Origin of the sequence: Aeromonas sp. INTO2 (assembly GCF_049860605.1) — a bacterium.
In the GTDB taxonomy this organism is placed as follows: Bacteria; Pseudomonadota; Gammaproteobacteria; order Enterobacterales; family Aeromonadaceae; genus Aeromonas; species Aeromonas caviae.
This window is the reverse complement of record NZ_CP187588.1, coordinates 1,573,534-1,630,974: the sequence shown is the minus strand read 5'-3', so window position 1 is coordinate 1,630,974 and position 57,441 is coordinate 1,573,534. Positions and strand designations below refer to the sequence as shown.

Below are 57,441 nucleotides of genomic sequence, written 5' to 3'. Positions count from 1 at the left end.
ACGAATGCGCTCCAGTACCTGGGTGGTATCGCAGTGGGCCGGCAAGGGCAACTGCACCAGGATGCCGTCTACTTCCGGATCCTCGTTGAGCTGGTCGATCAGGGACAGCAGCTCCGCTTGTGTCGCCGTGGCGCTGAGATCATAGGAGCGGGAGACAAATCCCACCTCTTCACAAGCGCGACGTTTGCTGCCCACATAGACTTGGGAGGCCGGATCCAGCCCCACCAGGATCACCGCCAGACCCGGTGCCCGTTTCCCCTGCGCCAACCGCTGTTGGACTTGCGCGGCGACCTGATTGCGAATCGTTTGCGCAACCTGTTTTCCATCAATGATTTTGGCAGACATCGTTCTTCACTCACCATGTGTTCAACTGCGGCGCATTGTCGCATTTTTTTGGCGCGGGTGTTAGCGGCTCTCGCAGGGAGGGCAATAAGTAGGCACTTGAATTTACTGGCGGAAAAAGTCGTTGACGCTGACTTTGGCGCTTGGGTATGATGCCCGCCCGTTGCCCAGTGGTGCCGCCGAAGGTATGCTGGATGGCGAATTTTCGGTGATTAGCGCAGCCCGGTAGCGCATCTGGTTTGGGACCAGAGGGTCAAAGGTTCGAATCCTTTATCACCGACCAGGTTCATCGGGAAATCCCCGGATTTCTTGATACAACGCGCCCTTAGCTCAGTCGGATAGAGCAACGGCCTTCTAAGCCGTGGGTCGCAGGTTCGAATCCTGCAGGGCGCGCCATTTAAAATGTGTTTTAAATCATTGAGTTATTGATGAAGAGTGTGACTTATCGTCCATTCGGCAGATTATCTCAGGATGACCTTGGCCAGGCCTTGGCAGACACAAAATGGCGATGATTTCAGTGGTGGTTGTAGCTCAGTTGGTAGAGTCCCGGATTGTGATTCCGGTTGTCGTGGGTTCGAGCCCCATCAGCCACCCCATTATTTCTCTGTTGTTGCTATCTGTTGCGTAAGAAAGGCTTTAATATGGCCAGCAACTCATCTGCAAGGCAGACTTCGCGCTATTTATGCGCGGCGATAAACCGGCCCCGCGCCGGTTTTTTTGTTTTAGCGAACAAAATAACGCCTATGGAGGCGGCCTATGTCTCTTCGTAATCCAGCTCGCAAGCAGCCCGCTCGCCAGCCCTCCCCCACGACGGGTAACCCCGCCCTCGATCTCTTCCACCGCAACTGGCAAGCGCTCGAAAAGCTACAGGCAAAAATCGACAAGCAAACCCTCAACGGCCGCGATATCTATCAGCGCTTCACCAGCGACATCGAACCCCTTGAGCGTCAACAATGCGAGCTCATCTTTGCCCTCACCAAGCGACTGACCGACTTTACGGCTCGCAAGAGCTTTACCCAGTGGCAACGGGAGACCTTGCACCACTGGATCCACGATCTCATCAACTATCTCGAGTCCAATCCGTTTCGTGGCGAGATGGATTTGGCCCCCCTCTATCACCAAATCCAAACCAATACCGCCCTGCACATGGATGACGAACAGCTCGACTATCAGTGTGATGAACTTACCCATATGCTGATGGAAACTTGTGGTCACTGCCCCGAAGACATCGACACCTTGCGCGATATGGTCAAAAACCCCGCTCTGTTGCACGAGTACCTGATAAACGCGGCGAAGCAGAAAATGGCCAACGGGAGTGACACCGCTGGTGAGGAAGAGGATGCCCTCTTCGACGATGATGAGTTGTTTGCCGATGAGTCCCCCTTCGGCGCTGAGCAGCAAGATGCTTTTGCCCACACGCGCACCCGTCGTGAGCAAGAGGAAGAGATGCGCATCGAACAGCTGTTCAGCAAATCCAGCCTCAAGCAGCTCTATCGCAAGCTCGCCCTGGCGCTGCACCCGGATCGGGAACCCGACCCCGCCATGCAGGCGGAAAAGACCCGCATCATGGGCCAACTCAGTCAGGCTTGGGAAAACAAAGAGATGTTCACCCTGTTACAGCTGGCCCACGCTCACCTACCCGAGTTCGATAACCTGCTCAGTGACGAGAACCTCGCTTACCTCAACCCGATGCTGAAACGCCAGCTACGCGAGCTCGAAGTCAGCTACTACGGCGGGCAAGACGGGCTAATGGGCGCGGTGCTGCACAAATTCAAGCAATCATCCAAGAAAAAGACCGAGCAGGCCTTTGCCGAACATCGGGACTATTTGCTGCGTGATATCGACCACCTGACTGCCCAGCTGGCCGAGATCACCACCCTGCAGACCCTCAAACCCTATCTGGCGGCCCGCTGGGATCAGCAGCAAATAAGGTGGCGTGAGGAAGAGGACGATATGGAATGGCTGTTTCGGTAACGGCCAGCGCTGACCGACCATCTCCCCAAACAATCAAGGCGCCACTGGCGCCTTGATTGCTTTCACGCTGCTGGTTTTTACACTGCTTGTTTTTACACTGATCGTGCTATCGGATAGCCAGCCTTAAATCAGGGTCACCTGACGCGCTTTGGCATCAGGCGCCAGCGCCTGTTCCTCATCGTGGATAGTTGTGAAGGGCTCAGGGGAAATGGCGGCTGCCGATGCGATTTTGCGCTGCTGATATTGGGCCAGACGCAAGTCCAGCAGCTCTTGCACCATGCGATGCAGAGGATCGATATCCTCCTCACTCACCGCGAAGCGTGGGCAGAAGCGATCCTCCCTTACCTCGAACCAGTACTCCCCCTTGGCGCCTGGATTGCCGCCACTGCTGAACTTGATCGGATTGCTCTTCCAGTAACTGAGCCAAGCCGGGCTGTCGGCGCTCAGGGCTTGCTGCTTGACCGGTAGATCGAGGCGGGCCAGCTCGGGATGCCGCTCAAACAGGTAACGGGAGTGGCTGGCCAGCGCCGCCAAGGTGGGTGGCTCACGCAGGCCGTCGAGTTCGAGCAGCGCCAATAGCAGGATCAACTTGAAACTCTTGGTGAGCGCGGTGTGCTCCACCCCCGAACGCAGAAAGTCGCCGTGCCGGTTCAGCACGCGCAGCTCCTCCTCCCCCAGATCGCCCGCTTGGGCGAGCAGCTCAAACCAGCCCCCCTGTTTTTGGGTATCGAAACGCAGTTGCTCACCCAGCCGGACTGCCCAGGTTTGCCGCGCGGTGGGGCGATAGCCGAGGTGCTCTTTGAGGGTCTGATAGGTCTCAATCAGAGTCGGTTTCTGCTGCTTTTTTAACAGCGCCAGCAGCGGAAGCAGCTTGGGATCCAGATTGATAAAACAACCTGCCGCCAGCGGCATCGCCCTGTTTGCGTGCGTTGGTGGGCGGGTCAATTGCGTTTGCAGCAGCTGGGGCTTGTAGAGACACGCCTTGTGATTGCCCACCAGATCGATCACCACCAGGCGTTCTTTGCCTTGATAGAGGCGCAAGCCCCGCCCCAACTGTTGCAGGAACACGATGCGCGACTCGGTGGGGCGCAGCATCAGCACGGTATCGATGGCGGGCAAGTCGGTGCCTTCGTTGAACAAATCTACCGAGAAGATGATATCAAGCTCGGCGGCGGCCAGTTGCTCCAGGGCGGCTTGTCGCCCCTGGCGGGAGCCCGCATAGACGGCTATCGCCCGCACACCGGCTTGCTGGAAGACGCTGGCCATAAAATCGGCATGACGGGTCGAGATGCAGAAGGCCAGCGTGCGCTGCTGGCGTAAACGTCGCCACTGGCTAAGGGCGTGCTGAGCCCGCTTCTGACTGGCGAAGGCACTCTCCAGCGCATGGGGGTCAAACTGACCGTTGCGCCAAGGCAGCGCGGCATAGTCGACGGTGTCATCCAAAATGCCGTGATAGGTGAGCGGCACCAGCATCTTCTGCTCGATGGCGAGGGCCAGCCCCCGTTCAAAGACGAGATTGTTGTCGCACAGCGCCAGAATATCGGCCTGATCGGTGCGGTCAGGGGTCGCGGTCAGCCCGAGCAGGAAGCGGGGCTTGAAGTGGTTTAGCAAGCGCCGGTAGGAGGGTGAGGCGGCATGATGAAACTCATCGACCACCACGTAATCGAAGTGATCCGGTGCAAAGCGCAGCAGATGCTGACTCTTGCCCAGGGTCTGGATGGAGGCAAACAGCCAGTCGGCCTCATCCTGCTGCTGACCATGATAGAGGCCCGAATTTGCCCGCGGCACCATGTGCAAGAAGGTCTGGCGCGCTTGGGTCAGGATCTCCTCCCGATGGGCAACAAACAGCAGGCGGGCCGCCTGCATCTGGCGCACATCAAAAGCCGCGAGCCAAGTCTTGCCAAGGCCGGTCGCCATGACCACCACACCCCGTTTATGCCCCTGTGCCCGCGCGGCTTGCAGCGCCATCAGCGCCTCTTGCTGCACGCTGTTGGGGATGGGGGCTTCACGCAGCTGCTCAGCGCTGCTGCGATGATCCCCAGTGAGCACCCGCAACTCCCGCAGCGCGCTCTGCCGATAGCGAGCGAGGTAGCCATCGATCCAGTCGTGGGTAAGGGGCACGACCCGCGCGTCTTGCGCCAGCCGATCGATTTGAGCCGCGAGCTGACGCAGGCTGTGATGCGGCTCGCTGGGGCCGCTCGGCTCAGCCCTGAGCGACCAGTTCCACTCCAGCGACTCGGTGAGGGCGGCGGCAGAGATATTGCTGGAGCCGAGAAACGCCTGGCCACCGAGCACCGCTGGCGACCCTTCCTGGCCAACTTGCTCGCCTAGATACTGGGCTGCGTGCTGGACAAACAGATAGGACTTGAGGTGAAAGCCGCGATTGCCCTGACTCTGGTAGATCAGCGCGCAAGAGCGAGCGGGATCAAATTTAAGCAACTCACGCAGCGCCACCGGCTGAGTCACCTCCAGATAGTCCGAGGTGATCACCCGAAGCCGTGCTCCTCGCGCCAACGCCTCGTGCAGGGCACCGCGCAACAGCACCAGCCCGCTTTGGCGAATAAAGGAGACACACAACTCGATGCGGCTACCCTCGCCACAACGGGCGATGGCGTCCAGCAGATGTGGCAACAGGGGATCGTTGAACTCCGGATCCCCCGCCTCTCCCCCGCTGATGAGCACGGGTGCACTCATGACCCGACCTTGCGCACGATGGCGTTAAGCCAACGCTCCTGCTCGCGGCCGGGGCGTCGATCCGCCGTCAGCCAAGTCTCGACCTCGCTCAGCGGCAACGGCGTGATCAGGGCGTGCAGCCCCGCCTCATCCAACTGGGTGAAGGCTCGGCCATCGCGCTCGGTCTCGTCTACCCCATATTTGAACGAGCAATAGAGCAGACCACCGTCGGCGAGTTGCTGGCACAGATGGGCCATTACGGCATCCAATTCGGCGCGGGGAACATGCAGCAGACTGGCACAGGCCCAGATGGCATCGACCGGCACGGGAGCCACAAACTGCTCGAAACGGCACAGTTGCACCGGCTGACCAAGCAGGCGCTCGGCACGCAGGGCCAGCTCCGCGCTGGCATCGAAGGCTGTGACCCGAAAACCTTGCTGATGGAAATACAGGCTGTCCCGCCCAGAGCCGCAGCCCGCATCGACGATATGAGCGCCGGCGGCGAGCAGAGGCAAGAAGCGCTGGTAAAGCGGTTGCATATCGACCGACAGCGTGCCTTCGACGAAGCTATCGGCGTGTTGGTTGTAGTAATCGATAGACATAGTAAGCAGGCACCTAGCAGAAAACGCCAAGATTAACAGAGAGATAGGGGTAAAAAAATCGAGTCAGCGCCATTTCAGACAATCCGCAGTACGGGAAGACCAACTGGCACCTTGATTATCTTCCCACTGATTGCAGCGACCAGAGTGATCTGCTCTTGGACAAGTAGAATCTTCACTACGAATTTACACTTGGATGGCTTGAGGCCGGTTCGCGCCCCAATAAACCGGCGATAAGCATCGTACGTTCTACGGGCTCTTTGTTGGAGTCAGCAACGAGCTGTGTGAAACTAGGGAAAGTGCGAACAAGTATCCCACGAACAAAAAATGAAAATTTTAGTCATTTAATATCAATGGGTTACCAGTAAATGCTCTCGTGCCATATGACTTATTCGCACCTTCCCTAAGGCATTGAATTCGGTTCTCACCCCTGTCAGGAATTGTTGCTGCGTTTGCTTCATCTCAACAAAGCCATGGCGAGCCTCACTGGCAGCCTGTTCGAACCGCTCCGCTCCCTGCAGCAGGCCATCTTGCAATCTGGCCAGCATTTCGGCTTGTTGCTTGAGTTGATCAGTAAGTGCAGCATTTTGGCTACCGGCTTGCTCAATTTGTTGTGTCACTTGTTCCAAGCGCTGCCCCAGTAGATCGGCGGCAGAACGGACATTGGTGGAGAGCAGGCCTAGCTGATTGGCACTGCTGTCCATATGCTTGCTGCTCTCTAAATCCCAGGGTAGCAACAAAGGCCTTTAGAGGCCGATTGCCGCGGCGGATAATGGTGAAATCGACCTGCATCTGTTTACCGGGGGCCGTTTCAAAACGGACGATGGTGCCAGAGGCGTCATGGCGCAGAGGCGATAACCAGGCCTTGAGCTGGGAGAGCCCGCCAGTGTAACCATGCTCTCGCAGTTCCCTGAGCAGAACCGTCGCCGGGATCCAGTGTGGCTTCGCTGCCTGGATACGCGCTTGCAGATAGGGTTTAAAAGGATCGAGCTTGGTTGGTCGGGCTGCTCGGTTGGGATAGATTGGCAGGCCCGGGTTGCGCAGATACTTGCGAACCGTGTTACGGGACACCCGCAATTGCTGGGCGATAGCCCGGATGCTCATGCCCTGACGGGCCAACACTCTGATTTCCACTGATAACTCCTGGGTCAACATGGGCGTGGCTCAAAAGCCACGATCTTGGCCCAGGTGGGTCAACTTTACTCCGGCGTTAGTGGGTCATTTTTACATCGGCGGTGACAGCCACGACTGCATGCCCCAATTCAACCAACATGCTCTTGAGGTCAAAACGATGATTAAACCGGAAGCAGTATTCCGCAAGATGCCTTGGTAAATGCTTCGCTCCGAGCGTATGGCAACTGCCCCGCAGCGAGTTTTTCACATTTCCTATCATCGTGTTTACCCAGTTGAATGCCGGATGATCCAGCCAGTCCAGGTTGCCCCCGGTGACAACACCCAGGTGCTCACAATTGGCCTCCTTGACCGCTTTGAAACAGGCCAATCCATCGGATATCACCGCGCTACCACTGGCAATATGCCGTTTTGCCCAATCAGCAACGGACTTGGTTTTGAAACCATCGACCACCGTCATCCGCATCTTGATTGGATGTCCTTCCTTGTTCAGGGCCACTGCTGCCACAAACGGCGTCTTGCCTGCCGCGCCCCGACCCCGTTTGCCACCACGGCGCTCGCCACCCCAGTAGACATCATCGAGCTGAATGATGCCGCTGATGGGCTGCTTGTCATCGGACTCTTTCATGGCTTGCAGCAGCTTGTGCTTGAGCATCCAGGCGGTGTCATATTTGACGCCCAACTGGCGCTTTAGCTCCATCGCTGACAAGCCTGTTTTGGTTTGTGACAACAGGTGCATTGCCAGAAACCACTTGGTCAGTGGGAGCTTGGTGTTTGCGAAAATCGTGTTTCCAGTCAATGACATCTGGTGACGGCAGTGATTGCATTGCCACACACGTGGCCGCCTTCTCAGGCGACAACAGGTCTTGTTGGCACATTCAGGGCAGACAAAGCCGTTAGGAAAACGCCAAGTGAACAGCGCGTTTTCGCACTGAGCCTCAGTGCCATAGTCCTTGAGAAACTCAAACAGGCTGTAGCCTTTCTGGAATTGGATTTTGCTTTTGGCCATGATCTCGCACCTCGATAACTGTACGTAAGATCAGTATAGTTCGTGGTAACTGACTGCTAATCATGGGTAATCAGGTAAAATTTACCCATAAGCTGACATAAAGTGGCATCGACCTCTGCGCCTTCCCCTACGATGTTGTAATTTTACCACACCACCAACCTATTCAGCTTTCACACCAAGCATTCAGCTGCTTGGCGACTTCATACAGGCTGCTTGGGCATTGCAGAATGGGATTCTCAGCGATGAATTGCAGGAATTTGCCACGCAATGGCAATGGGTTTATAACCATGAGCGGCCTAATATGGCGCTGGGTGGCTACACGCCAAAGCAGCACCTGGCGCGGGCCGCCTGACCTCTACTTTTGAATGCCCCTGAATATGGGGGATTACCGGCAATTTTAGAAAAGGGCCGAGTCAAAAATCGACCTAGCAATCAAAGAGGAAGGTGCTACCCACTTATTCGCACCTTCCCTAGGAAAGTCAACATGATGGGACGACTGTTTCGCTCTTGAACTTTCTAACATTTGAAATCAGAGGGGGAGCCCGCATGCTGACCATCCCCTGAGGGTCTTGAGCAAGCGCTCGTTGTCCCGCTGGTGCAGGCCGATGGAGGGCTCATCCAGCACATACATGACCCCCCACCAGACCGGCACCTATCTGGCTCGCCAAGCGGATGCGCTGGGCTTCGCCGCCGGAGAGGGTCTCGGCGCTGCGGGACAGGCTCAGATAGTTGAGGCCCACGTTGACCAGAAAACCGAGCCGCTCGACGATCTCTTTGAGGATCTTGTCCGCTATCTGGGCACGCTGGCCGGTGAGCGCCAGCCCCTCGAAGAAGGCCAGCGCATCGCCGATGGATTGTTCGGCGATGGCGGAGAGGTTGCGGTTATCGACGAATACGTGACGCGCCTCCTCCCGCAAACGGCTGCCGCCGCAACTGGTGCAGGACTTGTTGGCGATGTATTTGGAGAGCTCTTCGCGTACCGAGTTGGATTCGGTTTCCCGGTAGCGGCGCTCCATGTTGTGCAAGATCCCCTCGAAGGGGTGCTTGCGCACCACCACATCACCACGGTCGTTCATGTAGCGGAACTCGATCTCGGTTTTGCCCGAGCCCCGCAGCAATACTTCCTGCACCTTGGCGGGCAGATCCCCCCAAGGGAGCTCCAGATCGAACTGATAGTGCTCGGCGAGGGATTTCAGCATCTGGAAGTAATAGAAGCTGCGCTTGTCCCAGCCACGGATGGCGCCCCCTGCCAGGCTCTGGCTCGGATCGTGGATCAGCTTGGCGGGATCGAAGTACTGCTGCACACCCAGGCCGTCGCAGGTGGGGCAGGCACCGGCTGGGTTGTTGAAGGAGAAGATCCGCGGTTCGAGCTCCGACATGGAGTAACCGCACTCGGGGCAGGCGAAATTCGCCGAGAAGGTCATGGGTTCAACCCCCTCCTCCCCGTCCATGGGCACCACCAGCACGATGCCGCCGGAGAGGGTCAAGGCCGTCTCGAAGGACTCGGCGAGGCGCAGGGCCAGATCCTCGCGCACCTTGAAACGGTCGACCACCACTTCGATGGTGTGCTTCTTGTGCAGCTCCAGGCTGGGGGGATCCGAGAGGTCACACACCTCGCCATCGATGCGGGCACGGATATAACCCTGAGCCGCCAGGTTCTCCAGCAGCTTGCTGTGCTCCCCCTTGCGATCGCGCACCACGGGCGCCAGCAGCATCAGCTTGCTGCCTTCTGGCTGAGCCAACACCTGATCCACCATCTGGCTGATGGTCTGGGCGGCGAGCGGTATGGCATGGGTGGGGCAGCGAGGCTCACCCACCCGGGCAAACAGCAGGCGCAGATAGTCATAAATTTCGGTGATGGTGCCGACGGTCGAACGCGGGTTATGAGACGTAGACTTCTGTTCGATGGAGATGGCCGGCGACAAGCCCTCGATATGATCCACATCCGGCTTCTCCATCAGGGAGAGGAACTGGCGGGCATAGGCGGAGAGGGACTCCACATAACGGCGCTGGCCTTCGGCATAGAGGGTATCGAACGCCAAAGAAGACTTGCCGGAGCCAGAGAGGCCGGTGACCACGATCAGCTTGTCGCGGGGAAGAGTCAGATTGATGTTCTTGAGGTTGTGGGTGCGGGCACCCCGGATCACGATTTTTTCCATCTTGTTGCGCGCTCGATACGGTAACCAGAGCGGGCCAGTATGGCATAGAGACTACTGGATGAATAGACAGTCCAGACGGGAAATCATGGAGATGAGGGGCACTCGAATGTCTGGTCGATCTCGCTCAGCAACAAGGCCCCCTGCCACAGCTGCAACCGTATTCTTGCCTGATAGGGACAAGCCAGTCCCAGACTCAGTCGTCCCACGCCATGGGGCCGGTTGGCGACCAGTTCGGCCCCCGCTCTGGCGCTGATGACTGCGCCCCCGCCCCCCTGGCTCCAGAGATCCAGGGCAAAGGTAACGGCCCCCGACTGGTCGCTTTGCAGGGTAGGGGCCAGGGAGAGGCCGGTCGGCCCCTGTTGGACATTGAGGCTTATCTTGGGGATCACCTTGGCCTCCTTGGCCGGTTCTGACTCGCCCGCCCATCCCGAGGGAGACAAGCTGAGCCATAGGAGCAGCATCACTAGCCGCCGGTGCAGGGGAGTGGTCTGATGGCATGGACCAGCCAGCCAGTCCCGGGTTCGCACCAATAAAAAAGGGGCCCGCAGGCCCCCGAATGTGCAAATCATCAGTTGCCGCCCTGATAAACATAGGCGTGGTTGTTGCTGCCATAGACATCGACCTGAGCCGTGTTGAAGCTCGCAGTCTGTACCACATCGACCAGGTTGCCACCGCCATTCATACCGGCGTTGACATAGACGTCGGCCACATGGTTGTTGCCGGTCTGGCTGACGGTCAGATCGTTGTCGCTACCCAGGTAGGACTCGACAGAGGCGTTGTTCAGGTCGCCGGTCTGGGTCACGGTCACGGTAGAGCCGGAGTGGGACGCATCGGCATAGGCCCAGTTGTCGTTGCCGGTCTGGGCCACGGTCAGCTCGTTGTCTGAACCCCAGGTCCAGGCGCCTTTGCCTTGCACATCACGCGCGGCCGCCACCTGGTTGCGATCCCCTTGCTGGTCGATGGCGATCTGGTTGTTGCTGCCCGCTTCCTGCACCGCGTTGGCGTAGTTGTCATCACCGCTCTGATCTATGGTCACCACGCCAGCGGTGCTGCTCGCCAGCTGCTTGACCACGGCCTGGTTGCCGTCACCCATCTGATCGACACTGGCCTGGTTGCCCGACCCTCTCTGCTCGGTATCGGCCAGGTTACCGTCACCCACCTGGGTGATGGAGCTCTGCTCACCGACACCGCCCTGATAGGCAGTGGCCAAGTTGTCATCGCCCAGCTGATCGATGGTCAATGCATCGTCACGGCCAGTCTGGCTGGTTTCGATCTCATTACGGTTGCCAACCTGGGTCAGGGTGGCGCTCTCGTTGGTACCAGCCTGATTGGCGGTCAGGGTGTTGCCCTCACCGGCCGCAGAGCCAGACTGCGCCGTCTTCACATAGCCATCGACACCGCTCTGGGTGACATAAGCCTTGTTATCGAGATCGCGCTGGTCGACCAGGGCCTCGTTGCCGCTACCCGATTGAGTCACCTTTGCCAGAGTCCCCTCCGGATAGGCGTAACCATAATTATTGGTGGCCTGAGTGACGGTGGCTTTGTTCAACTGACCGGATTGGGCCACCTGAGCTTCGGCACCATCGGCAATCTGCTGGGAAACGCTGGCTTCGTGACTGTTGCCAAGCTGGCTGACGTTGGCGATGGCTTTATCGGACCAATAGTTGTTGATGCTGGCATCGTTGTTGTTGCCAACCTGACTCACGGTGGAGCTGGCACCATCACCGTTATCCTGCATCACGTCGGCACTGTTGTGGTTGCCGACCTGGGCCACGGAGGCGTGGGAGCCTTCGTTGAACACCTGCTGGGTCACGGTCGCGACGTTGAAGTTGCCTGTGCTTGCCACCTGGGCGACGGATCCTGCGGTGCTGGACTCCTGGGTCACCAGGGCATCGTTGCCTGCCCCGACCTGAGCCACACTGGCTTCGGACTGGCTGGTGTTTTTCTGGATGGTCTTCGCTTCGTTGTCGGCACCAATCTGGCTGATACTCGCCTGATTGTGGTTGCTGCTATCGATCTGCTCGACGGTGGCCAAGTTGTTGTTGCCGGTCTGGGCGACGGTCGCCTGGTTGTTGGCGGAAGCCGCCCAGACGCTGGAAGTAGCCAGTAATACGGCAGAGGCGATGATGGTACGTTTGAACATGATTTCCCTCTCGTGCTTTGGTGTGAGCCTGGGCTCAGTTGGTTTGAACTACTCTCACTTGCTGGTTGGCGCCCGTCTGAATGACGGTGGCCGATAGGCCGGAGCCGTTTTGCTCTATGCTGGCCAAGTTGCCATCACCGAGCTGAACGGCCCGTGCCCTGTTGTCATATCCGCTCTGGCTGATCCAGGCCTGGTTGTCCATCCCCTGTTGCCACAGCCAGATCTGGTTGCCGATACCGGCCTGGTAGAGCTCGGCGCTGTTGCCAACTCCGAGCTGGACCGCATCTACCCAGTTGTTGTCGCCGACTTGATCCAGTCGCAGTTGCTGCTGCTGGCCCTGTTGCATCAGGCGGATCTGGTTGTCATTGCCTGACTGGCTGAGCTGCAATTCGTTATCCGAGCCAAGCTGCCAGAGGTGGGCCTGGTTGCCCTCCCCCCGCTGAACCAGCTCAAGCTCGTTGCCCTGACCCAGTTCACTCAGGGAAGCCAGGTCCTGCGCCAATGCGGGCAGGCCTAGCAGACTCATGATCAGCAGGACGGGATTCAGGTATTTCATCTGTGATTACCTTTTTGAAGTGCGGGTCCAGTATCCCCAGCCCCCCGGGCCAGGGCCATCAGGCACACAGCTGATTCGAGGCTGATTCGGATCCAGGGTTTGTCTGGTAGAAAAGGCTGAGGTCAAGCTGAGCCATGCCTCTTTTTTGCAGGTGTCGCGCCAAGGGATGGAGGGGGGATAGACCATGAAAACAGGCCCATGATGGGCCTGTGGAGAGGAGCTGAAAGGGGCAAGCGATAGATAGAAACTAGCGACGCTGCCTCGACTAGAGGATGGGGGCGCTGTCTTGCAGATAACCCTGCAGTATGGGGTTTTCCATGTCCCGCGCATCGGCCAGCTGCCAGAGGTTGTCTCGCACCCCGTTGGCAATGAGCCGGATCACCGCCGATTCGATGGCAGACATGACGCACATCTGTACCGGTTCGTTGGTGCTAAAGCCCGCCTCGGCCTCCAGCAAGCGCTTGTACTCGACGAAACGGAACACTCCGGCCTGCACCTGCTGGGACAAGATGGTCTTGGAGGTGGTGACGCTGTTGAGAATCCGGCCGGAGCGGATATCGACGGCCCTCAGATTGACGGTCACCTGATCGACCCGGTATTCGCCACTCGCCCCTATGCCGAAGTACTTGGCCCCGGCACCGCCGGTACGCACATTGCTGTCATAGGCCACTATGCCCCCTTCGATCAGGATATTGGCCGCCACCAGAGAGGGTAATTGATGCTGATTATTGCCGGGCACATTGGGTTTGTTTTGCGTGGCCCGCACTATCTTGCGCTCGGTCAGCAGGTTCTGCAGCCCTTCCCGCTCCAGAGGCACGAACCACTGGGAGTCCCATAGCGCCGTGCTCAGCATGGCGACCCCACCCTGGGTCACTGCGGTGGAGAAGTTGGAGGCTGGGGCTGGCAGATACTGACCGGTCTGATCGCGAAAATCATAGACGGCGGCCACTATCTTGCCCTTGGGTTTGGGCAGGCTGATCAACTCTTTGTAGGAGATGGATCTCGGCATCAGGGTCGCCTTCTCATCCGCCTCGGGAGAGCCTATATGGGTAGCACACCCCCCCAGAGCAAACAGAATGGCGAGCAAAGGCAGGGCGGTAAATAACGGTGTCCTTGTCATAACGTCCTCAGTCGGCGATCAGGCCATTCACTTCTATCATGGTGGTTTCATTCGTCGATCTGTCGGTAATGGAAACGGCAAGAGTGCCATCCTCATCCACCACATTGATCGCAAACTCGTCGGTGACCAGGCTACCGCTTTGACTGCCATCCTTGCCGATGTCGGCCAGCAGTTGGCTCACCAGCCGCGATTGCAGACTGGAGGTGAGTCTGTCCAGAGCCGAGGTGCCGCTGCTGCTGCCAGTGGAGGGATCCTTGTAGTCGTTCTGGGCGTTAGCCGTGCCCAGCAGATGACTGCTGTTGAGCGGGTTACCGCCAAAGCTGGGGTTAGTAGGCCGATAGATAAGCTCGGAGGCAGAAGCGGTCATGCTGACCGTCAGTGCCAGAAGCAGGAGGCGTGAGCACATATGCTATATCCTTATAGTTCATCGTGTTCCAGATCGAAGGTATCCATGAACAGGATGGCGACCTTCTGCTGTTGTAAAATTTCGTTCACTTGGACCCAGGCCTGCTGCGCTGCAGCTTCTCCCTGACTGCGCACCGGGGAGAGGGCCGTCCTAAACAGCACCTTGCGATTGTGGGTGATCCAGATCAGGCTGCCCCAGCGCGCAGTCGGCCGCTCATGTATGGTGATGTTCTCCCGCGCATTCGGATCCTCGTCCTCTCGCAATCGGCTGAAGTGATGATAAAAAACCTGACCGAAACGGGTGAAGGTACGGTCTATCACCAGACCCCCAATCTCTATCCTGTCGCTCTCCTGCTCGGGTTGCAGCGATTCCAGAGGCGTGTTGGCATCCCCTTCATTGGCAGCTAGGGCACCAGAGATCAACCAGAGACAGAGCAGCCAAGTTCGCATCAGTAGGAGCTCGTCATATCGAGGTAATCTTTAGCCCAGCTCACGGCTTGCAACCGATTCTTGACGTTCAACTTCTTGAAGACGTTATAAAGGTGGGACTTGATGGTGTGCTCGCTGACAAACAGGGTGTCAGCTATCTCGGTATTGGAGGCTCCCGTCATCAAATAGCGAATGATCTCGCGCTCTCGGACCGTCAGCAGATTCTGGCTGCGTTGGGCTGGCTCCATGCCCTGTCGGTAATAATGGACCAGCTCGCACATCAGATGACGCGGGATCCAAAACTCCCCCAGCATCACCTTCTTGATACCGGCTACCAAGTGATCCAAGGGATCCTGACGAAAGAAGAGACCGCTGGTATTGGGCCACAGCAGCAGCAGATCGCGATTCGTGCTGGTCGGCGCATTGAGTAATATCGTGCTGGCCGATTCGAAGGCGGCTATATCCCGGCTCCAGCCAAACTGCTGGCTCGACTTGAGATAGTCCAGATCGATCAGGAACAGGTTGCAATTCTCGATAGCCAATAGTTGATCGGGATGGCTAATCAGGCGTATTGGTTCACCGAGTTGGGCCATCAGGTAGGTGGTGAAGGTCGTCGCCTGAACATTGCCTTCGGTCACGAGTACCAATGGAATCTCTGTCGTCATGGAGCTCTTCCTTGAACTGTGTGCCTATCGGCTTGAATAGTTTTTATTCGCCAATAATGGTCGCAAGAGAGTATCAAACACCGGTTTTTATACAGCATTAAAAAAGCATTAGACGTCATTAAAACTCGATGGAAAATTTTTTTTGTAGAAAATACAATGATCTATGATCCACCCCATTTAGGGGGGGGCAGCAATGAGACATCGATATGCCAACTGTCATTATACCTTTAGCCCCAGGGTGAGAGCGTGAACATTTTGTTAAAATTCACCCAATTTTTTCAGGCCCGCATTGAGTACCGTTTCCAGATATTCGCTGCTCATTCCTGCTATTTTTTGCTTCCGTCTTACGCTCGCCTTACGTGAAGTCTCGGCCCTGAGCATGTTCAGCCCCATGTGCCGGATGCACGCTAAAATCTCTGCCGCATCACCCCGATAGATTGGGCAATCATCCTCGCCCATCGTGACATCCAGTACCAAGTACCCAGTACAGGCTATTTTCGATGGCCCAGTGCCCACGCACCGCCCGAGAAAACTCATCCCGCTCCAGCGTTTTTGAACAGATGAAGTAGTGATGTTCAAGGGTGGCTTTTTTCATGTTTTCAATGCGATAAGAGATGGCCACGCCAATGCTGTGCAACTGTTCCCAATGAGGAAACTGGGCGGCCAACTCGCCCGCCGCCACCCATCCCCGAGCTATGCCGCGAGCATGGCATCAGCAGCGCCACCTTCTACAAGTGGCGCGCCAAGTTCGGCGGCATGGACGCCTCCCTCATGGCTCGTCTCAAGGACCTCCAGGAGGAAAATCGCCGCCTCAAGAAGATGTATGCCGAGGAGCGCCTCAAAGCCGACATCCTCCAGGAGGCCATGGCAATAAAGTGGTGACGCCATCTACCCGCCGGGAGATGGCCACCCAGGCGGTCGCTCACTGCGCCCTCTCCATCCGGCTCGCCTGTCGGGTGTTCGGGGTCAGCGAAGGCTGCTATCGCTACCAACCGGTACTGGCCGAAGAGAACCAGCTCATCGCCGACTGGCTGCTGCGCATCACAGCCAGCCAGCGCAACTGGGGCTTCGGGCTCTGCTTCCTCTATTTGCGCAACGTCAAAGGGTTTGGCTGGAACCACAAGCGGGTGTACCGGATTTATCGGAAACTGGAGCTCAACCTGCGGATAAAACCCAGGAAACGGCTGGTGCGTGCAAAACCGGCGGCGTTGGCGGTTCCTGCAAAACCCAATACCTGCTGGTCGATGGACTTCATGCATGACCAGCTGTCCGATGGACGCTCGGTGCGGTTGTTCAATGTGATAGATGATTTCAACCGGGAAGCGTTATGTATCGAAGTCGATTTTTCGCTTCCCGCCTCGCGGGTCAAACGGGCGTTGGAGCAGGTGATAGCGTGGCGTGGCAAACCGGCGGCCATCCGCTGTGATAACGGTCCGGAATACATCAGCGAGGAGCTCAAACGCTGGGGAAGGTGCGAACAAGTCCTTGATGTGAGATCATCGCCACATCATTTTGGCATCAGGGACGAAGCTCAACGTGACTCATCAATTGACATTTGCCGACAGCGAGTTCCACAGCAAACGCCGTCAAACTCGAAAAGAAGCGTTCTTTGCCCGTATGGAGGCGTTGCTGCCCTGGTCAAGAATGCTGGCCGTGATTGAGCCCGTTTATCCCAAGTCCGGCAATGGTCGTCGCCCCTATCCGCTGGAGACCATGTTGCGTATCCACTGCATCCAGCAGTGGTACAACCTCAGTGACGGAGCGATGGAGGACGCGCTCTACGAGATTGCCTCCATGCGCCTCTTTGCCAAGCTTTCCCTCGACCAAGCTATCCCTGACCGTACCACCATCATGAACTTCCGCCATCGGCTGGAGCAGCACCAACTGGCTCGCCAGCTCTTCGAGTCCATCAATCAGTGGCTCTCTGACGCCGGCATCATGATGACTCAGGGGACCTTGGTTGATGCCACTATCATCGAGGCCCCCAGTTCGACCAAAAACAAGCGCCAGCAGCGCGACCCCGAGATGCACCAAACCAAGAAGGGCAACCAGTGGCACTTTGGCATGAAGGCCCATATCGGCGTCGATGCCAAAAGCGGCCTGACCCATAGCCTGGCAACCACCGCGGCCAATGAGCACGACCTCAATCAAGCCGGCAATCTGCTGCACGGGAAGGAGGAATTTGTGTTTGGTGATGCCGGTTACCAAGGGGCACCCAAGCGTGAGGAGTTGGCTGGGGTAAAGGTCGAATGGGCCATTACCGAACGCCCAGGCAAGGTCAAAGCGCTCAAACAACGTCCGCGCAAGAACAAGGCCGTTATCCAGTTTGAAAGACTCAAGGCCAGCATCCGAGCCAAGGTTGAACACCCATTCCGGCTCATCAAGCGTCAGTTTGGCTTCGTCAAAGCGCGGTACAAGGGGCTGATGAAGAACGACAATCAATTGGCGATGCTGTTTACGCTGGCGAACCTGTTCCGAGTGGATCGGGAATTCAGATAATAAGTGCGACACTCATGGATGAATGGCGAGAGGTGGCCAACTGCTGATTGGTGGTACCCTTCTGCTCGCCAAAGTATAAGCAGTATCACCATGAGCTATCAGCAGTTGACCGAGGGGCAACGATACCAGTTATCGGTGCTTCGCGCACAGGGGATGTCCATCCTTGCCACCGCACGCGCCATTGGCGTTCATCGCTCCACCCTCTACCGGGAGCTGCGTCGTAACGCCGGGCCGCAGGGCTACCAGCCAGACAATGCGCATCAGCACGCCACCCACCGACGGGCCAGTGCGGCCAAATCTCGGCTATCTGCCGATGTCATCCAGTTTGTCGAGCTGACACTCGCCTGGTGGTGGAGCCCGGAGCAGATAAGCACGGTGGGCAAGCAGATAGGCCTCATGGTGAGTCACGAGTGGATATACCGCCATGTGGCCGCCGACAAAGCCCGGGGTGGCCAGTTGTACCGCCATCTGCGCCAGGGCCACAAGCGCTACCGCAAGGGGGCGAGCAGCCTGCGTTCTCCCATCAAGGAAGCCCGCTCTATTGATGAACGGCCGGCTATCGTCGATAGCCGGGAGCGGCTCGGTGATTGGGAGGCGGACACGGTGCTGGGCAAGCAAGGCACAGGTGCACTGGTCACCCTGGTGGAGCGCAAGAGCCGGCTCTATCTGGTCAAGCGGGTCGCGAGCAAACAGGCTGGGGTGGTGCGGGATGCGATAATCGAGATGTTAACGCCCTACATCGAGCAGGTGCATACTATCACCTTTGACAACGGCGGCGAGTTTGCCGAACACAAGGCGATAGAGGAAGCGCTGGGTGCCGAGACTTACTTTGCGCACCCTTACTCTTCGTGGGAGCGCGGTCTGAACGAGAACAGCAATGGGCTGTTGAGGCAGTTTATCCCAAAGGGAACAGACCTGAGAGAGGTCACGGACGAGGATGTCAGGAGAGCGGAGCAGTGGCTCAACCTACGACCTCGGAAATGTCTCGGATTCAGGCAGCCTGTCAAGGTATTCGAAGAGTACCGTCAGGCGGCATAGGCGAGTGTCGCACTTCGAAGTTGAATTCGCGGATCAATTGATAAGGGCACAGGAAAGATCTACCTAAAATCGGGGAATACCCCCAGAAAGGGGGTGAAAATGGTTATAAAGCCTGATTTTTGAAGAAAATGGGGCAATTTTAGAAAAGGGCCGAGTCAAAAATCGACCTAGCAATCAAAGAGGAAGGTGCTACCCACTTATGAGTTATGGTGATTTCTGGTGTACGGAGGGATAGAAGGAGTGGCGTATCCTGCTGATTGATTCCTGCAAGAATCTCAATCAACAGAGCGGATACGCCATGAAACATTCTACCCTCACTGTCCTGCCACAACCAGAAGGCAAGCCCGGCGACATGCTCACCGAGCTGCTACGCGCCGGAGCCAGGGACCTGATTGCACACGCTGTGGAGGCGGAGCTCGCCATCATGCTTGAGCAGCATCGAGAGTTGCGACTCCCTGATGGCCGCCAGGCGGTAGTGCGCAACGGGTATCTGCCCCAGCGGACTATCCAAACCGGCATCGGAGACGTTGAAATCAAAGTGCCCAAGGTACGCGACCGCAGCGGCTCCGGTATCAACTTCACCAGCACCCTGCTGCCGCCCTATCTCAAGCGCTCCCGCAGTATCGAGGAGCTGTTGCCGTGGCTCTACCTCAAGGGGATATCCAGTGGGGACTATCAGGAGGCCCTCTGTGCGCTGCTCGGCGACCAGGCCAAGGGGCTGTCAGCCAACACCGTCTGCCGGCTCAAGCAAGGTTGGATTGATGAGCACCAGCGGTGGCGACAACGAGACCTGACCAAGTCTCGCTATGTCTACTGGTGGGCCGACGGGATATACAGCAACGTGCGCATGGATGACCGGCTCTGTTTGCTGGTCATCATCGGGGTGACCGAGCACGGGCGCAAGGAGCTGGTTGCGGTGGAGGATGGTCACCGGGAGTCAGAGACAAGCTGGACGGAGGTGCTGATGGGACTGCGAGGCAGAGGGCTCACCCTCAGTCCCAAGCTGGCCATCGGGGATGGGGCACTGGGCTTTTGGAAGGCGCTGGCCAAGTGCTACCCGGACACAGCCCATCAGCGCTGCTGGGTTCACAAGACAGCGAATGTCTTGTCGGTGCTGCCCAAGTCGGTACAGCCCAAGGTCAAGGAGGCGCTGCATGATATCTGGATGGCCGAGACGAGAGAGGATGCTCACAAGGCGTTTGATCGCACCCTGACCCGTTTTGAAGCGAAGTATCCAGGGGCCATGGATAAACTGGTTAAAGACCGGGATGAACTGCTGGCGTTCTATGATTTTCCGGCGGAGCACTGGGTCAGTATCCGGACGACTAACCCGATAGAGTCAACGTTTTCGACGGTCCGGTTACGCACCAAGCGAGCGAGAAACTGTGGTTCACGGGAGACCACGCTGGCGATGGTTTATAAGCTGCTGGAGTCGGCCCAAAAGAACTGGAAGCGGCTCAAGGGATTTGCGCTGCTGACGTTGGTGGTAAACAACGTGAAGTTCAAGGACGGAATACAGATGCAGGAAGAGTCAGACAGGAACGCCGCCTGACTCCATACACCACATTTGACAATAACTCCCCACTTATTCGCACCTTCCCTTGTGTGACTACCAACATCTCGGTGTTTTGCTATCTGATTAAACCCTTCCTGATTACCCATGATTAGCAGTCAGTTACCACGAACTATACTGATCTTACGTACAGTTATCGAGGTGCGAGATCATGGCCAAAAGCAAAATCCAATTCCAGAAAGTCACCACACACATCACAGATAACATCTACGACCTGCTCCGTCGGAACTATCGCTTTTACCAACATATTGCCTCCCGCATTATCTCAACACGCAACCTGTTTACCCCCGGCAAGAGCCCCATCGGACGTTGTGGGTGATGCCACCATCTTGCCAGCTCTTCTTTAAAACCGGTTTAAGCCCACGACCACGCCATCAATCCAGCCGCTTGTAAATCCGCGTATCGCTGGTCGATTTCCGAAACCAGTAAAAATCGGGCAATCCTGCAAACACCCTGCGCCAGTTGAATACTTCGGCCGATAATCGATCCGCCATCTTGACGATAGTCTCCGGCATATACTGGATAAGCGGCTTGCCAATCGATGCGGACAAGCAGGCCGACAGGGCTTCAAATGCCCGGGGATCCTGGCTCATCAGACTTTGCAGGTGTGGCTCCAACTTCATGAAGTTCAGGGCTTCATGCTGGGAGCAGATCCCCTCTCCGGCTTCCACGTTGTAGTAGAGGTAGAGTTTGCCCACATCGTGCAGCAATCCCCCTAGGAAGGCGACGTCGGCGGTGCGTCCATCAAGCCGGTATTGACGACACAACATCCTGGCTGTCATCGCCACTTCTACACTGTGCTCCAGCACACCCACATGGTCATGATGATGGTGATGGCTCGCCCTGCCTCGATAAAACCCGGTGATAAAACGCCGGTCACGTAGGATCCCGAGGGAAAAGCGCCGTAACCCGCCGGGCGGTAACATGGCATAGAAGCGCCACAGTGCCTGGATCATCTGGCCATGCGACTCATTGAGGGCCAAACCAAGGTGAAACTCCCACAGTTGACGCCCCTCGTCCCCTGTGATGCCTTCCAGAGCGCGACAACTGCGCAATGTGACAGACTGCTGCTCCATCCCCAGCATTGCCAGTACCAGCTGCCCCGACGGCGCAATAGTTGCCATGCATTTATCTGAGACCGAGACTCGATGGACGGCCTTTGGCGATAACAATTCCCAACACTCATACTCGCCCTCGCTATCCGCCAGTCTGGTTGCCCACATCAGTTCGCCGCAATCCGCATATTCAGTGACGTGTACCATGACCCGCCTCCCCATCGTGTGAATCCCACCTTTCCGCCAGCGCCTTCGAGGCAAGCCGCTGCTGCTCGAATCCCGCCAACATCTGCTCAAAGGCATGCCCATCCCGACCCGACAGATCAGGCACGTAACGGGAATAGACCCGGAATAACATCTGAGTGCTGTTATGGCCCAGTTGCTTTGCTATCCACTCAGGGCTCTCACCTGCCGCGAGCCAGAGCGTGGCGGCGGTATGCCTTGTCTGATAGGGCTTGCGCTTCTCCAGCTTTAACAACGACAGCAATGGGTACCACACCCGATTGGCCACATTGCGATCCTCGAACGGGCTGCCGTGCTTCGTGCAGAAAACAAACCCATCTGGTGAGACCTTGCCATCGTAGCGGTCGCGTTGAGTGAGAAATGCCTGATAAACCTGCTCACTCATCTGCACCGCGCGATAGGAGCCATCGGTTTTCGTCGGGATCAGTTCATTGCGGACCCATGCCTGATACACCAGGATCTGCCGGCGCTCGAAATCGATGTGGCGCCAGGTTAAACCGTGGATCTCGCTCGAACGTAGCCCGGTAAAAAACCGGATGGTGTAATAAGGGCGAAAGTCAGCCCTCACCACTGCCAGCAGTCGACCAATCTCTTCAAGACTGAAGGGCATGATGTTGCTACGGGGGATCTTGAGTGCTCGGATATTGCGCCAGGGCGAGTCAAAACCGAACCGATCTGCCGCATCTGCCAACATCATGCGAAGCGGCGTCATGATGTGGTTGACCCGTGAGGCTGAGATCGGCTTGCCACCTCTCCCGGGCAAACGAGCGATCATTGTCCTGAATGCCAAGATCGCAGACTTATCGATCACGCTCAGCGGCTGATTGCCAAAGTGCGGCAGCAGATGGCAATCAAGAATGTCGCGGATGGTCTCCTGCTGGGAGGTTCGCCACTCGGCCGATTTTTCCTGGTACCACTGCTCAGCAAAATCAGACAACAGAGGGCACCCAGCCCGCAACACGGCTTCCCGCTCGGCCAGTTTGGTGAAGTAGCCACAACGCGGGCTGTTTGGGAAGGTTTTGCAAAAATCAAACTGCCCGAGGGTGATTTGTGCCTCCAACCGTTCACAATACTGCTTCAGTTTGTGGCGATTTTGGCTTGTATCGGGTAACCCAGTGCGCTCACGACAGCGCTTCCCCTTGAAGCAAAAATCGAGGTAAAGCAATTGGTTAAGGCTATATACTGTTGCCATAAGAATCCACCTCCCCTAGCCCTGAAACGACTCGAACATTGCGCTGTGCTTGAGCATTTCCTCTTCGATAGGCTCCCAGAGAAACAACAACTTACGACCGCCAAACGGGCGAATATAGTGCAGCCCTTCGAGCAGGACAGAGTCTTTCAGCTGATTGCGGATAGTACGTGGATCGAACTTGATGCGAGCAGAGAGCTCTTCTGTTGTCAGGTAGGTGTATGCCATAATCATATCCTCTCTTTTTTCTCTTCAAAAAAAACAAATGCACCACAGGAGGGATTTTAGCACCACAAATCGTTAGTGCAACGATTTTTGCCATCCTGCAGGTCTTTTTTCTATGGAGGAGTGATGATTAAGTGCCATCTATCCCGAATTTTGGGTGAACGGAAACTCAAAGTTGCCGAAGTTGCCAGAGATACGGGTATCAATCGAAACACTTTGCATCGTCTCTACAATGAGACGGCAACGCGAGTGGAGTTAGAAGTAATAGAACAGTTATGCCACCATTTAAGAATTGAGATTGGTGATTTGTTTGAAGTGGTGGGTCACCCTCCCGAGAATCTCGGTGGAATGTAACAAAAGACTCTTACGAGAGAACCCAAAAGGTCTGGTTTAACGAGGTCAGGGGAACGGTGACGTGGTAGTCAATCTGACCATCCCAGCCTTCCTCACCTCATCAATATGCACTTTCCCATCGATACTCCGGATAAATTTTCATCCCCCCTGAGATGAGGTAAAAAAATGAGCCGAAGTCGACGAAAGACCCCCATGTTTGGCTACACAACAGCGACGTCTGAAGCTGAAGACAAGCGGATTTGGCACAAACGCTGGCGCGCTCAGTTGCGTGGCCAGCTATCACGCGACGCAACGACGGATGACTTTTTGCCAATACTCCAACGCGCCGTTTCGAGCCCTTGGAACATGGATAAGGATGGGAAAAGCTGGTTCAGCCCTCGACAGCAGCGCCGGCAAGCAGAGCAATTCCTGCCCCTTCAAGGCCTATCCACATCAGATGCGCAGCGCGCAGTGGTCAGGCAGCTGGCAAAATGGCGAAGCAAATAGATTTTTATTCTATTTCAGCATGTTGCACGTTCAATCTGTAAGCTCACGCGCGGTTTGACGTGCAAAGTCGGCTTTCTTCTTGTTACCTAGCGATACCAGCTCTTGGATGCTCATTACTTTCAGCGCCACGACATAGGCGACTGTCCGCAGCAACGGAGTGCTGTAGCGCGCCATTGGTTTTACCGTGTCAGCATTTTGCTGCCGCTCAGTAGAACGCTGACAGATACCCGCCTCGTCAGGATGAATTATTCGCAGTAGTGCCCGGTTAGCCCCACTTTTTTCAATGAATTCACTCTTCACGCGATAGCGTGAGATGACCTCCCGCCATGGGGATTTTTCACTCCGTTTGGCGCCACATCGTACCTCGATCGCAATCCGTGTCGCTGGCAGCAGTAACACCGTCACACTCAGGAAGGCTTGCAACATCTGTGGATCCGTGAAGGGGATCCCAGTGTTGCGAGTATTGCTTCGGACTAGCAGATAGCCAATCCATTCGATGAAAGCCGCTCGTTGCTCGCGATAGACCTGGCGAGCCAGTTTAACCACTTTACGGAGTTCGACTTGCTCCTTATGACTGCGCAAGGCTCCAGGAAGCAAATTCAGATGATGTGACGTTGAGTAGAGCAATCGCTGTGCTCCCCGCTGAGTCTTAAATGCTTTAAGTAAATGAATTTTTTCAACTAACTCATCGACCATAGCGGGTGTGAGTTGATAACGATTGAGTTGATCGGTGATATCTTCATGTCGTGCGAACCGTGCGATCAGCTCCAGAGCGGCATCAAAATCCAGCTTGTGTTTAACCAAGGGAGGGTAAGGTGCACACTCCATCAGGACCCAGGAGACCTGTTGAAGATAAGGCGAAAGCGACTGGAGCAGGGCCTCCCGGCAGCGCTGCCATGTCAAGGGCCCCTCCAACCAGTCGTTCTGTGTGAGCTTTGCACGAGACAGCCCGGTGAAGTGGTGTCGCAGTGACAAAGACCAGTCGTACTTGGCCTGCAACAGACACGCTGCATTGACCCAGTGGGTAAAATGCAAATATGAGTGCAACGTCGTCTCCGGGCTCTGATGGCCAGCAAACTGGGCCAGCGCCCAATAATCCCCCTGAGTGGATGAGTGTGTGATGGTCTGGTAGATAGCGGTACACTGTGCGGCCGACCAAGGCAGGAAATGTGCCCACCCTGGCAAACTGTGCAGTGCCAGAGCTTCGTGATGTAGCAGCAGTTGCAGGCGGCTCAATGCCGTATGCCGCAGATGATGGAAGGTATAGTATTTCCCACCAACCTGCCGAAGGATACTGGTTAACGGCCCCCTGATCTCTTCATCCGACATCGGTATCAACCAACCGCTCTGTGAGGGAAACGCCAGCGCGTTCGCGTTTTTCGCCTTTCGCGGCCATAACCCAGACAAGTACGCATCCAATCGAGTACGCTCTTCCGGGGTCAGCAAGACCCCCAGGGGGATCTTGCGGGTGGCACTGTCACTCTTGCCATCATCAAGCCGGGTATCGCGAATATATAGCCAGCACTCTGGACTGCGTTCGATATCTTTCAACCTGAGCTTTTGGATCTCGCTCAAGCGCAGTCCAGCACGATAAGCCACGATGTATAACGCGCTCAGACACTCTCGGTAACTCGATGAGGTGTGCGTCATCCGCTCCATTCCACGCAGCAACTGTCGAAAGAGAGGTTCACTGAGATAGGTGGCACGCACATGGGGCCGCTGGCGCTCGCGCGGGACCAGCTCCTCCGGCAATGGGGCCAAGTGGTAACTCGCCACCGCATAGCTGTGCAGGCTGGTCAAGCGTGCAGCCATGTAGCTGACAGCATTCTTTTGGCTAACGGGCGCCTCGGAAGAGGAACTTTCCGGCTCTGCGGAGGAGGATCTTTCCAGGTCCGTCCGTTCAACCGCACCAGAGAGCGCCGGGTCGACGACCAGATTTGAAGTCCCCCCATACTCTTCCAGCAATGCTCGATAACAGCTCAGAAAACGATCGCCATCCCATAAGCCGAGATCATGATCAAAGCACCGAACAAGCCATTGCTGACCACCGCGACTAAGGTAACTGCGCAGCGTCGAAGGCTTGTTTTTGTTCTTTGCGATGCATTGATGTAGCCACCCGACCAGGATCTGCTCTGACTTGCTGAGGGTCTGCTCATTGCGCAACCGATTCAGTCCTGCGAGGCAGCTTGCCTTCGTCTGCTTGCGAGTCGCGCTCTCCTTTTCCGCCAACACCGTTCGCAACCGAGCCAGTAAGGATGAATAAGGGTGGTCTTCGCCATGGTAGCGCCGACGCTTGGAACTGCCTGCCGTCAGGTTATCGACTAATCCGGTACTCGCCTCCTGCGCCAAACACACCACTTGGTGACCATCCGCAACCGTCGGATGATGCAGTGAAAGCCAGTGTTCATGAGGCAGTGGTACACTGTGTAACGCCCCAGATGCCACATGAGTCAGGATCTGTGGCCAGCGGACCCCGGCTTGCCCACCGGTTACCAGACTCGCCCCTTGGCAAAACTCTTTGATCCCGCGCAGGGGTGCAGTCAGATGTCTCTGGGCCCATAAGCTGAATGTGTCGAGCTCAACGGCAAGCTCAAACGTTTTGCCGCGCCGACGATACCAGCGCTGTACCAACCCCAGAGTCGGCAGGCTTAGGAAAATCTGGAGCTCGGTAACCCCCTTCCCTGCTCTATCGTGCGCATTGGTGGCCAACGCCTTGCTCTCTAACGTCAAAGGCAACCAAACAACTGAGCCATTCGTGCATAATCTTCGCCGCTCAGCGATGGCCAGCATCAGTGCGTGCAAAATCGCCGTCTGGTGTACACCGCAGTAAAACACCGCGCTATGAAGAATGTCGGCCAGTAAATCTTCAGCTTCGATCAGGCTAGTGTCGCGGGCCTCGATCTGTCTATGCCAGTTCAGCAGCGCTTGACTACAGCGCTGCGCTTTGTCAAACCACTTTTCAGTGTAAGGTAGCGGGCGCCGAAGCACCGTCAGGGGGATTGTCGGCAACGGCAACTGCCAATACCCGCTGGTATTGCCCTGCTGCAGGCAAAGCAGGATGGCTCGCAGCCCAGCCTTGAATTCAGACTGTCGCCTATACTTGCCCGTCAACGTGCTCATCGCCAATGGCCACAGATACTCAAACCCTCGGACATCGGCTGGCTCCTTGAATAGGCCGGGCAAATGTTGCAACAGCGCATCCAGTGCTCGACGCTCTATTTGCACCTGAGCACGTTTGAGACGATCCCGACGCATAGCCCGACCAGACCGAAGAACGTTCGCTGCACGCTCATCTTCCTTTCGAAGCTGTTCACGCCAATCGATCAGTGGATTGTCCATTCGCCCATCACCTTCAACCCGAGGGTTTGATGCCATTTGTCCAGCACGTCCGTCAGGGTAAATAGATCGCTCAACGCCGCACTACTGTACTGGTTTGTGAACTCTGTCCCCATCTCCTCATGACCAAGCAGCGCATCGATAAACTCGGTGGCCACGCCTTGCTCCAGCAGGTGGCTGCGCACCGAATGGCGATGCCAGTTTGGCGCCAGGGGCAACAGATTTTCGAACTGCCTCATCATCGAATTTGGGGTGACGATTTCTGTGCCTTCCAGGCTGCCATCTTTGGCCTCGACCGCCCAGAACAGGAGCGCTCCAGCTCCACTCAATGCTTGCTCCGCCGCCGACACTAACGGCGCCAGCAGCGGCTCACGCTGACATGCCAAATATGTCAAATAGCGCTCCCAGGCTTGCAGTTGCTGCACTGCCAACGCTGACAATGGCACCAACCTGGCCGAGCTCACAGATCGTCCCTCTTTGTCTGTCAGCCGGATAAAGCGACTGATGAGGCAGTAATCGCCACGCCTGCCGTACATCTCCGTCACGGGCCTGGCGGCAGTAGAAAGATGGAGGATCAACAAACTGTGGCGCACGAGGAGGTTATGATATTGCGTCAGCGTTGGACGCTGCTGCCGTGACCCACTGAGTCGTGCACAGAGGTACTGCTGATAATTTCCTAGGAGTCGAGCAAGCTCGCCAACGCTAGGATAGAGGCGTGATCCGACAGCTCCTTGTTCTAATTCCGGTGCCAGCACCACCGCGGTCATCCCCATGGAGGCCAAATAACGGCACCAGATCTGCAACACGTCTTTACGTGGCACATGACTGTAGGCCATAGGGGAACATTGCTGAGCCGCCTTGCCACGCAGGATACCGGCAATGGCGCTATCAATCCCCTCTCTTTGCAACCAAGCACGCTGGTAGTTTTGCAGCTGTCGCATGGTCAAGGCCGTGCCAGCTCGCTCATTTGCTCGCGCTAAACAATCCACCTGCGCGCTACTACTCAATGTCCTCCAACCGTGTCCAACCAATAAATGAGTGGCCCATTTTGGCAAAGGTAGCTGCAAGAATAAGTCGCTCTTTGGCAAAAAAGAGTGCAATTTCCTATGCACTCGGCTGTGGGCAACCTCTACATAGCGTTGTAGATACGCCCCATGAGGAAGCCGCCAAATACCACTGGCATTCTTTGAGGGTCCGTCGTCATCGGCAAATCGAGAGCCAGGAGCAGGCAATTTAATCTCAGTACTCGGCCAGACCGGCAGCTTGTGCAAGTCCTCGCTACTCGTGCCCATCACCAGTTGCAGCAGGATCGACAGCGCCGGCAACGCCGTTTCATCGACCGCCTGAGGCATCAAGGCATCGACGAGGCGTGTGATCTGTGACGCTGTGGCAATCCAAAGGTTGGCCGGCAACTGCAGATGACGCATCGACATGGAGAGCGCTACCGAGGCGCTTTGCAAAACCCTCGCCTGAATATCCATCAACCCCTGTGGCTGAGAGGACACCAGCAGCGTCTGCTGCTCAGGGAGGGTTCCTCGCTCCTCTTCACCCTCCCACTCGGTCAGTTTGACTTTGCCGCGCTGCAGCAGAACCTCCCGTAGCAACAGGATTTGGGTCTGCTCGTCGAGCTGCTCTTGATAACGCGCCTCCAGTTGGAACCGCTGGCGTTCGCCGGTTGACCGGGTACCCGTTTTGATCTCTTTGGCTCGCGCCTTATAGAGTCGGCTCAGTAGGGCCTCCAAGGCCCCTGTATTGACGCTCACCTGCTTGTTATTGGCATATTGCTCTCTCTGGATCTTGATGGCTTGCAATAGCGTCAGTATCGGCTGCGTAAAATCGACCTCAGACAGGGCCTTAATCATCACCTCACGTTGATTGTTCGCCATCAGCCTGACGTTGCGCAGCGCCTCTTCGACCGTTTGGTCCCGCTCGGCAATACCCTGAGAAAAATTGATATGTGATAACGCCAAGACGGCCAGGATCGTCACGGACTTGAGCTGAGCAAATAGCTCACCGTTGAGGCTATGGCCACTACGCAATTCCGCCAAGATGGCGTCAACGAGATAGAATTGGCTGAGTCTCCGATCTTTACTCAACCGCTCACGCATTTGCATGGCAGAGAGTGGCGATGGGGGCAGCATCTCTTTGGATGAGACAGAATCGATCCACTGCAGCTCGGCGGCCAACAACGCGGTCAGTGTTGGATCCAATCCCAGGATCCCCTGACAGCAGGCTTGCAACGATTCAAGGATTTGCCGGTGCCACTCGGCCAACGCCTCCGGAAACACCAGCTGTCGGGTAAGGGAACGGGCGGGTTCAGCGTCAAGACCCTCCACTGCCTGCTCCTGCGAAAGGTCATCACTCATCGGCTAACCTCTGCAAGAAGAAGTTAGGTTCGGGCACCGATACCATCCCGTTCTTTTTGTCTTTTTGCCGGGACTTGCTCAGCGCCTCCTGAGCATGCGCCAGCTGTTCCCGGGACAACCCGCACACCTTGGCCCAATAGTCTTGAGACAACCGCTTCTTCTGAAACCAGTTAAGACGCTGCTCGTCTGTCAGAACGCGATTGAAAATTCGTCGGCTGCATTCGATGAGACGGGGCTCCCCTAACAGCGTCATCAACCTCAGCCACTCCCCGGCCAGATGCTGCTCGACCTCACCATCATTCAGCCCGCAGGGGATCAATCGTTGCCCAGGCGGCGGTTTGATTGGCGACGGCCAAGACAATACTGGCAACAATGGCCCTACGATCATAAGCGCACTGCCCACATCATCGCCTGACGACAAGGGACGATAGAGAATAATGGCTGACTCCCAGAGCGTATGGAATTGATCGGCAATCGGCAGCCCAGTCTTGAAGCCCAACTCCAACCACGCCTCACGAAACGCGACTAACGCCGGATGGATCTGATAGTTCCCTGACTCCTTCGTCCTCATGTAAACCCCGTGTATCACCCGTTACTAACACATTACATAAAAATGTATTTTGTTTTCAAACAGTTCCTTAGCGATAAACCGATTCAGCCACACACCGAACCTCTGAACCTGCGCATGGCAGGCCTACCGCAGGCAGGTACTGTGAATGAAGTCAGGAATGGAGATGCAATTCACCAAGTGGGTAATCGTCGAGGGAGCGGGATCATTTAGCCGATATGCAAGGGGGAATGTGACTGACTCGGGTGACGTCAATTGAACAATACTTGGCTTTCTCCTGCACATGCTGGACACCGCTGTCGAGCGGTAACGCCTTCAGCGAGATAGGTCGCCATCAAACGACGACGCCATGCTCAATCTGGCCGATGAGATCGATAACTGCCTGAGCTCCGACAGCGGTCGTCAGGAAAGTAGCAGGAGGGTTTCCTCCCAGCGCCCGGGCAGGTTTGTTCAACCACTCAAGCGCCTTCCCCCTGTCCCCCTCGAACAGCGACTCCGCAGCCTCCATCACACTAACGAATGAATAGATACGGGCACTCTGAGCGCGGGACAGCAGGGCCGCCGCAGTGCGCTTGCGTGTCACCGTCGAGCGGTCAATGCCAACCAGCTGACAGACTATCTTGACGTCGCAGCCCAGCAACGCAGCCAGTTCATTGACGATGGAGGGAGCCATTCCAGCCACAATGAGATGATGCGCCCCCACAAGCTCCTGGGGCAAGGCCAGCGAGGCCATCAGCCCCTTCGGTTGGCGGATCTGGCGAACAGAACGATAAGCAGCGTAGGACATGGCGAGGCGGCTCCCTGTATCATTGCGCCTTTAAACTAGCCCATCTAAACCATACCATCAACGATGCAGGACTCTTTCAAACCCCAAACGTTAACCTATGAAGCCACCGCAAAACTGCGCCAAACTTGCCACTAAAACTGGCGCAGTTTAGTTAACTGCGCCAAAATGGCGCCATATATATGAAAAACGCGCCAACAAACACGATGTCAGCGACCACAGACCTACTAGAGACTATCAGGGGATCCGAAAGCGGATTGACGCTGGCTGAACTGCTGGGCCGCCACCCGAGCATAGCCAGACGCACCGCACAGCGCCTGATAGCCAAGCTGATTGAAAGCGGCCACATCACAGCCCAAGGCGAAGGACGGGCTCGCCGCTATCATGCTGACTCCGAGAGCCATACCGAGCCCCGGATAGCCAAGGTGGACAGTTTCCCCGCGTTCATCCCACTCTCTGCCGACAGCCTGGATATCCTTGCCTATATCGACCAGCCCCTCCCAGCCCGCAAGCCCGTGGGCTATCAGCATGATTTCTTGCAGGCATATCATCCCAACGAAACCTGTTACCTGTCCGAATCACTGCGCCGTCAGTTGCACAACATGGGCAAGACCACAGACATCGATGAGCCTGCCGGCACATACAGTCGAGCGATCCTGAACCGTTTGTTGATCGACTTATCATGGGCATCGAGCCACCTGGAAGGTAATACCTATAGCAGGCTAGACACCCGTGAACTTATCGAGCACGGCAAGGCCGCGCGGGGTAAGGGAGCCATCGAAACGCAGATGATCCTGAACCATAAAACCGCGATCGAGTTACTGGTCGAAAACATCGACAGTGCCGAATTTAACCGCTACACCCTGATGAACTTGCACAGCGCCCTGGCGGAAAACTTGCTACCCAACCCTGCCGATGAGGGGCGCATTCGCCAACATGCTGTCGACATCAGTAAAAGTATCTATCGCCCGTTATCCACGGCACAACAAATCGAAGAGGTGCTGGACGAGGTGCTGAGCAAAGCCAATCAGATCCACGATCCGTTTGAACAATCGTTTTTCATGATGGTGCACTTGCCCTACCTACAACCTTTTGCCGACATCAATAAACGCACTTCCCGCCTAGCCGCGAATCTCCCCCTGTTTCGTGGCAACCTCTGCCCGCTCACCTTCCTCGATGTACCAGAACAGGCCTACAGCCGCGCCACCCTCGGTGTGTACGAAATGGCCCGCATCGAACTGCTACGCGACCTGTACGTGTGGGCTTATGAACGTTCAACCCAAGAATATCTTGCCATCAAGCGGGATCTCGCCGAACCTGACCCACTTCGCCTAGCATGGCGGGATCTTATCAAACAGACTGTCCGTGGGGTCGTCACGTCGATCCAACTTGATCCACTCAGCACCATTGAACAAGCGGTGTCAGAGAACGTCCCGCAGCAAGAGCGATCGGCCGTACAGGCACTGATTGTTGAAGAGTTGCGAAGGCTGCATGAAGGTGTTCTGGCACGCTATGGTTTACGGCCCTCGGAGTTTATCGCGTGGAAAGCGCAACATGGGCGCTGATTGATACTGTGACAATCGTCGAGTTGAGTATCTATTAAGGTATTCCATAGTGCGGTGCTCTATGCCGAGGACATCATCATGAGTTACCAAAGCCTGGCAGCCACCACTGCCAATATCACAGAGCTCAGACGCAATCCAATGGGGACCATCAAAGAGGGAAAAGGCGATGCCGTCGCCATCCTCTATCGTAACGAGCCAGCATTCTATTGTGTGCCGCCTGAGCTCTACGCCTACTATCTGGAACTGGCCGAAGATGCCGAGCTGAACCGTATTGTCGATGAGCGAGTCAAACGGTCGGAGTTCGTCAGCGTCAACCTGGAGGACCTATGATTTAGAATCCCATCCTTGCCATCACTACCCTCAGCTCTTGCAAATCAACGTTGATCAAGCGCGGGCTGGAGATCAACGCTACGATGCCCCTTATTGTCATCGCAGCATTAGTCGTGTCATGGCCCTCCTCCCCTCATTGTGTGAGCGAACTGGCAGCGCCTGCTGATCTGGGCCCCGGTGTAGTAATAAAGGGGAATTCACTTGGGCGCTTCCGATGGAGACGAACCACTGAAAAGCAAAGGCCGTCAGGCGGCATTCCTGTCTGACTCATCCATCCGGGGTTTTCAGCGTCCAATTTTGACCACCCTGGAGTGTGTGCAACCATCCGATTTTTGGATCGAAGATCCATCAGCAGCTTGTTGTCGTGCTCGGACTTCATGCGGTAGGCTGCGCCCGGCGGCAAGACGTTAGCCTAGTGGTTCATGTCGATGATGACGCAGGGATGGCCGCCACCCGCCGGTTAAACTCGGCAAACTCTTCAGCATTATCTTCCCAACGCTCAATGCTGGCCGCCAGCAGGTCTAACAGCTGGACGTTGTTATCGTAGTCATCCACCAGCTCATCTATCAGTGCCAGCGCACTTTCGTAGTCATGCTGGTTGTCGATATGGGTGAAGTAGGGCAGCTCGGCCAAGGCCTCTCGGAGCTGTACCAGAATGGGTTTCAACATGTCAGAGTTACCTTGTTGGTTGCGCCCCCCCGTTTTCGATAACACTGGGGACCTGTCCAGTTTAGATCTTCAATGGAGGTGGCTGCTTGGTATGACACCATCACTGCATTTGCAAATTTTCCCGAGAAACCTCGGCTAGATTGGCAAAATTTCGTGCTCATCAATTCAAGAAGGTATTTAAAGAAGCGAACGCGGGTGCGAACTTGTGAGCTCCCGTGAAGCGATCGCAACAATCATGGACTCACTGACAGAGACGATCAACCGACGCACCATCGCCGCCTTGGCTTTTGTTGCGCCAACCCCAGTGCACTCCTGCTGAAACTCGTTACACCTTGTTTTAATGGCCCCTTGAATCGAAAGTGCGACACCCATACCTGAGGATCAAGGTTAAATACCGCCTTTAGCGTGTGAAAAACATTTACCGCCTAAAGCAGGTAAATATTGATATACCTGCCACAGCGTGTAAATTAAAAGAAATTACGCTACCAGGTAAGTCAAATCATGAAAGTAACCAGCGCCAAGCAACTTAGTGCCTGTCTCAAGGATGCCAGGCTTTCGCAAAAGCTCTCCCAAGGCAAAGTGGCCGGCAAGGTGGGGATCAGGCAGGACACGGTGTCCAGCTTCGAGCTCAATCCCGAGTCAACCAAGCTGGAGACCTTGTTCAAGATCCTCGCCGCACTGGAACTCTCCCTCGATATCAGGCCCCGCACCGATCCTGCGGAAAACGCCACGCCTGGCTGGAAGGAGGAGTGGTAATGGCCAGCCTGACGGTCTACATGAACGGATACCGGGTAGGTACCTTTACCAAGGCGACCAATGGTGCTCACCAATTTCAGTACGATGAATCGTGGGTGAAGTTGCCAGGCAGCCGCCCCATCTCGCTCTCCATGCCATTACGCCAGCAGCGCTACCAGGGCGATGAGGCCTATAACTTCTTCGATAATCTGCTGCCAGATAACCCGGAAGTAAGAAACCGGGTGGTGGCGCGCTATCAAGCCGATTCCACCCAACCCTTTGATCTGCTCAGTTGTATTGGCCAGGACAGCGTGGGGGCATTGCAACTGGTGGCTCAGGGCAGACCTGTGCCAGACGTTAAGCGCATTGAGTGCAAGCCGCTCTCTGACGCCGAACTGGAGCAGATCATGACCAGCTACCAGCAAGGGATCCCGCTTGGTATGGTGAGGGAAGAGGACGATTTTCGGATATCCATCGCCGGGGCTCAGGAAAAGACCGCGTTACTCTACCTCGACAACCGTTGGTGCTTACCGCATGCAGCGACCCCAACCACCCACATTATCAAGCTGCCCATTGGCAAGATCGAAAGCCACTCCTACTCGATAGACCTCTCCCAGAGCGTAGAAAACGAATATCTCTGCACCCTGATCGCCAAAGCATTGGGTCTTCCGGTTCCCCATTGCTTCATCATGCAGGTCGGCAAGGTCAAGGCTCTGGCGGTGGAACGCTTCGATCGGCGCTACGCCACGGATCGCAGTTGGATCATGCGCCTGCCCCAAGAGGACTTCTGCCAGGTGTTGAATGTACCGTCAGCACGCAAGTACGAGAGCCATGGTGGACCGGGCATTGCTGACATCATGACGACCCTGCTGGGATCGGCCACGCCGGAGCAGGATCGGTACCTGTTTATGAAGTCTCAGGTGTTGTTCTGGCTGCTGGCTGCCACTGATGGCCATGCCAAGAATTTCTCGGTGTTTATCGAACCTGAAGGGCGTTTCCGGCTTACACCGTTTTACGACATCCTTTCCATGTATCCTGCATTTGGTGGTAAAGGATTACATCCCCGTGATGCCAAGTTGGCCATGGGGCTTACTGCAACCAAGGGCAAAAAATACGCGATAGAGCAGATATTTCCTCGCCATTTTTATCAAACGGCCAAGGCGATTGGTTTTGAACAAGTGCAGATGGAAAAAATCATCAGCGAACTGACGGATAATCTGGATGAGGTAATATCAATCGTTCGTCAGCAATTGCCTGATACATTTCCCACTGAGATTGCAGATTCAATTTTGGGTGGACTCAGTTCGAAAGCGCAACGCTTAAAACGATAATTGACCAATGTGACAAATGCCTCTTGCATCGCCCCAAATGAGCCTCTATCGAGGCTCATTTTTTTTGCGTACGAGCGAGTGAATGATCCATTTTAGATCAAAAAAACAACTAAAAATGCAGAAGCCTGAAGTGCTAATTTTGGCAACATAAAATTTCCTCAGCTAACCTAGACAGACTTAACGGCAATAAGACATTGATTTTAAAGTATTATATTTATTTGATGTTTGACGTATTCTGATGACATTTTAACTCTATTAACAGGTACGGCCTTCTAAGCCGTGGGTCGCAGGTTCGAATCCTGCAGGGCGCGCCATCGATACACATGAGTTTGATTGCTGTATCGAAGGCAGATTTCAGTGGTGGCTGTAGCTCAGTTGGTAGAGTCCCGGATTGTGATTCCGGTTGTCGTGGGTTCGAGCCCCATCAGCCACCCCATTATTCCCCTTCAGGCTGGGATCAGCCTGATGAGACAGCAGCACGCTGTCTGTTTGGACCGGCCGCTGGCCGGTCTTTTTGTTTCTGCGCCGTCCGCTTTTTGGCGCAACGCCCCCACCTCATCCTCTGGCGCTCGGTGCCCTGCTCAGGACGCAGTCCGGACCGCCGTCACAAAAATGGGGTTTTCTGCCCCGCTCAAGACAAGCCCTCCTCATGCCATGACCCAGCGCAAGTCCAGGTCTGATCCCTCGTGTTATGGATAAAAAGATTGATAACACGGCTGCCAGGGCGCTCCTTCCTTCTCTTATCCCTTGTACAGGAGCAGCCAAATTCGATGGCACCGATTCATCTTTTCGTAATACGGTCATCCCATCCTTAATCAATTAGCTGAAATATAAGGAGTTATTGATAACCCCCCGATGCCGGTCCAAGGCCCAGCCTGTCACATGCCCCGCCGGTTGCAGGAAAAGTTCCCATACTGAGTTGTCTGCATTGCACATGACTGCCAAGGAGAGACAGAGATGAGTGAAGAAAGCAAATGCCCCTTCAACCACACCGCCGGCGTCGGCAGAACCAATCGAGATTGGTGGCCGAACCAGTTGCGGCTGGATCTGCTGCATCAGCATTCCCCCGGCGCCGATCCCATGGACAAGGACTTTAACTACGCCAAGGCCTTCGCGAGCCTGGATTACAAGGCACTCAAGAAAGATCTGGTCAAGCTGATGACGGATTCCCAGGAGTGGTGGCCGGCGGACTTCGGTCACTACGGCCCCCAGTTCATCCGCATGACCTGGCATGCTGCGGGCACCTATCGCACCACCGACGGTCGCGGTGGCGGCGGCCGTGGCCAACAGCGCTTCGCCCCCCTCAACAGCTGGCCTGACAACGTCAACATCGACAAGTCCCGTCGCCTGCTCTGGCCCATCAAGCAGAAATACGGCAACAAGATCTCCTGGGCCGATCTGCTGATCCTCGCCGGCAACGTCGCCCTGGAGACCATGGGTTTTCGCACCTTCGGCTTTGGCGGTGGGCGGCCCGACGTGTGGGAGCCGGATCAGGACGTCAACTGGGGGGATGAAATTGCCTGGCTCGGGGTCGATCCCGATCGGGTCAAGGGCGATCGCGAGCTTACGGCCCCCTTCGGTGCCACCCACATGGGCCTCATCTACGTCAACCCGGAAGGGCCCAACGCCAGCGGTGACTACATGGAGGCTGCCAAGGACATCCGTTCCACCTTCGGTCGCATGGCCATGAACGATGAAGAGACGGTCGCCCTTATCGCGGGCGGCCACACCTTCGGCAAGGCCCACGGCGCCGCGCCCGAATCCCACAAGGGGCCAGAGCCGGAAGCCGCGCCTCTGGAGGCCCAGGGCCTCGGCTGGATGAGCGACTTCGGCAGCGGCCATGGCAAGGACACCGTCTCGAGCGGGCTCGAAGTGACCTGGACCAAGACACCGGCCCTGTGGAGCAACAACTTCTTTGAAAATCTGTTCAACTACGAGTGGGAGCTGACCAAGTCGCCTGCCGGCGCCAAGCAGTGGGTGGCCAAGGATGCACCGGAGATCATTCCCGATGCGCACATCCCGGGCAAGTTCCACAAGCCGACCATGCTCACTACCGACCTGACCCTGCGCTTTGACCCCGAGTTTGGCAAGATCTCCCGCCACTTCTACGAGGATCCGCAAGCCTTCGCCGATGCCTTCGCCCGCGCCTGGTTCAAGCTGACCCACAGGGACATGGGCCCCATCGCCCGCTACCTGGGGCCGGAGGTACCCAAAGAGGAGCTGATCTGGCAAGACCCCATCCCCGCAGTCAATCATCCCCTGATCGATGACAAGGACGTGGCCCTGCTCAAGGAGAAGATCCTGGCGACCTCCCTGTCCGTGGCCGAGCTGGTGTCGACCGCCTGGGCTTCCGCGTCCACCTTCCGTGGCTCTGACAAACGCGGTGGCGCCAACGGTGCCCGCATCCGCCTGGCCCCGCAGAAGGAGTGGGCCGTGAACCAGCCTGCCCAGCTTGCGAAAGTGCTTCAGGCCCTCGACGGGATCCAGCAGGCCTTCAACGCCTCAGCCACCGGCGGCAAGCGGGTCTCCCTCGCCGATCTCATCGTGCTGGCGGGCAGCGTGGGGGTCGAGCAGGCCGCGAAGAGAGCCGGTGTCGCCGTGACCGTGCCCTTCACTCCGGGCCGGATGGATGCCTCCCAGGCCCAGACAGATGTGGACTCCTTCGCGGTGCTCGAGCCCCTCGCAGATGGATTTCGCAACTACGCGGGCGAGTGCGCGGGCTTCGCGGAGACCATGCTGATCGACAAGGCGCAGCTGCTCACCCTGAGTGCCCCCGAGATGACGGTACTGGTGGGCGGCATGCGGGTGCTCGGCACCAACGCGGGCAACTGCCACGGGGTCTTTACCGCCGCCCCGGGTACCCTCTCCAACGACTTCTTCGTCAACCTGCTCGACATGGGCACGGAGTGGAAGCCGGCGGCTGGCAGCCAGGGAGTCTATGAAGGCCGTGATCGCCAGAGCGGCAAGGTGAAGTGGACCGGAACCCGGGTCGATCTGGTGTTCGGTTCCAACTCCCAGCTTCGCGCCCTGGCAGAGGTCTACGCCAGTGCGGATGCCAAGGAGAAGTTCGTGAAGGACTTCGTGGCGGCCTGGACCAAGGTGATGAACCTGGATCGCTTCGATCTCGCCTGATGACGCTGGCAGGTGCCCCGTTCCCGACGCCCCGGGAACGGGGCGTTTTTTATGGGCCGCTTCCAGCCCCCGGCCTCTCCCCGCTCTTCTCGCGGCGGCATCAGCCGGCGGTGATGACGGTGCAGCCCTCCCCTTCGAACGTCTTGACCAGGACCGGATCCTGCCGGGTGCAGATCAGGTAGTCGAGATCCGCAGCGTGCAGGAAGGGGTAGGAGGCCAGGGACTCCAGCTTGTCGTCATTGCACAGCACCGCCAGCGAGCCGCAACGCTCCGCGACCCGGCGCTTGAACTCGCTGTCCTGGTAATGCACGGCGCTGAAGCCGAGATCCGAGGACCAGGCACAGACCCCCAGGAAACCGAGGTCGAAGCGGAACTTTTTGATGCCCTCGGCCGCCGTGATGTCGACGGCCCCGCCGACCAGCGGATCCTGCTCGCCACCGATGAGGATGGTCCTGATGCCGGGTCTCTCCAGCAGCCGGCAGGCGATGGCCGGGCTGTTGGTCACCACCGTCAGACCATGGTGTTCCGGCATGAGGGAGGCCAGTAGCAGGTGGGTGCTGCTGGCATCCAGGAAGATCAGCTGGTTCGGTTTGACCAGGCTCAAGGCGGCCATGGCCAGGGCCTGCTTCTGCGCCACATGCTGGGTACTGCGCTCGGTCAGGGTCCCCGTCTGGGGCGACAGGGAGATGGCGCCACCGTGGATGCGCTTGCAGCGCCCCTCACCGGCCAGATAGCGCAGATCCCGCCTGATGGTCGCCTCCGTGGTGCCCAGCGGCTCCGCCAGCTCCGCCGCCATCACTTTGTGGTGCGCGGCCAGCAGATCCAGAATGAGGAGCCGTCGCTCCTCCGGTGAATACTTGTCCATGGTGTTCCCTTGTAATGGCCGGGCGATCACCGCCCGGCCCGCCTTACGCCCCCTGCCGCTGCAGTGCGAACAGTTGCAAGATGGTGTGCATGACGGCGTCCTCATCGTTCGAGCGGGTGATGAAATGGGCGGCGTCCTTGGTCTCGTCGTGGCCATTGCGCATGGCGAAGCTGAAGTCGGCGCACACCATCAGCTCGATGTCATTGAGCCCGTCGCCAAAGACCAGGGTCTCATGACGACCGGCGCCGACCAGCTGCTGCAACCTGGCCACCGTTGTCCCCTAGTGCACGCCGGCATTGGCGATGTCTATCCACTGCTTGTCGGACGCCACTATGTAGGCCTCGTCATCACACTCGCCAAGCTGGCCCCGCAGATCCAGGCAGCGGCCCTGCTTGTCATAGAGGGTGATCTTCACAACGTCCGTGGTGATGTCGCCAAAATCGGCGACCGTCTGCACCTGGGTGTAGGAGCGACGCACCAAGGCTTTCAGATGATCCGGCACCTCCTCCCGGATCGCCGCGCAGGCCGCCGTGCAGGCGATGACGATATGCTCGCCCGGCAGACGCTCCAACCGACGGATGATGGCCAGGCCCAGGGCGTTACCCAGCAGCGACTGATAGACGTAGCGCCCCTAGTGCTTGATGCGGGTGGCGCTGTCTTCCAGGATCCAGAAATTCGCGCTCTGCGCCCCCAGCCGCACCTCGACCCGGTCGACCTGTTTTCCCGTGCAGGGCGCAAAATGTATCCCCTGCTGCGCCATGGCGGCAACCACCTCGGCGAACAGGGCTCGGTTGTTATCCCCCCTGCTATATGAGGAAGGTGCCGTCCATGTCCGTGATGATGAGCGTGATCATGCTGTTACCTCGGATGTATGCATGCTGACCGCGGTCATTATATCGCCACAATGAACACACACAAACAAATACAAGGTCATTTTTGTTCATATGAGCTCGAAATGATCATAGCATGACCTCCTCGCTCGGAGGATCCCAGGCACAGCCCCCTCCTTCGACTGTCATCCAAGGAGACCCCATGTTGTCCACACTCTCCAGTCGGCGGCCCCGGCACGAGCGGCTCGCCACCCGAGCCACCTTCTTATGCTCGGGCTTTGCCACGGCGGCCTGGGCCTCCATCATCCCCTTCGCCAAACTGAACGCCCAGATAAGCGACGCCACCCTGGGCATCATGCTGCTCTGCCTCGGAGGCGGCGCACTGCTTGGCATGCCCATCGCTGGCATCTATACCAGCCGCATCGGGTGCAAGCGGGTGCTCGTGGGGGTGGTGTCCGCCATCGCCCTGCTGCTGCCCTGCCTGCTGCTGGCGAGCTCCCCCTGGCTGCTGGCCCTCACCCTGGTGTGCTACGGGATGAGTGTCGGCACCACGGGCTGCGCGATGAACATCCACGCCCTGGCCGTCGAGCAGGAGGCAAAGAGACCGCTCATGTCCGGCTTTCATGGCTTCTACAGCCTGGGCGGCATGGCTGGCGCCTTCATCCTGACCCTGCTGCTCACCCTCGGCATGGGCCCCATCGCCGCGACCCTGGCTACCTCGCTGCTGATCATGGCCCTGCTGGTACTGAACGCCCCCGGCTACAGGACGGACGCCACCGCCCGCAGCGGGCCGCTCTTCGCCCTGCCGCGAGGGCCCGTCGTCGTCATCGGCATCGTCTGCTTCGTGTTCTTCCTGGCCGAGGGGACAGTGCTCGACTGGAGCGGCATCTTCCTCAACGAATACCGCGCCGTGCCGGCGAGCGCGGCGGGGCTGGGCATCCTCTTCTTCTCCATCGCCATGACGACGGGGCGCCTGCTCGGGGATCGCGCCGTCGCCAGGCTGGGGGCCCGCGTGGTGGTGACAGCAGGCACCTGGATCGCCGTCACGGGTTTCCTGCTCAGCCTGTCGCTGCCCCAGTGGCAGACGGCGATGCTGGGGTATGCGCTGATCGGCCTGGGCTGCTCCAACATCGTCCCCGTCATGTTTTCGGCGGCCGGCCAGCAGTCGCTCATGCCGGGAGCCCTGGCGATCACCGCCGTCTCCACCCTGGGCTATGTCGGGGTGCTCTCCGGCCCCGCTCTGGTCGGCTTTGGCGCCGACGCCTTCGGTCTGCCGACAGCCCTCCACGGCGTCGTCTTGCTGATAGTGCTGGCCCTGCTGCTCAGCAGACGCGTGCGGCTGGCGCCACGGGCCACCCCTCTTTCAACAACCTGTCAGGAGCTGCCATGAGAAACCCTGTTTTCGGCGAGGTGGTATTGAAAACCGAGGACATTGCGCTCGGCGTCGAGGTCATCGCCAAGCGGCTCAACGAGCGATTCACGGAGGCGGTGGTGATCACCGTGGTGCCGGGCGGCATGCTGTTTACCGCCGATGTCGTCAGGGCGCTGCGCTTTGATGTCGCCATGGACTATATCTCCTGCCCCCACACTCCGGGGGAGCGCCACAACGCCTCCCCCATCGTCTTTCACGACAATGTCGGCATCCGGGACAGAGACGTCATCCTGATGGACGACGCCATCGAATCGGGCGGTACCATGAAGCGGCTGGTCGCGCACCTGCAGGCGTTCGCGCCACGTTCGCTGTCCATCGCGACCCTGTTTGTCAAACCGGGGCGCGTGGCTATCCCCGCCGAGCAGTTTTATGCCTATGAGATGACGAACGATGACCTGCTGGTGGGCTACGGCCTGCCCTGGGAGCACAAGTACCGGAATATCCCCTATGTCTCCAGATTGAAGAGATAACGACATAAACGGGATGACATGGTGGAGGAGCGGGTGCTTCATTTGGCTGTGGATCTGGATGGTGCTTCCCGCCTGATGTTTGCTCTGCGGGCACCCTCGTAATCGTTCAATGCCACCGCCCGATCGCGCGGGCCCCACAGCCCATCCGCCAGCCAGCAGATACGACAAAGGCCCCGTCTTGCGGCGGGGCCTTTGTCTGTAGTTGGCGGTGAGAGCAGGAGGCTTCGCCACCAAGGTGCCTCCCCCCTGAAAGCCTGCGGCCATTCACCACCACAAGCTGCTCTGCTCTAACCCTCGAAATAACTCACTAAAACGTTGTGAATCAACCAATTATGGTTAAAGGCTGACAGGACCCATGTCACAATCATGTGCCGCTGTCAGTTGGCTCGGCTTAGGGAAGGTGCGAATAAGCGGGGAAATTCTTCTCGGCTGACTCAGTCATTTCATTTCTTCATGTTTGAGCCGATTTTTTCTCCCGTAAATGCCTTGAATCAGCCTATTTAGACCGTTTCTTCGCCATTTAAGGCGTTATCCCCAGTTTTTAGTGAGATCTCTCCCACTGACGTATCATTTGGTCCGCCCGAAACAGGTTGGCCAGCGTGAATAACATCGCCAGTTGGTTATCGTTTTTCAGCAACCCCTTGTATCTGGCTTTCACGAAGCCGAACTGTCGCTTGATGATGCGAAATGGGTGCTCCACCTTGGCCCGGATGCTGGCTTTCATGTATTCGATGTTGATGGCCGTTTTGTTCTTGCGTGGATGCTGTTTCAAGGTTCTTACCTTGCCGGGGCGCTCGGCGATCAGCCAGTCCACATCCACCTCGGCCAGCTCCTCGCGCTGTGGCGCCCCTTGGTAGCCGGCATCGGCTGAGACAAATTGCTCCTCTCCATGCAGCAGATTACCCAGCTGATTGAGGTCATGCTCGTTGGCCGCGGTGGTGACTAGGCTGTGGGTCAGGCCACTCTTGGCATCGACACCAATGTGGGCCTTCATGCCAAAGTGCCACTGATTGCCTTTCTTGGTCTGATGCATCTGCGGATCGCGTTGCTGCTCTTTGTTCTTGGTCGAGCTGGGTGCCTCAATGATGGTGGCATCGACCAAGGTGCCTTGAGTCATCATGACGCCAGCTTCGGCCAGCCAGCGATTGATGGTCTTGAACAATTGGCGGGCCAGTTGATGCTGCTCCAGCAGGTGGCGGAAATTCATGATGGTGGTGCGGTCCGGCAAGGCGCTATCCAGGGATAACCGGGCAAACAGACGGATGGAGGCGATTTCGTACAGAGCATCTTCCATCGCGCCATCGCTCAGGTTGTACCAATGCTGCATGCAGTGAATGCGTAACATGGTTTCCAGCGGATAAGGTCGCCGGCCATTACCAGCCTTGGGATAAAACGGCTCGATGACTTCCACCATGTTTTGCCATGGCAGAATCTGCTCCATGCGGGACAAGAAAATCTCTTTTCTGGTCTGACGGCGCTTACTGCTGAATTCACTGTCGGCGAAGGTGAGCTGATGACTCATGATGAACCCTTTTTCATGGCTCCAGATGACAAACATGATCTCATATCAGGGACTTGTTCGCACCTTCCCTAGGCCAATGACCATTAGCTCCGGCGTTGTTGATCAAATCCGTCGCTGGATGGCCGTTCCCCAACCCGTTGATACCACTCAATTCACTGGCTGGCGAACAGGCATACCAAGCCCTGTCAGCTTGTTCATCACCTTCACGCCAGCCAGGATTTCGCCCACCTGGGCGTTGTAGTTCCGCAGGCTCAGCGTTGGCCCGATGAGTTGCTTGAACCGGTACATGGCGGTCTCGGCTATCGAGCGCTGGTGATAGCCGGAGTCTTTCTTCCATTGCTTCAGTTCACCGGCCTTGAGCGCCGTCACCGCCTCGTTGCGGGGATGGCCTTCCTCCCACGGTGCCGCATTTTTTCTCGGCGGTATGGTGGCTTTCGCCCCCTTCTTCTTCAGTAGCGCATGACAGGCCTTGGTGTCATACGCACCATCGGCGCTGACCTGTTTTATCTTGCGTCGTAAGGGGTTGAGCAACGTCGGTAACACCTCGTTATCCGCCACCGTCTCCAGGCTGACTTCGGCAGCGATGACCGCATGGGTTGTGGCATCCACCGCCAAGTGGAGCTTGCGCCACACTCGTCGCTTCTCCTTGCCGTGTTTGCGAATTTTCCATTCGCCTTCGCCATAGACCTTGAGGCCGGTGGCATCAATGACCAAGTGAGCCACCGGGCCTTGGCTGGGGACGCGGTACTTGATGTCGACGGTCTTGGCGCGCTTGCTGATACAGCTATAGTCCGGCGACTGCAAAGGCACCGCCATCAGTTGGAACAACGAGTTAATGAAGCCTTCTAGCGCCCGCAGCGGCAACTTGAACAAGCCTTTTAGCATCAGGGCCGTCTCAATGGCGGTGTCACTGTAGTGGAAACCTCTCCCTCGGCGGCCATGGTGGACCAGGCAATGCCACTGCTTAATGGCTTGTTCGTCCATCCAGATGGTCAACGAACCGCGTTGCACCAAGGCTTGGTTGTACTGCTGCCAGTTGCTGATCTTGTGCTTGGACTTGCCCATCTGATGCTCTCGGAGACTGCGCTACAGGATCAGATCACCGAGATGTCAGATAGTTCCCCGATTTGAGCAACAAGGCCATTAGCTCCTCGAGAATGTCATGGCCGTTTAAAAGGTCATTCAAGCGGCACCGCCGGGGTTGTTCTGATAGATACCATCTGCCAGCGTCTGGAGAAATCAGAGCCATCACATCAGCCAATTCATCACGACGCGATAGAGTCCCTCTAAGACCGAATTCTGTACCGACAAAATCCAATGGAAGCCAAGGATTTTTGCACTCGGTTAGATAACTATCCAATTGTGGCCAACGGATACCACATCGAGTCGCTTCAATAATGGCGGGCCAACGCGAGGATGACGCACCATACAGGAAAGCTTCCAGAGCAATAATGAATGGATTAACACCATCTTCGTAGCGAGCAAAAAGCTTGACTTCCTGACCCGCTATATTTATTGAAAATGACTTTGGTGATGGCAGTCGTCTCGGCGGCAATGATCGGTCGGTGTTGAAAGAATATTCTGCCTTGCTGGGACTTTCACAACTAGTTTGCTCTGGCCGGGGGGGCCAATGGGGGGGCCATGGTTCATCACATAACATACTCGGACAAGCAGGCCATAATACAGTGGGCTCAGAGAATGAATCTCTGTTTGTTGCAACGAGAATATGATTACTTGTCTGCTCGATTGTTTGTAAAGTGGTTGCATAGTGTTCGAGACGCTCCTGCAATTCACTATGATAGCGTTCAAGTTTCTCGAAATCCCGCAGCATCCGAGTCTGAACAGGGTATGACAACACATCTTGACGTGGATAGAGTTCTGCGGCCATCCTAGGCAAGTTATCCCGCCATTGGCGCACTATCAGCTCCTGCTGCGAGATACTGATCAACCTATGCTCGACTGCTTCACGAGCTCTCATGGCACGTTCATACGCAAGATTAAGTGCCTGGGCAAAAGGTTTTACGATTCTTAGAGGCATTTAGATGTACCTAAACTCGTATGCTGGACTTCGTGTGCTTCACCTGAACATATTTTTGGTTGTGATATATATATGAAGCAATAAGCTATAATGCCACCTTTCGGCAAGGCCCACGGTTAGAACAAGTCATAACTTCTACATACCAAGGGCTTGCCAGCACCGTTTCTAAGAAAAATGCAAAATCCGTGGCACACCTAAGTATATTTCACTCTATTAAGCAGTATAATTCGCTATAATTTCGTCAAAGAACGCCCTACCAGAATCAGATAACACATATACTTGCTGACTTGGCTTCTCCAGCATGATATTACGGTTCACAAGAGTGGTCCGGATCTCTTTATGCAGGTCCTTATTGATACCAGCTTTCTCCAAGATCTCGCCGGTGTCGCTCATCTCCTTGATAGCCTCGATGTCAGCGACCGTGATCCCCCCCGCCGCATCGGTCAGCTTCTCAAGCCGATAGTTGTTCTCAGTGATGTACTTACCGAGTAACAACAGCATCAAACACGCTCGCATCGAGATGTCGGTTTTCAGATCATCCTTATTGTTCACCCGGTCGCGAATGAAGAAGTAATTATTGGTCTCAACGAACTCAAAGCCGTTCATCTCGTACTGCGTCCGGTAATCTTTGAGGTTAGTGATGATCTCGATGAATAACTCGTTATCGACAAACTGACCCGCATTATTGAACGTTGTTTTGTTGATCATCTTGCCATTCATCAGGTCGTTAAAAATGTCACTGCTCAAGGCGGCGTTATACATGTTCTGGCTCCTTGGAATGTTCGAGTACGAGTTCGAGAACGATATAGTTCAGATAGTAGGTGTCATCGGTCATTCGACCGCGTTGGCGGTTCGATTTGACCCGATGTGGAGGCAGAAGCGGCATAAAGGCCTCAAGCCCGTACAGCACATCCACTAGGCAGAATTCCGGCAATGTCTGTCTCAATGTGTCATGGAGATAGGCCTGCACATCCGGGATATGGGCCGGGAGATACTTCTGCTTAAACAGCAGCCTGAAAATCTGGATCTGCCGTTCCTGAGTGACGTTCAAGCTAGATGGCAGTGGTTTTAACGCAGGCATCTTTGGCTTGATCTCGGTATTTTCCAGAAGGTTCAAGTACTCATTAAACCGCTTGTCTGTCTTGCCATCTTCCCATGTAAAACGCGATGAGTAGCTCTTATTGTGACTACTCAATCCATCGAGCGAGCTGTACTGCTTAAAGTAGTCTGCCTTACCCGTCAGGTACATGTTGCGCTTCTGGCCATGACGCAGCAATTTCACTGAGTCCATCAACCCGGTGAAGGCACTCTGGATAGCCAGGTAGTTATTCCGATCTCGCGCCAGATGGCTGGTGAACTGCTCCAGCTTTTTAACCAGTACCGCCAGGTCCTTGTAGTAACTGGTAATGGCAGTTTTGCGCGACAAAATGACGTTGGCGATATCAAAGCGCTGGATCTCGTCACTACAGTGGTAATCAATTAACTGCTGTACCGCCCTGGAGAAGTTGATTGTCCGCACCATCTCCATTTTTGGGTTAATGAACTCCAGGCAAGGCATCACGTAGCGCGCATAGAGCACTCTCACTCGCTCATAAAGGTCAAACACCGAGATGGTGCACTCACCTTCGTCATAGGCCTTATAGTCCTGGGCTACCGCTTCAACCTGCGCCGTCAGCGCCGCCACGTTAGCCTTAATCTTCGAGTGGATCTCGCTCATCAAGGTGTTGAATGCATTTCTTGCATCCAGATAATCCTCTTTACCAAACTCGAACTGCATCATGTCTTCGGAGATTTGCACTGTGCGCTTGCGCAGTTGCTCAAAGTCGAAATGTGTCAACTCTTTGGTGCGCTTCACATCCAAAAAGCGCAGTAGCTCGACAATGATATTCTCTATGGTGACCATACCAGTATTGCGGTCATTGCTGACAAAGACCCCGTTTTCTAGCAAGGATTCCATGCTCAGGTGCGTCTGGATGTTCGGCGTGCTGTCCTCACAGATCACCTTGCTGTAGAGGTTCAGGTACAAAAACTCCGGAAACTCCAACGATCCATCGTTTTTGTCGATGTGATCCAACAGTGCAAAAAATACGTTCTGATGGCGCACGATACCCGTGATCAGGACATCGCGATTAAGCCTCATCGGGAATCTCCCCAAAAGCCTGCACATCCCACGGTAAGATATTCATGTGGCATTTACTGACCTGCGGCGCTTGCACCTTCACATGGTCAATCTGCACCCAGCGACCCACCTTTTGCGCAATAAATGACGAGAAGGCAGGCGTGGCACAGAAAATGGAGAAGCCATGCTTGGCAATCTGCAAAATGGTTGCGCTGGTGTTTTTAAAATCCAAGGTACTGATTTCGTCGACGATGATCGGCATGCGCAGTGCAACATAATCTGGTGTCACGCGCTTGAGCAGTACACTCAATACGAAGGCGGTGATAGTGCTGGTGGTGCCGCCAGACTGGCTCTTGGTGACCATCTCACCGGTCTCTGCCAGTACATAGTTGTACTTGATCGAGGAAATGATGTCGTGCATCTTCAGACGGCGCGTTTTCTTGTTGAAGTAGGCTTCCACAAACTGAGCCAGCGTCAGATAGAACTTGTCATCAAGCATCGAATCATCCTGAATATTCACTTTATCAAGGGTCGACAGCATCTGTTCAAAGCTCGGGTTGGTTTTCAGAACCAACTTGATTTCGGACAAGTTTGAGACGTGTTTATCATTGAGTTCTTTATTGATGTCGTTGATGAAGTTCATCAGATACAACTTGGCATCACGTAACTCACTCAATTGATTGCCTACAAACTGGTTATGTGCCCTTACCTCGGTCAGCAACTGCGCCATGTCGTAATCGAGCGTGGTAAAGGTGTGTTCATACGCCTTCACAATTCGCGCAAAATCTTCCGTGGTGCGATAATCCATGAACAGATCGACATCCGGATGAGTGATAATGGTCATCAACTGGCGCAACTCACCTGTAAATGTTTGGTGGTTTTTGCTGTAGGTTGTTGCCAATCCATCGAGTTCGTTGACCAGCTCTTTGCTCAGCATTGGCGGCAATTCCAGTGCATCCACCTCAGCAGCCGTCATCTCACGAGGCTGAAAGACATGTCTCACCCGACCAAGCGAACTTGTAACAATGCTAAAGAGCTCTTTCTGGCAATCGAGCTCTTTGAGTTTCGCATACCAGTGGTTGAAGTCCCCTTTGGCTTTGCGCTGCTGTTCTTGGATCTCGGCCAGCTGTTCACCCACAACCTTCTGCTTGCCAATATTCGCAGCAATAATTTGTTCAAAATATGCAATTTCTTTCTTTAGCTTTTCCAGGCCATAAACCAGGCTAATGTCTTCCTCGGCGCCTTTAATATTTTCCATGCACTTAGCCATCATCTTCTCAGGGTTGGCATGTTTACCCTTAGCTAACTCTTCCATTTTGCTCTTGATGGACTTCTCACAACCACTGAGCTGGCCTTCATAATCTTGCCTTTCCTGCTCCCTCGCTTTGGCAGACGCTCTGGCGTCATAACTCCTGAACTGTGTGCCAAATGGCTTGCCAAGGAAGGTCAAATTGTTTGACTCATCGGTCGCAAACAGACCAGCAAAGGCATTAATCGTGGCCTTTTGCTCATTCGTCAGGGAGACTACGACCCCGTTAAAATTGCGATTAATTGACAATAAGGCAGAGGCTGCTTGCTGGTCTAACTGATCCAGGAAAGAGAGTTTCGTGTTAGCAATCAGCGTATTGACGTCCGCCAATTTCCCAATCAGAAGATTTTTCTCCCTGATCACTCGCTCTAGCGACAGCTTAATACCGTTCTCTTCCTTGAGTTCTTCGTGCTCTTTGGTTTGTTCTGCGATGAAATCTTGAAGCTCTTCAATAATGTCTTTGTTGCTCTTGGACGAACCGTAACTACTGATGATTTCAATCGTTTTGAGCCGCTCAGCCTCTTTCATAGTGAGCTGAGTGCTAAAATTCTTGATGGTTGTCCCAGCATCTTTCGCCTGACCATCAAGCTCTTTTGCTTGGTCTGTAAGCGTCCGATCCAACTCCCGCAGTTCGTCCACATGCGTAGAGGCTTCCTGATAGAGCGGCACATGCTCCTCTTGACGCTTACCCAGCAAATTTTCCAGCGTGTAATACGCTATGCTGTAAGCCTCATAATCCGTCTCAATCTGAGCAAAGCTGTCCCTGACCCGCTCATAGCGCGGCTTAGCATTTTGAAGGGCTTGCAGCCAATTTTGCTTCTCCACCAAGGTGGCATGATCTTCGTTAATTCGAGTTAAATCAGCATCAACTTTTTCTTCAGCGCGGCCACGTCCCATCTCCACCAGCGTGGCAATAGCTTGCGGCAGCGATTGGGTCTCCGTGTTGGTGTTATCAAAGGCAAGCTGGTAGATGTTGCTAAAGGCCGCGATCGACTCGGTGTTAGCATCCTTGAGCGGCAGCACACAAAAGCGCTTCTTGCTCTTTTCGTGACGGAAACCCTCATACATCAGCTCGATCAGCACTTTGCGCTCATTGACCTGAATACCATCATGTTCACGGGCAAACTTGGCGAGCGCCTGCACGCTGAAGTCCGAGTTATGGTGATTTCTGGTGTACGGAGGGATAGAAGGAGTGGCGTATCCTGCTGATTGATTCCTGCAAGAATCTCAATCAACAGAGCGGATACGCCATGAAACATTCTACCCTCACTGTCCTGCCACAACCAGAAGGCAAGCCCGGCGACATGCTCACCGAGCTGCTACGCGCCGGAGCCAGGGACCTGATTGCACACGCTGTGGAGGCGGAGCTCGCCATCATGCTTGAGCAGCATCGAGAGTTGCGACTCCCTGATGGCCGCCAGGCGGTAGTGCGCAACGGGTATCTGCCCCAGCGGACTATCCAAACCGGCATCGGAGACGTTGAAATCAAAGTGCCCAAGGTACGCGACCGCAGCGGCTCCGGTATCAACTTCACCAGCACCCTGCTGCCGCCCTATCTCAAGCGCTCCCGCAGTATCGAGGAGCTGTTGCCGTGGCTCTACCTCAAGGGGATATCCAGTGGGGACTATCAGGAGGCCCTCTGTGCGCTGCTCGGCGACCAGGCCAAGGGGCTGTCAGCCAACACCGTCTGCCGGCTCAAGCAAGGTTGGATTGATGAGCACCAGCGGTGGCGACAACGAGACCTGACCAAGTCTCGCTATGTCTACTGGTGGGCCGACGGGATATACAGCAACGTGCGCATGGATGACCGGCTCTGTTTGCTGGTCATCATCGGGGTGACCGAGCACGGGCGCAAGGAGCTGGTTGCGGTGGAGGATGGTCACCGGGAGTCAGAGACAAGCTGGACGGAGGTGCTGATGGGACTGCGAGGCAGAGGGCTCACCCTCAGTCCCAAGCTGGCCATCGGGGATGGGGCACTGGGCTTTTGGAAGGCGCTGGCCAAGTGCTACCCGGACACAGCCCATCAGCGCTGCTGGGTTCACAAGACAGCGAATGTCTTGTCGGTGCTGCCCAAGTCGGTACAGCCCAAGGTCAAGGAGGCGCTGCATGATATCTGGATGGCCGAGACGAGAGAGGATGCTCACAAGGCGTTTGATCGCACCCTGACCCGTTTTGAAGCGAAGTATCCAGGGGCCATGGATAAACTGGTTAAAGACCGGGATGAACTGCTGGCGTTCTATGATTTTCCGGCGGAGCACTGGGTCAGTATCCGGACGACTAACCCGATAGAGTCAACGTTTTCGACGGTCCGGTTACGCACCAAGCGAGCGAGAAACTGTGGTTCACGGGAGACCACGCTGGCGATGGTTTATAAGCTGCTGGAGTCGGCCCAAAAGAACTGGAAGCGGCTCAAGGGATTTGCGCTGCTGACGTTGGTGGTAAACAACGTGAAGTTCAAGGACGGAATACAGATGCAGGAAGAGTCAGACAGGAACGCCGCCTGACTCCATACACCACATTTGACAATAACTCCTGAAGTCCTCAGCAAAGGTGTTTGCCGCCTCGTTCCAAAACAGCGGGCGCATCACCTCATAGGCCACCGGCACGAAGAAGCGACCATACTGGTAGTTGTTCATCTTGTAGAGCACCATGACGAACTTTCCTTCCGGATTCTGTACTTCCAGCGCCACAAAAGACCGTGCATCTGGGAAATAGAACTCATAAGAATCCTCTTTGGAGAAGAGTCCACTTTTGCCCTCAAACTTGAACTTGGATTCACACTGGTTGAAGTTCACCTCTGGATAGAGCAGCAACTTTGTTCCGGCGAGTGACGCTGTCTTGCCTGCGTTGTTGTCCGCAAACATGGCAAGATGTTCATCCAACAAGATCTCGGAGTAACCATGGTTAGCAGAATTCACGTAAACCATCCGCTTAAGGATATAGTCTTCGCGCATTTCATCTAAAAAAAGGTCATTCGCCATAGAGATAACTTTCCTGTTCAAGAGTGCGCTGATGTTTCTTGATGAGCTTTGCGAACGGCAGCAAGGCTGGACAGGCCATACCAAGACTAATCACGTTATCAATCTGTTTTGCTTCTGCACGCAGATTCACTTTGATGAGGCGAAGCTCTAAGTCAGCAGGCACTAAAAATGTGGCCGGATGACCCGGCAATAAATCCAACATATTTTTGGCGATTTGAAGTCCACCAGCATCCACATCGAAGCAGAAAAAGCGATGCTCATAATGGGCAAAAAACACCTGATGCAGCGCGTTACTCACTTCGTTGCCAGCGGCAAATACCACATCCAGATCGTCGATGTTCACGTCAGTCAGCGCGGTGTGGCGCTGCAAAAACGCCACAGTCTCAGCGGCACGAATGTAATTCTCGCGGTTTTCTATCAGCAACACCTTCTTTGACTGAGCAAAGGGGTAACAAAACCCACCCTCCCCATCAAATACCGCCACAGATGGATGGCCCAGCCCCTTTCGCACCATCAGCAGTGACCCATTGACCTTGTGCTGGTGGCTGTTGTTTTGGCTGGCGGCCGATACCCGGTCATCCCCTGCCGTATCAACCAGCGAGCGAAGCTGAGCAAGTAGTTCTGGTTCGATTGCAGTCACCCGATAGAGATTCCATTTAACCTTGCGAGCAACCACATCAGTACTGAGAAACGGGCGCGACAACGCAAGACTGCCGAGCAGCTGAGTCAACTTCATCAAGTTAACCGGCAGACCCTTATCAATCTTGTCCAAATAGTCCCTTAATCCATTAAGACTCATAAAAAACCTTGCGTACATTATTGAACTGTTTACACAATAATACACTGTGCGTTAGAGTTCACTTGTTTTAGCAAGCCATTTACTAGGAACTGCACATGCCTTCCGTGATTGATGAACGCCAAGCCGAACGTCTCCAATACATCGATCTCTGTGCCTACGTCCTTGGCGCAGTCAATCGAAACGTTCTGATGAACCGCTTTGAGATCAAGCAGGTCCTGGCAACCCGCGACATCTCCGCCTATCAGGAGATGTCAGGTGAGAACCTCACCTACGATCTGGCCCTGAAGTGCTATCGGCCCAGCAAAAACTTTGTCCCGAGGTTTATTCACAACATCGATGATGCCATTCAACTCTTGTGCGACGGCACCGTGACCATTGACTGCGAGCCGCGCTTTGTTGGTAATGCCAGCACTTACCGACTCCCCCGGATCACGCTCTCTATCACAACACTCTATCCGGCGTTTCAGGCGCTGAGCCTTAGCAGAGAGGTGGTCATCAGCTATATGTCAGTCAAGAATGGCCCCAGCACCCGCACCATCGCGCCTCATTCCCTCTTTCGCACCGGCACCTTTGTCTACCTACGGGCCTTTGACCACAAATCAGGGGAGTTCCGTAGCTTCAAACTCAATCGAATCATCCATTGTGAATTGCTACCAACAACACCTGCTATAGATCAACGGAAGGAATATGATGATGAGTGGCAACGCCAGGTCACGCTGGTCATCAAGGTGAACGAGGGTGTCGAGCACCCCGAGTCTATAGCCTACGACTACAACATGGAAAATGGCGAGTTACGGGTAAAGGTTAAGAAGGCACTGGTGATGTTTTGTCTGATGGACTGGAATGTCGCACCGCTTAACTTTAAAGGCCTACCGGGAATACTGTTTCCACTTAAGTTGGTGGAGGTTATCGAGTAGTTCTCTAGGGAAAGTGCGAACAAGTATCCCACGAACAAAAAATGAAAATTTTAGTCATTTAATATCAATGGGTTACCATTAAATGCTCTCGTGCCATATGACTTATTCGCACCTTCCCTAGGCTACCCATTCACCGTTCTCGCAGACAACGGTATTGCCTTCACAAAGCAAGCAAGATAAAGGAATGGCCCTACCAACCGTCTCGTTGGGCACGTCTTTGATCAGGTCTACCGTCAACATGGCATAAAGCACAAACTGACCAAGCCATATCACCCATGGACCAATGGGCAGGCCGAACGAATGAACCGGACGGTAAAAGACGCCACAATAAAGTCATTTCACTATCCAGGGCGTTGTTTCCCAAATCGATTCAGCCTGAACACTATTACGGTAGTGCTCTGATACATGACCTACGGAAAAAAACCTCTGCTGGCAAATGGGCTGAAGAGTTTTTGTGTGCACGTGCAATCGATGAGCATCCCAAGATAAAACATCCTGATTACCCATGATTAGCAGTCAGTTACCACGAACTATACTGATCTTACGTACAGTTATCGAGGTGCGAGATCATGGCCAAAAGCAAAATCCAATTCCAGAAAGGCTACAGCCTGTTTGAGTTTCTCAAGGACTATGGCACTGAGGCTCAGTGCGAAAACGCGCTGTTCACTTGGCGTTTTCCTAACGGCTTTGTTGCATATTCCGGCCGATCATGAACACCAATTCCGATTCAACGTGAACACCATTTCCGGACCAATGTGAACGCTCATTCCGGTTCAACCTGAACACTTCGCCCCTCCTTTCCGGAAACAGTGTTCAACATCCCGGAATCACTGTTCACATTCACCGGAATCATCCTTAACGCATTGATTTAAAAACCTTTGATACGCTCTCCCTTTTGCCAGGGAAGAGCCTATGTCTGCCAAGAGGATTGCAATGCGTAAAATTCGTGAAGTGCTGCGACTGCGGCTGGAAGCTGACCTCTCTGTTCGCCAAATCAGTATCTGTACCAAGGTCAGTGTCGGCTCCATCCAGAAACTCCTCAAAAGTGCCCAGGCGCTCGGCCTTACCTGGCCCTTACCTACCGAGCTTGATGATGGCCGACTGGCTGCCCTGTTCTATCCGCAGGCCGATACCACCATCTCGGCCCGCCATGTTGTGCCGGATTGGCCCTCTGTCCATCAGGAGCTCAAGCGCAAGGGGGTCTCCAAACAGCTGCTCTGGGAGGAGTACACCCAGCGCTATCCCAATAGCTGTTACAGCTACTCCCAGTTCTGTGACCGTTACAAGTCCTGGTGTCAGTTGCAAAAGCGCTCCATGCGCCAGATCCACAAGGCGGGGGAAAAGCTCTTTATCGACTACTGCGGGCCCACGGTGCCCATCGTGTCGCCGACTACGGGTGAGGTCCGTCAGGCACAAGTCTTTGTCGCCGTGCTCGGTGCGTCCAACTACACCTTTGCCGAGGCCACCTGGTCCCAGTCACTGCCGGACTGGCTGCAAAGCCATGTCCGTGCCTTTGAGTTTTTCGGCGGGACACCGGTACTGCTGATCCCCGACAACCTCAAGAGCGGTGTCAGCAAGGCTTGCCGATACGATCCCGAGCTCAACCCCAGCTACCAGCAGTTGGCCGAGCACTATCAGGTGGCGGTGATGCCAGCTCGCCCTTACAAGCCTAAGGACAAAGCCAAGGCCGAGGTGGGTGTGCAGATCGTCGAGCGCTGGATCCTGGCTCGTCTACGCCATCAGACCTTCTTCTCGCTTGCCGAGCTAAACCAGTGCATCCGGGCTTTGTTGAATGAGCTCAACGAGCGCCCGTTCAAGCAGCTGCCCGGTAACCGACGCGAGGCGTTTGAGCAGTTGGACCGCCCGGCACTGGGGTCACTACCGGTGCATCCCTATCGCTATGTCGCCATCAAAACGGTCAAGGTCAACATCGACTATCACGTCAGTTATGAGCAGCACCATTACTCGGTGCCGCACCAGTATGTGGGTCAGCAACTGGAGCTCCATGCGGGCGATACCCTGCTTCAGGTCTATCACCAGCAACAGCTGGTCGCGAGCCATCCGCGTAAAACCATCCCGGGGATGAGCACACTCCCTGAGCACATGCCGGAACGTCACAGCAAGCAGCAACGCTGGACGCCAGGGCGTCTTAAGCAGTGGGCTGCCGACATCGGACCGGGCACCTTGTGCTGGGTTAGCGAACGGCTGGCAGAGAAAGCCCATGCCGAGCAGGCATACCGACTCTGCCTGGGACTGCTGAGTCTTAGCCGGGAGTATCCGCCATCACGAGTCGAAGGCTGTTGCCAGCTGGCCAACCGGGAAGGACTGGTGCGGCTCAAGCAGCTCAAGTCGGTGCTGACCAGTGGCCGCGACCAACTGCCCGCAAGTCCGCTCAGTTATCCAGAACTGCCGCAAGAGCACGAGAACATCCGCGGCCCCCAGAGCTTCCACTAACGAGGAAAAAACCCATGACCCAACAAACGCTGACCCGCTTGAGACACCTGAAACTGACTGGCATGGCGGATGCCGTGCAACAACAACTGGAACAGGCAAGTACCTACGAAGGGCTGCCCTTCATCGAGCGGCTAAGCCTGCTGGTCGAACACGAACAACTGAGCCGGGAGCAGCGTAAACAAGCTCGGCTGGTCAAGCAGGCGAGGCTCAAACTCCAGGCCACGGTGCAAGAGGTGGACTACCAGTCTGCACGCAACCTGGAGCGGTCACAGGTGGCAAACCTGGCCCAAGGAGAGTGGCTGCGCCGGGGCCAGAACCTGCTCATTACCGGCCCCTGTGGCTGCGGAAAAACCTACCTAGCCTGTGCGCTGGGCTACCAAGCCTGTCAGCAGGGGCACAGCACTCGTTACTACCGGCTGCCGCGTCTGCTACTTGAGCTGAGCCAGGCCAAGGTAGATGGCAGTTACGCCAGACTGCTGGGTCAACTGGCAAGGATAGAGCTGCTGATCCTGGATGACTGGGGACTGGAAGCGGTGAATGCCGAGCAGCGCAACGCCCTGCTGGAGATCATGGATGATCGGTACGGGAAATACTCGACGGTCGTGGTCAGTCAGCTGCCAACGGAAGAGTGGTACGCGAGCTTGGGGGACAACACTCTGGCAGATGCGATCCTGGACCGGCTGATGCACAACGCTCACCGGCTGTCACTGAAGGGAGAATCGATGAGAAAGAGGAGAAGTGAGTTGACCCAATCTGAACACTCGAGTTAGAAACGGGGTGACGTGAGCGCGTTAAGGATCAGGGTGTTCACGTTGGCCGGAATGGCTGTTCAACTTCGCCGGAATACGCATTTGTCTGCCCTGAATGTGCCAACAAGACCTGTTGTCGCCTGAGAAGGCGGCCACGTGTGTGGCAATGCAATCACTGCCGTCACCAGATGTCATTGACTGGAAACACGATTTTCGCAAACACCAAGCTCCCACTGACCAAGTGGTTTCTGGCAATGCACCTGTTGTCACAAA

The 57,441-nt window shown here is 55.8% G+C and carries 48 protein-coding genes, 4 tRNA genes and 7 pseudogenes (2 of these 59 cut by a window edge); 24 read left to right on the top strand and 35 right to left on the bottom strand.

Annotation, left to right across the window (positions count from 1 at the left end; all coding sequences use genetic code 11):
- A protein-coding gene (folD, locus tag ACPW74_RS07715; RefSeq protein WP_010674955.1) for a bifunctional methylenetetrahydrofolate dehydrogenase/methenyltetrahydrofolate cyclohydrolase FolD crosses the window boundary here: on the bottom strand, positions 1–345 show its 5' portion. Its footprint begins 513 nt before the window's first position; 345 of the gene's 858 nt are visible here — the first part of the coding sequence; its start codon is at positions 343–345; its stop codon lies off the left edge, out of view.
- A 203-nt stretch (positions 346–548) separates the two neighbouring features.
- Here folD and ACPW74_RS07710 point away from each other — a divergent pair.
- The 4 genes from ACPW74_RS07710 (at position 549) to ACPW74_RS07695 (ending at position 2,316) form a co-directional block, all read left to right on the top strand.
- Positions 549–625 (top strand) — tRNA-Pro (locus tag ACPW74_RS07710).
- A gap of 36 nt (positions 626–661) precedes the next feature.
- Positions 662–738, top strand: a tRNA-Arg gene (locus tag ACPW74_RS07705).
- A gap of 124 nt (positions 739–862) precedes the next feature.
- A tRNA-His gene (locus ACPW74_RS07700) sits at positions 863–938 on the top strand.
- A 160-nt stretch (positions 939–1,098) separates the two neighbouring features.
- The gene (locus ACPW74_RS07695; protein ID WP_041211539.1) at positions 1,099–2,316 is read left to right on the top strand and encodes a J domain-containing protein; all 1,218 of its coding nucleotides are present in this window, start codon (positions 1,099–1,101) and stop codon (positions 2,314–2,316) included.
- A 123-nt stretch (positions 2,317–2,439) separates the two neighbouring features.
- Here ACPW74_RS07695 and ACPW74_RS07690 read toward each other — a convergent pair whose 3' ends face one another.
- The 14 genes and pseudogenes from ACPW74_RS07690 to ACPW74_RS07625 all read right to left on the bottom strand — a co-directional run.
- Positions 2,440–5,010 carry a DEAD/DEAH box helicase family protein gene (locus tag ACPW74_RS07690; protein ID WP_041204617.1) on the bottom strand — a complete coding sequence of 857 codons (2,571 nt, stop codon included), beginning with the start codon at positions 5,008–5,010 and terminating at the stop codon, positions 2,440–2,442.
- A complete protein-coding gene (locus ACPW74_RS07685) occupies positions 5,007–5,591 on the bottom strand; it encodes a class I SAM-dependent methyltransferase (protein WP_024941336.1) in 585 nt (194 codons plus the stop codon). The genes ACPW74_RS07690 and ACPW74_RS07685 overlap by 4 nt, the downstream gene beginning before the upstream one ends.
- Before the next feature lie 347 nt (positions 5,592–5,938).
- On the bottom strand, positions 5,939–6,292 hold the full coding sequence (locus tag ACPW74_RS07680; RefSeq protein ID WP_024941335.1) for a hypothetical protein: 354 nt from the start codon (positions 6,290–6,292) through the stop codon (positions 5,939–5,941).
- Positions 6,293–6,308: 16 nt separating this feature from the next.
- Positions 6,309–6,743 (bottom strand): annotated as a pseudogene (locus tag ACPW74_RS07675) (helix-turn-helix domain-containing protein); the annotation flags it as partial.
- 55 nt (positions 6,744–6,798) lie between these two features.
- Entirely contained in the window at positions 6,799–7,728 is a 930-nt protein-coding gene (locus ACPW74_RS07670; RefSeq protein ID WP_024941334.1) for an IS1595 family transposase, read from the bottom strand.
- Positions 7,729–8,290: 562 nt separating this feature from the next.
- Positions 8,291–9,887: pseudogene (uvrA, locus tag ACPW74_RS07665) on the bottom strand (excinuclease ABC subunit UvrA); the annotation flags it as partial.
- Between the two features lie 83 nt (positions 9,888–9,970).
- The gene (locus ACPW74_RS07660) at positions 9,971–10,276 is read right to left on the bottom strand and encodes a hypothetical protein (protein WP_425858847.1); all 306 of its coding nucleotides are present in this window, start codon (positions 10,274–10,276) and stop codon (positions 9,971–9,973) included.
- Between the two features lie 179 nt (positions 10,277–10,455).
- Positions 10,456–12,030 carry a curlin gene (locus tag ACPW74_RS07655; RefSeq protein WP_024941331.1) on the bottom strand — a complete coding sequence of 525 codons (1,575 nt, stop codon included), beginning with the start codon at positions 12,028–12,030 and terminating at the stop codon, positions 10,456–10,458.
- 34 nt (positions 12,031–12,064) lie between these two features.
- Positions 12,065–12,586, bottom strand: a complete 522-nt coding sequence (locus tag ACPW74_RS07650) for a hypothetical protein (RefSeq protein ID WP_005895593.1) — start codon at positions 12,584–12,586, stop codon at positions 12,065–12,067.
- 265 nt (positions 12,587–12,851) lie between these two features.
- Complete coding sequence (locus tag ACPW74_RS07645; RefSeq protein ID WP_041204616.1) at positions 12,852–13,706, bottom strand: CsgG/HfaB family protein; 855 nt, start codon at positions 13,704–13,706, stop codon at positions 12,852–12,854.
- A 7-nt stretch (positions 13,707–13,713) separates the two neighbouring features.
- Positions 13,714–14,112 carry a curli assembly protein CsgF gene (locus tag ACPW74_RS07640; protein ID WP_024941329.1) on the bottom strand — a complete coding sequence of 133 codons (399 nt, stop codon included), beginning with the start codon at positions 14,110–14,112 and terminating at the stop codon, positions 13,714–13,716.
- A gap of 11 nt (positions 14,113–14,123) precedes the next feature.
- Positions 14,124–14,561, bottom strand: coding sequence for a curli production assembly/transport protein CsgE (locus tag ACPW74_RS07635; RefSeq protein WP_024941328.1), 438 nt, complete (start codon positions 14,559–14,561; stop codon positions 14,124–14,126).
- Entirely contained in the window at positions 14,561–15,205 is a 645-nt protein-coding gene (locus ACPW74_RS07630) for a LuxR C-terminal-related transcriptional regulator (RefSeq protein ID WP_024941327.1), read from the bottom strand. Before ACPW74_RS07630 ends, ACPW74_RS07635 begins: the two co-directional genes overlap by 1 nt.
- A gap of 258 nt (positions 15,206–15,463) precedes the next feature.
- A pseudogene (locus ACPW74_RS07625) lies at positions 15,464–15,887 on the bottom strand (ISAs1 family transposase); the annotation flags it as partial.
- Here ACPW74_RS07625 and ACPW74_RS07620 point away from each other — a divergent pair.
- From ACPW74_RS07620 to ACPW74_RS07605, 4 genes and pseudogenes are all read left to right on the top strand, one after another.
- Positions 15,887–16,689 (top strand): annotated as a pseudogene (locus ACPW74_RS07620) (IS3 family transposase); the annotation flags it as partial. The pseudogenes ACPW74_RS07625 and ACPW74_RS07620 sit on opposite strands and share 1 nt — an antisense overlap.
- A gap of 52 nt (positions 16,690–16,741) precedes the next feature.
- The gene (locus tag ACPW74_RS07615) at positions 16,742–17,704 is read left to right on the top strand and encodes an IS5 family transposase (protein WP_024941324.1); all 963 of its coding nucleotides are present in this window, start codon (positions 16,742–16,744) and stop codon (positions 17,702–17,704) included.
- A 90-nt stretch (positions 17,705–17,794) separates the two neighbouring features.
- Positions 17,795–18,742 (top strand): IS30-like element ISAs2 family transposase, encoded by a 948-nt coding sequence (locus ACPW74_RS07610; RefSeq protein ID WP_043171239.1) that lies wholly within the window; start codon positions 17,795–17,797, stop codon positions 18,740–18,742.
- A 298-nt stretch (positions 18,743–19,040) separates the two neighbouring features.
- Positions 19,041–20,294, top strand: a complete 1,254-nt coding sequence (locus ACPW74_RS07605; protein ID WP_113069873.1) for an IS256 family transposase — start codon at positions 19,041–19,043, stop codon at positions 20,292–20,294.
- Between the two features lie 395 nt (positions 20,295–20,689).
- Here the strand turns inward: ACPW74_RS07605 and ACPW74_RS07600 are convergent, their stop codons facing one another.
- Genes ACPW74_RS07600 through ACPW74_RS07590 form a run of 3 tightly spaced genes read right to left on the bottom strand, consistent with a single transcriptional unit; the run spans position 20,690 to position 23,030 of the window.
- On the bottom strand, positions 20,690–21,577 hold the full coding sequence (locus ACPW74_RS07600; protein WP_425858843.1) for an HDOD domain-containing protein: 888 nt from the start codon (positions 21,575–21,577) through the stop codon (positions 20,690–20,692).
- Complete coding sequence (locus ACPW74_RS07595; RefSeq protein WP_010674969.1) at positions 21,561–22,805, bottom strand: tyrosine-type recombinase/integrase; 1,245 nt, start codon at positions 22,803–22,805, stop codon at positions 21,561–21,563. Before ACPW74_RS07595 ends, ACPW74_RS07600 begins: the two co-directional genes overlap by 17 nt.
- Positions 22,806–22,820: 15 nt before the next feature.
- Positions 22,821–23,030: a hypothetical protein gene (locus ACPW74_RS07590; RefSeq protein WP_021140683.1), complete on the bottom strand. Its 210-nt coding sequence runs from the start codon at positions 23,028–23,030 to the stop codon at positions 22,821–22,823.
- A gap of 123 nt (positions 23,031–23,153) precedes the next feature.
- Here ACPW74_RS07590 and ACPW74_RS07585 point away from each other — a divergent pair, with 123 nt between their 5' ends.
- The gene (locus tag ACPW74_RS07585) at positions 23,154–23,381 is read left to right on the top strand and encodes a helix-turn-helix domain-containing protein (protein ID WP_059169915.1); all 228 of its coding nucleotides are present in this window, start codon (positions 23,154–23,156) and stop codon (positions 23,379–23,381) included.
- A 516-nt stretch (positions 23,382–23,897) separates the two neighbouring features.
- Here ACPW74_RS07585 and ACPW74_RS07580 read toward each other — a convergent pair.
- The 4 genes from ACPW74_RS07580 to parS all read right to left on the bottom strand — a co-directional run bounded on the left by ACPW74_RS07580 (position 23,898) and on the right by parS (position 30,924).
- The gene (locus tag ACPW74_RS07580) at positions 23,898–27,206 is read right to left on the bottom strand and encodes a tyrosine-type recombinase/integrase (RefSeq protein ID WP_043171237.1); all 3,309 of its coding nucleotides are present in this window, start codon (positions 27,204–27,206) and stop codon (positions 23,898–23,900) included.
- Positions 27,191–29,569, bottom strand: coding sequence for a site-specific integrase (locus tag ACPW74_RS07575; RefSeq protein WP_043171236.1), 2,379 nt, complete (start codon positions 29,567–29,569; stop codon positions 27,191–27,193). The genes ACPW74_RS07580 and ACPW74_RS07575 overlap by 16 nt, the downstream gene beginning before the upstream one ends.
- On the bottom strand, positions 29,562–30,140 hold the full coding sequence (locus ACPW74_RS07570) for a hypothetical protein (RefSeq protein WP_021140685.1): 579 nt from the start codon (positions 30,138–30,140) through the stop codon (positions 29,562–29,564). The genes ACPW74_RS07575 and ACPW74_RS07570 overlap by 8 nt, the downstream gene beginning before the upstream one ends.
- Before the next feature lie 331 nt (positions 30,141–30,471).
- Entirely contained in the window at positions 30,472–30,924 is a 453-nt protein-coding gene (gene parS, locus ACPW74_RS07565; RefSeq protein ID WP_021140686.1) for a type II RES/Xre toxin-antitoxin system antitoxin, read from the bottom strand.
- A gap of 254 nt (positions 30,925–31,178) precedes the next feature.
- Here parS and ACPW74_RS07560 point away from each other — a divergent pair, with 254 nt between their 5' ends.
- Both ACPW74_RS07560 and ACPW74_RS07555 read left to right on the top strand, forming a co-directional pair.
- Positions 31,179–32,486: a Fic family protein gene (locus ACPW74_RS07560; RefSeq protein ID WP_021140687.1), complete on the top strand. Its 1,308-nt coding sequence runs from the start codon at positions 31,179–31,181 to the stop codon at positions 32,484–32,486.
- Positions 32,487–32,564: 78 nt separating this feature from the next.
- Positions 32,565–32,816 carry a type II toxin-antitoxin system Phd/YefM family antitoxin gene (locus ACPW74_RS07555; RefSeq protein ID WP_010674977.1) on the top strand — a complete coding sequence of 84 codons (252 nt, stop codon included), beginning with the start codon at positions 32,565–32,567 and terminating at the stop codon, positions 32,814–32,816.
- A 420-nt stretch (positions 32,817–33,236) separates the two neighbouring features.
- Here ACPW74_RS07555 and ACPW74_RS07550 read toward each other — a convergent pair whose 3' ends face one another.
- A complete protein-coding gene (locus tag ACPW74_RS07550; protein WP_010674978.1) occupies positions 33,237–33,485 on the bottom strand; it encodes a hypothetical protein in 249 nt (82 codons plus the stop codon).
- 501 nt (positions 33,486–33,986) lie between these two features.
- Between ACPW74_RS07550 and ACPW74_RS07545 the strand changes: the two genes are divergently transcribed.
- The 4 genes from ACPW74_RS07545 (at position 33,987) to katG (ending at position 38,683) form a co-directional block, all read left to right on the top strand.
- Positions 33,987–34,241 carry a helix-turn-helix domain-containing protein gene (locus tag ACPW74_RS07545; protein WP_005329233.1) on the top strand — a complete coding sequence of 85 codons (255 nt, stop codon included), beginning with the start codon at positions 33,987–33,989 and terminating at the stop codon, positions 34,239–34,241.
- A complete protein-coding gene (locus ACPW74_RS07540; RefSeq protein ID WP_005329232.1) occupies positions 34,241–35,551 on the top strand; it encodes a type II toxin-antitoxin system HipA family toxin in 1,311 nt (436 codons plus the stop codon). Before ACPW74_RS07545 ends, ACPW74_RS07540 begins: the two co-directional genes overlap by 1 nt.
- Before the next feature lie 360 nt (positions 35,552–35,911).
- Positions 35,912–35,987, top strand: a tRNA-His gene (locus ACPW74_RS07535).
- Positions 35,988–36,508: 521 nt separating this feature from the next.
- Positions 36,509–38,683: a catalase/peroxidase HPI gene (gene katG / locus ACPW74_RS07530; RefSeq protein WP_279981415.1), complete on the top strand. Its 2,175-nt coding sequence runs from the start codon at positions 36,509–36,511 to the stop codon at positions 38,681–38,683.
- A 100-nt stretch (positions 38,684–38,783) separates the two neighbouring features.
- On the opposite strand, the gene ACPW74_RS07525 is transcribed toward katG, so the two are convergent.
- From ACPW74_RS07525 to ACPW74_RS07510, 4 genes are read right to left on the bottom strand one after another with little or no spacing between them, the layout of a single operon-like run.
- On the bottom strand, positions 38,784–39,548 hold the full coding sequence (locus ACPW74_RS07525; RefSeq protein ID WP_425858838.1) for a DeoR/GlpR family DNA-binding transcription regulator: 765 nt from the start codon (positions 39,546–39,548) through the stop codon (positions 38,784–38,786).
- A 43-nt stretch (positions 39,549–39,591) separates the two neighbouring features.
- Positions 39,592–39,819: an HAD family hydrolase gene (locus ACPW74_RS07520; protein ID WP_279981418.1), complete on the bottom strand. Its 228-nt coding sequence runs from the start codon at positions 39,817–39,819 to the stop codon at positions 39,592–39,594.
- Between the two features lie 9 nt (positions 39,820–39,828).
- A complete protein-coding gene (locus ACPW74_RS07515) occupies positions 39,829–40,119 on the bottom strand; it encodes a hypothetical protein (RefSeq protein ID WP_279981419.1) in 291 nt (96 codons plus the stop codon).
- Positions 40,120–40,179: 60 nt separating this feature from the next.
- The gene (locus ACPW74_RS07510; protein ID WP_279981420.1) at positions 40,180–40,308 is read right to left on the bottom strand and encodes a hypothetical protein; all 129 of its coding nucleotides are present in this window, start codon (positions 40,306–40,308) and stop codon (positions 40,180–40,182) included.
- Positions 40,309–40,580: 272 nt separating this feature from the next.
- On the opposite strand from ACPW74_RS07510, the gene ACPW74_RS07505 reads away from it, so the two are divergent.
- Complete coding sequence (locus ACPW74_RS07505) at positions 40,581–41,768, top strand: MFS transporter (protein ID WP_425858835.1); 1,188 nt, start codon at positions 40,581–40,583, stop codon at positions 41,766–41,768.
- Positions 41,765–42,280, top strand: coding sequence for a phosphoribosyltransferase (locus ACPW74_RS07500; RefSeq protein ID WP_279981422.1), 516 nt, complete (start codon positions 41,765–41,767; stop codon positions 42,278–42,280). Before ACPW74_RS07505 ends, ACPW74_RS07500 begins: the two co-directional genes overlap by 4 nt.
- 541 nt (positions 42,281–42,821) lie before the next feature.
- Here ACPW74_RS07500 and ACPW74_RS07495 read toward each other — a convergent pair.
- The 6 genes from ACPW74_RS07495 to ACPW74_RS07470 form a co-directional block, all read right to left on the bottom strand.
- On the bottom strand, positions 42,822–43,802 hold the full coding sequence (locus ACPW74_RS07495; protein ID WP_026141181.1) for an IS5-like element IS5 family transposase: 981 nt from the start codon (positions 43,800–43,802) through the stop codon (positions 42,822–42,824).
- Between the two features lie 147 nt (positions 43,803–43,949).
- Positions 43,950–44,867 carry an IS5 family transposase gene (locus ACPW74_RS07490; RefSeq protein ID WP_336580497.1) on the bottom strand — a complete coding sequence of 306 codons (918 nt, stop codon included), beginning with the start codon at positions 44,865–44,867 and terminating at the stop codon, positions 43,950–43,952.
- A 34-nt stretch (positions 44,868–44,901) separates the two neighbouring features.
- Positions 44,902–45,780 carry a hypothetical protein gene (locus ACPW74_RS07485; protein WP_425858832.1) on the bottom strand — a complete coding sequence of 293 codons (879 nt, stop codon included), beginning with the start codon at positions 45,778–45,780 and terminating at the stop codon, positions 44,902–44,904.
- A gap of 273 nt (positions 45,781–46,053) precedes the next feature.
- Entirely contained in the window at positions 46,054–46,602 is a 549-nt protein-coding gene (locus ACPW74_RS07480) for a condensin complex protein MksE (protein WP_043122280.1), read from the bottom strand.
- Entirely contained in the window at positions 46,595–47,980 is a 1,386-nt protein-coding gene (locus ACPW74_RS07475; RefSeq protein WP_043122276.1) for a hypothetical protein, read from the bottom strand. The genes ACPW74_RS07480 and ACPW74_RS07475 overlap by 8 nt, the downstream gene beginning before the upstream one ends.
- Positions 47,970–50,411, bottom strand: a complete 2,442-nt coding sequence (locus tag ACPW74_RS07470) for a hypothetical protein (RefSeq protein ID WP_425858830.1) — start codon at positions 50,409–50,411, stop codon at positions 47,970–47,972. The genes ACPW74_RS07475 and ACPW74_RS07470 overlap by 11 nt, the downstream gene beginning before the upstream one ends.
- Positions 50,412–50,518: 107 nt before the next feature.
- Between ACPW74_RS07470 and ACPW74_RS07465 the strand changes: the two genes are divergently transcribed.
- A complete protein-coding gene (locus ACPW74_RS07465) occupies positions 50,519–51,772 on the top strand; it encodes an IS256 family transposase (RefSeq protein WP_113069873.1) in 1,254 nt (417 codons plus the stop codon).
- On the opposite strand, the gene ACPW74_RS07460 is transcribed toward ACPW74_RS07465, so the two are convergent.
- Complete coding sequence (locus ACPW74_RS07460) at positions 51,752–52,249, bottom strand: hypothetical protein (RefSeq protein ID WP_425858828.1); 498 nt, start codon at positions 52,247–52,249, stop codon at positions 51,752–51,754. The two genes, ACPW74_RS07465 and ACPW74_RS07460, sit on opposite strands and share 21 nt — an antisense overlap.
- On the bottom strand, positions 52,239–53,021 hold the full coding sequence (locus tag ACPW74_RS07455) for a hypothetical protein (RefSeq protein WP_133280088.1): 783 nt from the start codon (positions 53,019–53,021) through the stop codon (positions 52,239–52,241). Before ACPW74_RS07455 ends, ACPW74_RS07460 begins: the two co-directional genes overlap by 11 nt.
- Before the next feature lie 122 nt (positions 53,022–53,143).
- On the opposite strand from ACPW74_RS07455, the gene ACPW74_RS07450 reads away from it, so the two are divergent.
- The 6 genes and pseudogenes from ACPW74_RS07450 to ACPW74_RS07425 form a co-directional block, all read left to right on the top strand.
- Positions 53,144–53,965, top strand: a complete 822-nt coding sequence (locus ACPW74_RS07450) for a WYL domain-containing protein (protein ID WP_043122269.1) — start codon at positions 53,144–53,146, stop codon at positions 53,963–53,965.
- A 240-nt stretch (positions 53,966–54,205) separates the two neighbouring features.
- A pseudogene (locus ACPW74_RS07445) lies at positions 54,206–54,310 on the top strand (integrase core domain-containing protein); the annotation flags it as partial.
- A gap of 224 nt (positions 54,311–54,534) precedes the next feature.
- Positions 54,535–54,657 (top strand): annotated as a pseudogene (locus tag ACPW74_RS07440) (IS1595 family transposase); the annotation flags it as partial.
- Between the two features lie 220 nt (positions 54,658–54,877).
- Positions 54,878–56,419 (top strand): IS21-like element ISAs29 family transposase, encoded by a 1,542-nt coding sequence (gene istA, locus ACPW74_RS07435; protein ID WP_111809685.1) that lies wholly within the window; start codon positions 54,878–54,880, stop codon positions 56,417–56,419.
- Positions 56,420–56,433: 14 nt separating this feature from the next.
- Positions 56,434–57,189, top strand: a complete 756-nt coding sequence (gene istB, locus ACPW74_RS07430; RefSeq protein WP_000194037.1) for an IS21-like element ISAs29 family helper ATPase IstB — start codon at positions 56,434–56,436, stop codon at positions 57,187–57,189.
- A gap of 80 nt (positions 57,190–57,269) precedes the next feature.
- A pseudogene (locus tag ACPW74_RS07425) lies at positions 57,270–57,441 on the top strand (IS1595-like element ISKpn3 family transposase); its annotated part runs 662 nt beyond the window's last position; the annotation flags it as partial.

Excerpts from the sequence above, each read along its gene's own strand:
- ACPW74_RS07695 (WP_041211539.1), top strand. The coding sequence starts at position 1,099 with ATGTCTCTTCGTAATCCAGCTCGCAAGCAGCCCGCTCGCCAGCCCTCC.
- ACPW74_RS07690 (WP_041204617.1), bottom strand. The coding sequence starts at position 5,010 with ATGAGTGCACCCGTGCTCATCAGCGGGGGAGAGGCGGGGGATCCGGAG.
- ACPW74_RS07685 (WP_024941336.1), bottom strand. The coding sequence starts at position 5,591 with ATGTCTATCGATTACTACAACCAACACGCCGATAGCTTCGTCGAAGGC.
- ACPW74_RS07680 (WP_024941335.1), bottom strand. The coding sequence starts at position 6,292 with ATGGACAGCAGTGCCAATCAGCTAGGCCTGCTCTCCACCAATGTCCGT.
- ACPW74_RS07670 (WP_024941334.1), bottom strand. The coding sequence starts at position 7,728 with ATGGCCAAAAGCAAAATCCAATTCCAGAAAGGCTACAGCCTGTTTGAG.
- ACPW74_RS07655 (WP_024941331.1), bottom strand. The coding sequence starts at position 12,030 with ATGTTCAAACGTACCATCATCGCCTCTGCCGTATTACTGGCTACTTCC.
- ACPW74_RS07650 (WP_005895593.1), bottom strand. The coding sequence starts at position 12,586 with ATGAAATACCTGAATCCCGTCCTGCTGATCATGAGTCTGCTAGGCCTG.
- ACPW74_RS07645 (WP_041204616.1), bottom strand. The coding sequence starts at position 13,706 with ATGACAAGGACACCGTTATTTACCGCCCTGCCTTTGCTCGCCATTCTG.
- ACPW74_RS07640 (WP_024941329.1), bottom strand. The coding sequence starts at position 14,112 with ATGTGCTCACGCCTCCTGCTTCTGGCACTGACGGTCAGCATGACCGCT.
- ACPW74_RS07635 (WP_024941328.1), bottom strand. The coding sequence starts at position 14,561 with ATGCGAACTTGGCTGCTCTGTCTCTGGTTGATCTCTGGTGCCCTAGCT.
- ACPW74_RS07630 (WP_024941327.1), bottom strand. The coding sequence starts at position 15,205 with ATGACGACAGAGATTCCATTGGTACTCGTGACCGAAGGCAATGTTCAG.
- ACPW74_RS07610 (WP_043171239.1), top strand. The coding sequence starts at position 17,795 with ATGAGCTATCAGCAGTTGACCGAGGGGCAACGATACCAGTTATCGGTG.
- ACPW74_RS07605 (WP_113069873.1), top strand. The coding sequence starts at position 19,041 with ATGAAACATTCTACCCTCACTGTCCTGCCACAACCAGAAGGCAAGCCC.
- ACPW74_RS07600 (WP_425858843.1), bottom strand. The coding sequence starts at position 21,577 with ATGGTACACGTCACTGAATATGCGGATTGCGGCGAACTGATGTGGGCA.
- ACPW74_RS07595 (WP_010674969.1), bottom strand. The coding sequence starts at position 22,805 with ATGGCAACAGTATATAGCCTTAACCAATTGCTTTACCTCGATTTTTGC.
- ACPW74_RS07590 (WP_021140683.1), bottom strand. The coding sequence starts at position 23,030 with ATGGCATACACCTACCTGACAACAGAAGAGCTCTCTGCTCGCATCAAG.
- ACPW74_RS07585 (WP_059169915.1), top strand. The coding sequence starts at position 23,154 with ATGATTAAGTGCCATCTATCCCGAATTTTGGGTGAACGGAAACTCAAA.
- ACPW74_RS07580 (WP_043171237.1), bottom strand. The coding sequence starts at position 27,206 with ATGGACAATCCACTGATCGATTGGCGTGAACAGCTTCGAAAGGAAGAT.
- ACPW74_RS07575 (WP_043171236.1), bottom strand. The coding sequence starts at position 29,569 with ATGAGTGATGACCTTTCGCAGGAGCAGGCAGTGGAGGGTCTTGACGCT.
- ACPW74_RS07570 (WP_021140685.1), bottom strand. The coding sequence starts at position 30,140 with ATGAGGACGAAGGAGTCAGGGAACTATCAGATCCATCCGGCGTTAGTC.
- parS (WP_021140686.1), bottom strand. The coding sequence starts at position 30,924 with ATGTCCTACGCTGCTTATCGTTCTGTTCGCCAGATCCGCCAACCGAAG.
- ACPW74_RS07555 (WP_010674977.1), top strand. The coding sequence starts at position 32,565 with ATGAGTTACCAAAGCCTGGCAGCCACCACTGCCAATATCACAGAGCTC.
- ACPW74_RS07550 (WP_010674978.1), bottom strand. The coding sequence starts at position 33,485 with ATGTTGAAACCCATTCTGGTACAGCTCCGAGAGGCCTTGGCCGAGCTG.
- ACPW74_RS07545 (WP_005329233.1), top strand. The coding sequence starts at position 33,987 with ATGAAAGTAACCAGCGCCAAGCAACTTAGTGCCTGTCTCAAGGATGCC.
- ACPW74_RS07540 (WP_005329232.1), top strand. The coding sequence starts at position 34,241 with ATGGCCAGCCTGACGGTCTACATGAACGGATACCGGGTAGGTACCTTT.
- katG (WP_279981415.1), top strand. The coding sequence starts at position 36,509 with ATGAGTGAAGAAAGCAAATGCCCCTTCAACCACACCGCCGGCGTCGGC.
- ACPW74_RS07525 (WP_425858838.1), bottom strand. The coding sequence starts at position 39,548 with ATGGACAAGTATTCACCGGAGGAGCGACGGCTCCTCATTCTGGATCTG.
- ACPW74_RS07510 (WP_279981420.1), bottom strand. The coding sequence starts at position 40,308 with ATGGCGCAGCAGGGGATACATTTTGCGCCCTGCACGGGAAAACAGGTC.
- ACPW74_RS07505 (WP_425858835.1), top strand. The coding sequence starts at position 40,581 with ATGTTGTCCACACTCTCCAGTCGGCGGCCCCGGCACGAGCGGCTCGCC.
- ACPW74_RS07500 (WP_279981422.1), top strand. The coding sequence starts at position 41,765 with ATGAGAAACCCTGTTTTCGGCGAGGTGGTATTGAAAACCGAGGACATT.
- ACPW74_RS07495 (WP_026141181.1), bottom strand. The coding sequence starts at position 43,802 with ATGAGTCATCAGCTCACCTTCGCCGACAGTGAATTCAGCAGTAAGCGC.
- ACPW74_RS07490 (WP_336580497.1), bottom strand. The coding sequence starts at position 44,867 with ATGGGCAAGTCCAAGCACAAGATCAGCAACTGGCAGCAGTACAACCAA.
- ACPW74_RS07485 (WP_425858832.1), bottom strand. The coding sequence starts at position 45,780 with ATGAGAGCTCGTGAAGCAGTCGAGCATAGGTTGATCAGTATCTCGCAG.
- ACPW74_RS07480 (WP_043122280.1), bottom strand. The coding sequence starts at position 46,602 with ATGTATAACGCCGCCTTGAGCAGTGACATTTTTAACGACCTGATGAAT.
- ACPW74_RS07475 (WP_043122276.1), bottom strand. The coding sequence starts at position 47,980 with ATGAGGCTTAATCGCGATGTCCTGATCACGGGTATCGTGCGCCATCAG.
- ACPW74_RS07465 (WP_113069873.1), top strand. The coding sequence starts at position 50,519 with ATGAAACATTCTACCCTCACTGTCCTGCCACAACCAGAAGGCAAGCCC.
- ACPW74_RS07460 (WP_425858828.1), bottom strand. The coding sequence starts at position 52,249 with ATGGCGAATGACCTTTTTTTAGATGAAATGCGCGAAGACTATATCCTT.
- ACPW74_RS07450 (WP_043122269.1), top strand. The coding sequence starts at position 53,144 with ATGCCTTCCGTGATTGATGAACGCCAAGCCGAACGTCTCCAATACATC.
- istA (WP_111809685.1), top strand. The coding sequence starts at position 54,878 with ATGTCTGCCAAGAGGATTGCAATGCGTAAAATTCGTGAAGTGCTGCGA.
- istB (WP_000194037.1), top strand. The coding sequence starts at position 56,434 with ATGACCCAACAAACGCTGACCCGCTTGAGACACCTGAAACTGACTGGC.